At 46.6% G+C, this 57671-nt stretch carries 44 protein-coding genes (2 of these 44 cut by a window edge); 30 read left to right on the top strand and 14 right to left on the bottom strand.

The features are described from left to right. From JT717_RS22520 to JT717_RS22485, 8 genes are all read left to right on the top strand, one after another. Positions 1-1850 carry the 3' portion of a T9SS type A sorting domain-containing protein gene (locus tag JT717_RS22520; RefSeq protein ID WP_205513300.1) on the top strand. Its footprint begins 451 nt before the window's first position, so 1850 of the gene's 2301 nt are visible here — the last part of the coding sequence; its start codon lies beyond the left edge, outside the window; its stop codon occupies positions 1848-1850. A 213-nt stretch (positions 1851-2063) separates the two neighbouring features. Beyond that, positions 2064-2207 carry a hypothetical protein gene (locus JT717_RS22515; protein ID WP_205513299.1) on the top strand — a complete coding sequence of 48 codons (144 nt, stop codon included), beginning with the start codon at positions 2064-2066 and terminating at the stop codon, positions 2205-2207. Beyond that, positions 2192-2992, top strand: a complete 801-nt coding sequence (locus tag JT717_RS22510; protein ID WP_205513298.1) for an SDR family NAD(P)-dependent oxidoreductase — start codon at positions 2192-2194, stop codon at positions 2990-2992. Before JT717_RS22515 ends, JT717_RS22510 begins: the two co-directional genes overlap by 16 nt. A gap of 1 nt (position 2993) precedes the next feature. Further along, a complete protein-coding gene (locus tag JT717_RS22505) occupies positions 2994-4169 on the top strand; it encodes a zinc-dependent alcohol dehydrogenase (protein ID WP_205513297.1) in 1176 nt (391 codons plus the stop codon). A gap of 67 nt (positions 4170-4236) precedes the next feature. Next, entirely contained in the window at positions 4237-6066 is a 1830-nt protein-coding gene (gene treZ, locus JT717_RS22500; protein ID WP_205513296.1) for a malto-oligosyltrehalose trehalohydrolase, read from the top strand. Positions 6067-6098: 32 nt separating this feature from the next. Continuing rightward, on the top strand, positions 6099-8801 hold the full coding sequence (gene treY / locus JT717_RS22495) for a malto-oligosyltrehalose synthase (protein WP_205513295.1): 2703 nt from the start codon (positions 6099-6101) through the stop codon (positions 8799-8801). Between the two features lie 9 nt (positions 8802-8810). Beyond that, positions 8811-10979, top strand: a complete 2169-nt coding sequence (gene glgX / locus JT717_RS22490) for a glycogen debranching protein GlgX (protein ID WP_205513294.1) — start codon at positions 8811-8813, stop codon at positions 10977-10979. 51 nt (positions 10980-11030) lie between these two features. Beyond that, positions 11031-11516, top strand: a complete 486-nt coding sequence (locus JT717_RS22485; protein WP_205513293.1) for a CinA family protein — start codon at positions 11031-11033, stop codon at positions 11514-11516. A gap of 1 nt (position 11517) precedes the next feature. Here the strand turns inward: JT717_RS22485 and JT717_RS22480 are convergent, their stop codons facing one another. The 3 genes from JT717_RS22480 to ligD all read right to left on the bottom strand — a co-directional run bounded on the left by JT717_RS22480 (position 11518) and on the right by ligD (position 17425). After that, positions 11518-11763, bottom strand: a complete 246-nt coding sequence (locus JT717_RS22480; RefSeq protein ID WP_205513292.1) for a hypothetical protein — start codon at positions 11761-11763, stop codon at positions 11518-11520. Between the two features lie 122 nt (positions 11764-11885). After that, positions 11886-14933 (bottom strand): glycoside hydrolase family 2 protein, encoded by a 3048-nt coding sequence (locus JT717_RS22475; protein ID WP_205513291.1) that lies wholly within the window; start codon positions 14931-14933, stop codon positions 11886-11888. 431 nt (positions 14934-15364) lie between these two features. After that, positions 15365-17425, bottom strand: a complete 2061-nt coding sequence (gene ligD / locus JT717_RS22470) for a DNA ligase D (RefSeq protein WP_205513290.1) — start codon at positions 17423-17425, stop codon at positions 15365-15367. Positions 17426-17482: 57 nt separating this feature from the next. On the opposite strand from ligD, the gene JT717_RS22465 reads away from it, so the two are divergent. Further along, positions 17483-17680, top strand: coding sequence for a KTSC domain-containing protein (locus JT717_RS22465; RefSeq protein WP_205513289.1), 198 nt, complete (start codon positions 17483-17485; stop codon positions 17678-17680). 29 nt (positions 17681-17709) lie between these two features. Here JT717_RS22465 and JT717_RS22460 read toward each other — a convergent pair whose 3' ends face one another. Then, a complete protein-coding gene (locus tag JT717_RS22460) occupies positions 17710-19317 on the bottom strand; it encodes a Na+/H+ antiporter (RefSeq protein WP_205513288.1) in 1608 nt (535 codons plus the stop codon). A gap of 126 nt (positions 19318-19443) precedes the next feature. Then, the gene (locus tag JT717_RS22455; RefSeq protein WP_205513287.1) at positions 19444-19614 is read right to left on the bottom strand and encodes a hypothetical protein; all 171 of its coding nucleotides are present in this window, start codon (positions 19612-19614) and stop codon (positions 19444-19446) included. Between the two features lie 349 nt (positions 19615-19963). Between JT717_RS22455 and JT717_RS22450 the strand changes: the two genes are divergently transcribed. From JT717_RS22450 to JT717_RS22440, 3 genes are all read left to right on the top strand, one after another. Beyond that, complete coding sequence (locus tag JT717_RS22450) at positions 19964-20722, top strand: TerC family protein (protein WP_205513286.1); 759 nt, start codon at positions 19964-19966, stop codon at positions 20720-20722. A gap of 473 nt (positions 20723-21195) precedes the next feature. Continuing rightward, positions 21196-21702, top strand: coding sequence for a hypothetical protein (locus tag JT717_RS22445; RefSeq protein WP_205513285.1), 507 nt, complete (start codon positions 21196-21198; stop codon positions 21700-21702). 14 nt (positions 21703-21716) lie between these two features. Next, positions 21717-23936 carry a monovalent cation:proton antiporter family protein gene (locus JT717_RS22440; protein WP_205513284.1) on the top strand — a complete coding sequence of 740 codons (2220 nt, stop codon included), beginning with the start codon at positions 21717-21719 and terminating at the stop codon, positions 23934-23936. A 104-nt stretch (positions 23937-24040) separates the two neighbouring features. Here JT717_RS22440 and JT717_RS22435 read toward each other — a convergent pair whose 3' ends face one another. After that, positions 24041-24508 (bottom strand): Lrp/AsnC family transcriptional regulator, encoded by a 468-nt coding sequence (locus JT717_RS22435; RefSeq protein ID WP_205513283.1) that lies wholly within the window; start codon positions 24506-24508, stop codon positions 24041-24043. 151 nt (positions 24509-24659) lie between these two features. Between JT717_RS22435 and JT717_RS22430 the strand changes: the two genes are divergently transcribed. The 4 genes from JT717_RS22430 (at position 24660) to JT717_RS22415 (ending at position 29432) form a co-directional block, all read left to right on the top strand. Beyond that, positions 24660-25691 (top strand): PLP-dependent cysteine synthase family protein, encoded by a 1032-nt coding sequence (locus JT717_RS22430; RefSeq protein WP_205513282.1) that lies wholly within the window; start codon positions 24660-24662, stop codon positions 25689-25691. Positions 25692-25742: 51 nt separating this feature from the next. Next, positions 25743-26198: a protein-disulfide reductase DsbD domain-containing protein gene (locus tag JT717_RS22425; RefSeq protein WP_205513281.1), complete on the top strand. Its 456-nt coding sequence runs from the start codon at positions 25743-25745 to the stop codon at positions 26196-26198. Between the two features lie 18 nt (positions 26199-26216). Further along, positions 26217-27896 carry a protein-disulfide reductase DsbD family protein gene (locus JT717_RS22420; RefSeq protein ID WP_205513280.1) on the top strand — a complete coding sequence of 560 codons (1680 nt, stop codon included), beginning with the start codon at positions 26217-26219 and terminating at the stop codon, positions 27894-27896. A 123-nt stretch (positions 27897-28019) separates the two neighbouring features. Then, positions 28020-29432 (top strand): glycoside hydrolase family 28 protein, encoded by a 1413-nt coding sequence (locus JT717_RS22415; RefSeq protein WP_205513279.1) that lies wholly within the window; start codon positions 28020-28022, stop codon positions 29430-29432. A 158-nt stretch (positions 29433-29590) separates the two neighbouring features. On the opposite strand, the gene JT717_RS22410 is transcribed toward JT717_RS22415, so the two are convergent. Together JT717_RS22410 and JT717_RS22405 are read right to left on the bottom strand one after the other, a co-directional pair. Further along, positions 29591-29914: a hypothetical protein gene (locus JT717_RS22410; RefSeq protein ID WP_240348361.1), complete on the bottom strand. Its 324-nt coding sequence runs from the start codon at positions 29912-29914 to the stop codon at positions 29591-29593. 136 nt (positions 29915-30050) lie between these two features. Beyond that, positions 30051-30791, bottom strand: a complete 741-nt coding sequence (locus tag JT717_RS22405) for an SDR family oxidoreductase (RefSeq protein ID WP_205513277.1) — start codon at positions 30789-30791, stop codon at positions 30051-30053. A 170-nt stretch (positions 30792-30961) separates the two neighbouring features. Between JT717_RS22405 and JT717_RS22400 the strand changes: the two genes are divergently transcribed. The 5 genes from JT717_RS22400 (at position 30962) to JT717_RS22380 (ending at position 35877) form a co-directional block, all read left to right on the top strand. Continuing rightward, positions 30962-31111: a hypothetical protein gene (locus JT717_RS22400; protein ID WP_205513276.1), complete on the top strand. Its 150-nt coding sequence runs from the start codon at positions 30962-30964 to the stop codon at positions 31109-31111. 25 nt (positions 31112-31136) lie between these two features. Further along, entirely contained in the window at positions 31137-31871 is a 735-nt protein-coding gene (locus JT717_RS22395) for an SDR family NAD(P)-dependent oxidoreductase (RefSeq protein WP_205513275.1), read from the top strand. A gap of 140 nt (positions 31872-32011) precedes the next feature. Further along, a complete protein-coding gene (locus JT717_RS22390; RefSeq protein ID WP_205513274.1) occupies positions 32012-32653 on the top strand; it encodes a (2Fe-2S)-binding protein in 642 nt (213 codons plus the stop codon). Continuing rightward, entirely contained in the window at positions 32650-33633 is a 984-nt protein-coding gene (locus JT717_RS22385) for an FAD binding domain-containing protein (RefSeq protein WP_205513273.1), read from the top strand. The genes JT717_RS22390 and JT717_RS22385 overlap by 4 nt, the downstream gene beginning before the upstream one ends. A 9-nt stretch (positions 33634-33642) precedes the next feature. After that, positions 33643-35877, top strand: a complete 2235-nt coding sequence (locus JT717_RS22380; protein ID WP_205513272.1) for a xanthine dehydrogenase family protein molybdopterin-binding subunit — start codon at positions 33643-33645, stop codon at positions 35875-35877. 8 nt (positions 35878-35885) lie between these two features. Here the strand turns inward: JT717_RS22380 and JT717_RS22375 are convergent, their stop codons facing one another. The 4 genes from JT717_RS22375 to JT717_RS22360 form a co-directional block, all read right to left on the bottom strand. Beyond that, a complete protein-coding gene (locus JT717_RS22375) occupies positions 35886-36806 on the bottom strand; it encodes a helix-turn-helix domain-containing protein (protein WP_205513271.1) in 921 nt (306 codons plus the stop codon). 252 nt (positions 36807-37058) lie between these two features. After that, positions 37059-37811: an SDR family oxidoreductase gene (locus JT717_RS22370; RefSeq protein WP_205513270.1), complete on the bottom strand. Its 753-nt coding sequence runs from the start codon at positions 37809-37811 to the stop codon at positions 37059-37061. 206 nt (positions 37812-38017) lie between these two features. Beyond that, positions 38018-40000 carry a RagB/SusD family nutrient uptake outer membrane protein gene (locus JT717_RS22365; RefSeq protein ID WP_205513269.1) on the bottom strand — a complete coding sequence of 661 codons (1983 nt, stop codon included), beginning with the start codon at positions 39998-40000 and terminating at the stop codon, positions 38018-38020. A 13-nt stretch (positions 40001-40013) separates the two neighbouring features. After that, positions 40014-43133, bottom strand: coding sequence for a SusC/RagA family TonB-linked outer membrane protein (locus tag JT717_RS22360; RefSeq protein ID WP_205513268.1), 3120 nt, complete (start codon positions 43131-43133; stop codon positions 40014-40016). A gap of 529 nt (positions 43134-43662) precedes the next feature. On the opposite strand from JT717_RS22360, the gene JT717_RS22355 reads away from it, so the two are divergent. The 5 genes from JT717_RS22355 (at position 43663) to JT717_RS22335 (ending at position 46733) form a co-directional block, all read left to right on the top strand. Then, positions 43663-44502, top strand: a complete 840-nt coding sequence (locus JT717_RS22355) for a chromate resistance protein ChrB domain-containing protein (protein ID WP_205513267.1) — start codon at positions 43663-43665, stop codon at positions 44500-44502. Positions 44503-44596: 94 nt separating this feature from the next. Further along, positions 44597-45145, top strand: a complete 549-nt coding sequence (locus JT717_RS22350) for a hypothetical protein (RefSeq protein ID WP_205513266.1) — start codon at positions 44597-44599, stop codon at positions 45143-45145. Positions 45146-45558: 413 nt separating this feature from the next. After that, positions 45559-45996: a hypothetical protein gene (locus JT717_RS22345; RefSeq protein ID WP_205513265.1), complete on the top strand. Its 438-nt coding sequence runs from the start codon at positions 45559-45561 to the stop codon at positions 45994-45996. Between the two features lie 79 nt (positions 45997-46075). Continuing rightward, the gene (locus JT717_RS22340; protein ID WP_205513264.1) at positions 46076-46351 is read left to right on the top strand and encodes a hypothetical protein; all 276 of its coding nucleotides are present in this window, start codon (positions 46076-46078) and stop codon (positions 46349-46351) included. Beyond that, a complete protein-coding gene (locus JT717_RS22335) occupies positions 46335-46733 on the top strand; it encodes a GreA/GreB family elongation factor (protein WP_205513263.1) in 399 nt (132 codons plus the stop codon). The genes JT717_RS22340 and JT717_RS22335 overlap by 17 nt, the downstream gene beginning before the upstream one ends. Positions 46734-46765: 32 nt before the next feature. Here the strand turns inward: JT717_RS22335 and JT717_RS22330 are convergent, their stop codons facing one another. Continuing rightward, the gene (locus tag JT717_RS22330) at positions 46766-48613 is read right to left on the bottom strand and encodes a PAS domain-containing sensor histidine kinase (protein ID WP_205513262.1); all 1848 of its coding nucleotides are present in this window, start codon (positions 48611-48613) and stop codon (positions 46766-46768) included. A 463-nt stretch (positions 48614-49076) separates the two neighbouring features. Here JT717_RS22330 and JT717_RS22325 point away from each other — a divergent pair, with 463 nt between their 5' ends. The 3 genes from JT717_RS22325 to JT717_RS22315 all read left to right on the top strand — a co-directional run bounded on the left by JT717_RS22325 (position 49077) and on the right by JT717_RS22315 (position 53165). Next, complete coding sequence (locus tag JT717_RS22325; RefSeq protein ID WP_205513261.1) at positions 49077-50516, top strand: PQQ-dependent sugar dehydrogenase; 1440 nt, start codon at positions 49077-49079, stop codon at positions 50514-50516. A gap of 222 nt (positions 50517-50738) precedes the next feature. Beyond that, on the top strand, positions 50739-50981 hold the full coding sequence (locus JT717_RS22320; protein ID WP_205513260.1) for a hypothetical protein: 243 nt from the start codon (positions 50739-50741) through the stop codon (positions 50979-50981). 456 nt (positions 50982-51437) lie between these two features. Further along, positions 51438-53165, top strand: a complete 1728-nt coding sequence (locus JT717_RS22315) for a GNAT family N-acetyltransferase (RefSeq protein WP_205513259.1) — start codon at positions 51438-51440, stop codon at positions 53163-53165. A 94-nt stretch (positions 53166-53259) separates the two neighbouring features. Here the strand turns inward: JT717_RS22315 and JT717_RS22310 are convergent, their stop codons facing one another. Then, positions 53260-55641, bottom strand: a complete 2382-nt coding sequence (locus JT717_RS22310) for an ABC transporter permease (protein WP_205513258.1) — start codon at positions 55639-55641, stop codon at positions 53260-53262. 333 nt (positions 55642-55974) lie between these two features. Here JT717_RS22310 and JT717_RS22305 point away from each other — a divergent pair, with 333 nt between their 5' ends. Continuing rightward, on the top strand, positions 55975-57671 hold the 5' portion of the coding sequence (locus tag JT717_RS22305) for a serine hydrolase (RefSeq protein WP_205513257.1). 313 nt of this gene lie beyond the right edge of the window; the window shows 1697 of its 2010 coding nt (coding positions 1-1697); the start codon lies at positions 55975-55977; its stop codon lies beyond the right edge, outside the window.

Below are 57671 nucleotides of genomic sequence, written 5' to 3'. Positions count from 1 at the left end.
GTATACTCGAATGGCGTGTAATGGGTACTGTTACAGGTGGCGGCGGTGGCAATGGCGACCCATATACCTGGCCGGCCTATTCACCCACCATCAGCTATAATTTCAGGGATGAATTTCCCGGCTTACCTGTACCTGCAAATGTTTTAGATGATTGTCCGCAGGTAGTAGGCACCCAGTCATCGAACTGGTGGTGTTTCCGGTGGGGGCCGAATAAGAATTCCCTTGTGACCGCCAATGCCATCACACCTTTGCTGGCGCGCCTGAATACCGATTTTGCCTACTTCCGCGATCAAATGGGTTGGCCGCCCGACCTGCGTGCTAAAAATGGTTACCGCAGCTCGGTGTATTTATACGGCTCCGGGCTTTGTACCGATAATGCACCCAATACCGCGCTGGGCGGCTGGCAAAGCGCCATTAATTATAATGGTCGCAGCTGGCCAATGATCCTGGCTTCTTATTACCCTATTTATAGTTTTAACCCTGCCTGTACCTACAGCGACCGGGAATTTCAAAAAGGCGCTATGGTACATGAAGGGATACATGCGTTGCTGGCCGACCTGCCCGGCGTAAAACAATCGGCCTGGTTCCATGAAGGCGGCAATGTTTGGCTGCAGCAAACAGCAGACGCCCGGCGGAGTAACAATTTCAGTTCCATGGGCGATCTGAATGGAACCGATTTCATTGCGCCCTTTATGCCCATTGAATGTTACAGTGGCTGGTTGCAGGACGGCAGCTTTGGTGGTCCATCGGCTGAAGGCGTCAACATGTTCAATGGCAATCAGCAGATCTGTACCTGGCGCACTTATTTAGGTGGCCACCAGTACAGTAGTTCTTTCCCGACCTTCCTGGGTAATGTATTGGGCGACGGGGCCGTTCCCTGGATCTGGCGGAATGCGCCTGGCCGGGTATTACAGGGTATTGCATCTGGTATTGGCGCTGCGCAAACCCGCCGCCTGATCACCGAATACCGGGCCAGGCAGGCGCTGGTTGATTTTGGTCCGTGGAACAATGCCATCCTGGCTTTATTGAATGCGCACTTTGGGCAATCCATTGGAGCCGAATGGCAACCGGCGTGGATGAATCCGCCTGTATGGATCGCCACTCCTTATGTAAAAACAACGAATAATAATGGGTTGCTCACACCTGACCCTGTTACTTTACCGGGATGGTCGGGTGCCAACCAGATACCCCTTACCGTTACCGGTAATGCGGTGACTGTTAATTTTGAACCAATAGGAGCCAACATGAACTGTCAGCTCGTTTACCGCACCACCGCGGGAGTGCCCGTTTACAGTCAACCCGTGTCGAGCGGCGCTTGCACGCTGAACCTGCCAGCCGCGCCGGCGAATGGGGTAGTGATCGCTGTTATTACAAATACGGATTATATATACAATGGGGAAGCCACCCGAAAAGCCCATTATGACTACCGCTTGCGGTTGGGGACCGGCGTAACCGGAACGGCCAGTGTAAACACCCGCTGGTATAATTCAGCAACCCTTTCCTCGGCCAGAACCGAAGGCCAACGCGAAGCTTCAGTAGGCATTGACTGGTCGAAGTACTGCAACCATGATGTACCAGCTACGCGCATTACGGGTAAAAGCAATCTGGTGAAAATGCAGGTATTTCCCAATCCTGCACCCCTGAACAAACAGGTCACGCTCGATTTCATCAATAATGGAAACGATAAAACAACTATCACTTTATTTACCATTGAAGGCGCCAAAGTTATGGAGACGAGTACCACTGGTATGCGATATACCATAGAACCCGCATTTTTAAAGGCCGGGACTTACCTTGTCAGGATCAAAAATGGTAATACCAATCAAACCCAAAAGTTGATCGTGCAGTAAAATTTGATGGTTTAAGTTATTAATAAAGGAACTACCCGCATGGGCGGTTCCTTTCGTTTTAAGCAGACAACTAATTGTTGAAGGCAGCCGGCTCAGTTGATGGACCGGCTTAGGACCTGTAACAAATCAGTTGACATATAAGCTAGATTAATATATCATGAGGCCAACTTGTCAACCTGTGAACGCCCGCTCCATGGCATATCGTTTGCCGCAATGGCTACAGATTCAATCGTTTTATTACTCTCTGGTTATAACCGAACAGGCCCGGTAGCAGGTGGAGAAGCAAAATTCTCCGCATACACCATCGTTTACCGGGTATTTATTTACTCAAAAAAATTGTTATGGAAAGAAACATAACCTACACGCTGATAACGGGCGGTACAATGGGCATTGGTTATGAGCTGGCAAAGATCTTTGCGCAACGGGGGCATAACCTGATCATCGTAGCCCGGGACGAGAACGAACTGGCGATAACGGCCAGGGAATTAGCGCCTTTGGGCGTGGAAGTGATCACTATGGTGAAAGACCTTTTTCTGAAGGAAAGTGCATTTGAATTATATGATGAGATCAAGGAAAGAGGTTGGGTGGTTGACATTCTGGTGAACAACGCCGGGCAGGGACAATACGGCCAGTTTGCCGAAACAGACATTTACCGCGAGCTAGACATCATTCAGTTGAACATTTGCTCGCTGGTAGTGCTTACCAAATTATTTCTGCAAGACATGTTGCAAAGAGGCGATGGTAAGATACTGAACCTGTCTTCCATTGCCAGTAAGGCGCCGGGGCCATGGCAATCGGTATATCACGGAACAAAAGCATTTGTACAGTCTTTCACTGAAGGGGTACGCAATGAAGTGAAAGATACCGGCGTCACCCTTACAGCCCTCTTACCTGGCGCAACTGATACCGACTTCTTTAGAAAGGCAGAAATGGAAGATTCGAAAATAGTACAGGAAGGCAAACTCGATGATCCGGCGAAGGTGGCTGAAGATGGTTATGAAGCACTGATGCGCGGCGACGATATGGTGATCTCAGGATTGAAGAACAAGTTGAATGTGGCTATGAGCAACATGATGCCTGATAAGGCAGCAGCGGAGAATATGGCTAAAAAACAGGAACCGGCAAACGAGAAAAGGAAATAATATGAAAGCAGCAGTGATACATGGGCCTGGTATGGTAACCTGTGATACGGTACCAGACCCGGTCATTAAAGATCATCGGGATATTATATTGAAAGTAACGGCAACCGCTATCTGCGGGTCTGATCTGCATATTTATTCAGGGGGCATTCCGCAACCACGGCCCATGGTATTGGGGCATGAGTTTATGGGTATCGTGGAAGAGACCGGTAAATCGATCACCAAATTAAAGAAGGGCGACCGGGTGGTAGTGCCTTTTCCCATTGCCTGTGGAAATTGTTTCTTCTGCAGCCATGGCTATCCCAGTAATTGTGAGCACAGCAATCCCGATCACTATGGTCCTGAGGGCGGCATACTCAAAGAAAAAGGCGGCGCCCTCTTCGGTTATACAGATCTATATGGTGGATATGATGGCGGACAGGCACAATACGTGCGGGTGCCCTATGCCGACGTTGGTCCCCGGTTAGTGCCGGATAATCTTAGCGATGAACAGGTATTGTTCCTCACCGATATTTTTCCCACCGGCTATACAGGAGTTGATTGGGGGGAAGTGAAAGGCGGTGAAACAGTAGCCATATTTGGCGCAGGTCCCGTAGGTATCATGGCTGCGAAAGCTGCCTGGTTGCGGGGAGCCGGCCGGGTGCTGATCGTTGACACTTTACAGTACCGGCTCGATATGGCCCGCAAAGCCGCCAATGCAGAAACCATATTGTGGGATGATAATGATGGCCGCAATGCCATTGAAACAATACGCGCCTATACAGAAGGCCGAGGAGCAGATGTTTGCATAGAAGCGGTGGGCTTTGAGCCGGAGCGGACGGTGCTTGACCGGGCGAAGGCTGTGGTCAATTTTGAAAAAGGTTCGTCGAAGGTGTTGGAAGCGTGTATGAGCGCCGTGCGCAGGAATGGAATTGTACCCGTGTTGGGCGTTTACCCGGTAACGTATGACAATTTTCCGGTGGGGCAGTTCTTTGATAAGGGACTTACCCTGCGGGGCGGACAGGCGCCGGCCCACCGGTATATTGACACTTTACTGACCTATGTAAAAGAAGGAAAAGTGACCCTGGATGATATCATCACGCACAGGCTGCCGCTGACAAGTGTTTCGGATGGCTATTCCATGTTTAAAAAGAAAGAAGACAATTGCGTGAAGGTGGTCCTGGATCCTTGGAGTGAATAAATGGTGCGAGTTGCCGGCGCCTTTGTAAACTGGCATCTATCTTTAAATATAAAATTGCTAATAAACATTGAATAACACCTATTTACCTATCGGAGCGTCACTTGATAAAAACGGGCAATGCACCTTTTGTGTATGGGCGCCCACGTGCAGTTCGGTTAGTGTGGTTGTAAATGCATCACCTGAAGTTACATGGCCTATGGTCAAAGATGAAGCGGGCTATTGGTGTGTGAAAGTAGACCATGTAACTCCAGGTATGCAATACCGGTATAAATTGAATGATGACCTGCTGCGCCCCGACCCCGCGAGTCGATGGCAACCGGAAGGCGTTCATGGCCCCTCGGCAGTCGTTGATAAAAATTTTAACTGGACTGATTCTGCCTGGCAGGGCATTGAACTGGCTGATATGATCATTTATGAATTGCATACCGGCACGTTTAGCCCGGAAGGCAATTTTCAGGGCATCATTGCCAGGCTCGATCACCTGCAATCGCTCGGAATTACAGCTATTGAACTTATGCCCATTGCCCAGTTTCCTGGTCATCATAATTGGGGCTATGATGGCGTATATCCTTTTGCCATTCACAATGCCTATGGTACAACGGCCGAACTGAAGCAGCTGGTAAACGAAGCACATCAGCGCGGCATTGCTGTCATTCTGGATGTTGTGTATAACCATGCGGGTCCGGAAGGAAATTATTTACCGGATTTTGGACCTTATTTCTCAGACAAATACAAATTGTTCTGGGGGCAGTCGGTAAATTTCGACGGCGCCTGGTGCGACGGCGTACGGAATTTTTTCATCCAGAATGCGCTGTTATGGCTCGATGAGTTTCATATAGACGCCCTGCGGCTCGATGCAGTGCATGCCATCTTCGATAGCAGCGCACTGCATATTATGGAAGAATTGACCGAACAGGTTCGGTTGCTGGAACAACGCACCAAAAAAAGAAAGATCCTCATTGCAGAATTCGATCTGAACAATCCCCGCTATATTACTCCTGTTGAAAAAGGTGGCTTTGGTATGGATGCGCAGTGGGTAGACGAATTTCATCATGCCCTGCATGCTGTAATTACCGGTGAAAGGTCTGGCTATTACGAAGATTTCGGTGGCCTGGAATTGCTGGCAAAGTCACTGCAAACCTCTTATGTATATACCGGTCAGTTCTCTGTGCACCGTAAACGATATTTTGGCAAAGAACCCGTTGATACATTATATAATCAATGCATCGCCTTCGTACAAAACCACGACCAGGTAGGCAACCGCTTGCTGGGCGACCGCATCAGCACGACGCTTTCGCCAGAAGCGCTGAAGCTGGCTGCTGCCACCCTGTTGTTATCGCCGCATGTGCCTTTGTTGTTCATGGGGGAAGAATATGGCGAAAAAAATCCCTTCCAGTTCTTTACCAGTCATTCCGATCCGGAATTGATCAAGAACCTGGTGGAAGGCCGCAGAAAAGAGTTCGCCGCCTTTAACTGGGAGGGAGAAGTGCCCAATCCGCAGGATGAAGCCATTTTCAATCAATCGAAGTTAAGCTGGAAGCTGAATGAAGTGCCGGGTTTGATGGATTTGTATCAATACCTCATCGCCTTCCGGAAAAAAAGACCTGCCCTGAGAAATTTCCGGCGCAATGATGCCGTGCGAAATATAACCATTCAAAACAATGTGTTGCAATTTGAACGGCATGGCAACTATGATGCGTTGACCATTTGCCTGAATTTTGGCAGGGAGGCGCAAAGTTTACAATTAGAGCAATCCGGGTTAAAGATCTTTGATTCCTCCGATAAAAAATGGGAAGGACCCGGAAGCCTGGCTCCGGAGGTCGTACAACCTGCTCAGGCATTTTCAATTAACCCGTATTCGGCCCTGGTGTTTGAACAAACAAACAGCAATCAATGATTACCTAACCTGTTAGAAAATGGAGTTCGCTTATGATGATCCCTGTATCAACTTACCGGCTACAACTGAATGCAGCATTTAATTTTAAACAGGTAGCCGATATAGTATCTTATTTACACGAATTGGGCATTACCACTATTTATGCAAGTCCGTTCTTTGCCGCGCCAGCCGGCAGCATGCATGGTTATGATGTTTGTGATTCACATGCCCTGAACAGTGAAATTGGCACGCTCGATCAGTTGCAACAGATCGTTGCAGAGTTGCGGAAAAGTAATATGACCTGGTTACAGGATGTGGTGCCCAACCATATGGTATATGCCATGACCAACCAGCGCCTGGCCGATGTGTTTGAGCGCGGTGTATACTCTCCCTATTATAAATGGTTTGATATTGACTGGCAGCACCCTGACCCATCGTTACATGGAAAACTGATGACCCCTTTTTTAGGCAAACCTTTTAATGAATGTCTTGAAGCGGGGGAACTTAGTTTAGATATCTGTGATGGCGGCTTTTTGGTGCGGTATATGGATAACCGGTATCCGTTATCTGTCAGTGCCTATGAATCGCTGCTATCGGTACTGCGCAGCGAACAGGCGCCTGCAGAAGTAGAGAAACTGGTGCAGGACCTGTATGGTGAGGCGAAGATGGGCTGGCCGCTTTCTTCCTGGCGGGAAATAAAATCATCCCTGATAAAACCAGTGCTGGCCAATGAGGCGCAGGCTGCAGCGCTTCAACAGGCGCTTGCGTTACTAAATGCCGATACCAGGCGCTTGCAAACGATCTTACAGCAACAGTATTACCAGTTGAGCTGGTGGCAGGATGCGAACCAACTGATCAATTACCGCCGTTTTTTTGCGGTAAATGAATTGATAGCGCTGAATATTTCGGCAGAAGAAGTTTTTCATGAATATCATCACCTGTTGCAGAACCTGTATCAGCAAAAGCTCATTCATGGAGTTCGTATAGATCATATTGATGGCTTACAGGATCCCGGCGAATATTTGAACCGGTTGCGGCAGTTGCTGGGCGAAGATTGCTATATCATCGTTGAAAAAATACTCGAGCAACATGAACAGCTGCCCGCCAGTTGGCCCATTCAGGGTACAACCGGTTATGAATTCACCTCGCAGGTGAACTGGTTACTCACCAATACGAACGGGGCAAAGGAAATGGTGGCTTATTACCGCAGTTTGTTTCCTGAACTGGATGAATATAAGAATATCATCTTTGAAAAGAAACGCCGCTTCCTGGAAGCGTATATGGGCGGCGAATGGTACAACCTGATCTCTTTGTTATACAGGTTGCAGCTGGTGCCTGAAACGATGCAAACCGACGCATTGAAGCAGGCGCTGGGTTTGTTCATGTGTTGTTTGCCCGTGTACAGGTTGTATCCCGAGGGGCAACCGGTTGATGCTGTTTCTAAGCAAATCCTGAGACAAACCTTTGAGGAGGCTGTACAAAGAGAACCAACGTTAAAGGAAGCGCTGGATTATTTGGAATCGTTGTGGACGGTAGCAGAAAATGATGCGGACCTTAACAAACGCAAGCTGGCTTTTCAAAAACGGCTGATGCAATTTACCGGTCCGCTTACCGCCAAAGGGGTGGAAGACACGACCTTTTACGTATATAATGCGCTGTTAGGGCATAATGAAGTAGGGGATACGCCTGATAAAGATCATTATTCGGTGAACGATTTTCATCAATGGGTCTTGCAACGGCAGCAACAACATCCCTGGACATTGAACGCCACGTCGACCCACGATACCAAACGCGGGGAAGACGGGCGCCTGCGGGTAAATGTGCTTACCTGGTTTGTGAAGGAATGGCAACAGCAGGTAGAGCAGTGGCGGCAACTCAATGCCGGTTGCAAAGTGACCAGAGACGGCAAACAGCTTCCCTCATTGCATGATGAATATTTTATTTATCAATCCCTGATCGCCGGTTTCCCTGAAGATGAACAGGTGGATGCCCGGTACATCCAGCGCCTGCAGGCCTATTTTATAAAATCGGCGCGGGAAGCCAAGCTGTATACAAACTGGCAGGGGCCTGATGAAGCTTATGAAGAGGCCGGTTGCCTTTTTATTGAAAAGATATTGTCGGCTGAGCATGGGTTTTTATCCAGCTTTCTGCCCTTTTACAAAACGATTGTACGGTATGCGCAACTGTTTTCACTCACGCAGGTGCTGGTGAAGATCACGGTGCCTGGTGTGCCCGATATTTACCAGGGCAACGAACTCTGGAATACCAGTTATGTAGACCCGGATAACCGGCGGCCGGTGGATTTTAATGAGCACAAAAAACAGTTACAGGTGCTAAAAGATCAGGAGAAAAAAGGGTTTGCTGAGCTGTTGAATTACATTACCAGCAACAGGAACGCAGGGCTGGAAAAATTGTACGTAACCTGGAAAGCACTGCAATGCCGCCAAGGGCTGGCATCTCTTTTCCTGCATGGCAGTTATCTGCCATTAAATACATCCCGGGAATCTGGCATCATTGCATATGCCCGCCAGTATGAAAACAAGTGGGCGCTGGTGATCGCTCCGGTGTCGGATACCCTGCTGGCCAATATAGGCGAAGAAGCGTTAGTAAATGTATTTTTATCCCTTCCTGAAAATGCACCTGCCAGCTGGACCAATGTATTTACCGGTGAAAATGTTAGTATAGAAAAAAAATTACCGCTGGATGCGGTGCTTAAATCTTTTCCGGTAGCATTGCTTACCGGGGAAACCAAATAACTAAATTGTATGATCGCGGAAAATAAAACAATTACTCATCCTGCAGCCGGCGGATTGTTAACGGGTATTTATCCCGGAACCGCCTTCCCATTGGGGGCTACCTATGACGGAAACGGCGTTAATTTTTCCATTTATAGCGAACATGCCGAGGAGATGGAGTTATGCCTCTTTGAGAACCTGGATAGTAAAACGGAGTTCCTGAAGATAAAGATGAAAGAAAGAGAACATCATCACTGGCATGTTTATGTGGCTGATCTGAAACCCGGCCAGTTATATGGATACCGGGCCAGCGGTCCCTTCGATCCTGCTAATGGTCAACGCTTCAATGCGAATAAATTGCTGCTCGATCCTTACGCCAAGGCCATCTCGGGCATTATTGATTGGCACGATAGTGTGTTTGGATACAGGGTAGGCGAAGATGATCTGACCTATAACGCGACAGACAGTGCGCCCTATGTGCCCCGATCGGTAGTCATTGATCCAACCTTTGATTGGGAGAATGTGCAAAAACCTAAAATTCCATACGATCAGTCGGTCATTTATGAACTGCACGTTAAGGAATTCACCCAAATGAATCCGGAGGTGCCTGAAGAGTTGCGGGGCACCTATGCAGGGCTTGCCCACCCGGCCGTGATCGATTATCTGAAGCAACTGGGGGTTACTGCCATTGAACTAATGCCCGTGCATCATTTTGTGGCCGACCGGCACCTGGTTGAATCGGGGTTGACCAATTTCTGGGGTTATAACACCATCGGCTTTTTCGCACCAGATGTGCGGTATTCATCCAGCGGTGTTAAGGGCGAGCAGGTCATTGAGTTCAAGAATATGGTGAAAGCCATGCATAAGGCTGGCATTGAAGTGATCCTGGATGTAGTTTATAATCATACGGCTGAAGGCAATCATATGGGGCCTACCTTATCGTTCAAAGGCATCGACAACGAAGCCTATTACCGCCTTACTGAAGACAAGCGATATTATATGGACTATACCGGCACCGGTAATACGCTGAATGCTTACCTGCCGGGTGTATTACGTCTGATCATGGACAGTCTCAGATACTGGACTGTCGAAATGCAGGTGGATGGTTTCCGCTTCGACCTGGCGGCTACGCTGGCGCGTGAGCTGCATGATGTTAACCGGTTAAGCGCCTTCTTTGAAATCATTTACCAGGATCCCGTCATATCGCAGGTAAAGTTGATCGCTGAACCCTGGGATATTGGGGAGGGTGGTTACCAGGTTGGTAAATTTCCACCCGGCTGGGCCGAATGGAATGGAAAATACCGCGATTGTATGCGCGATTACTGGCGCGGCGGCGATAGCATGCTTACGGAATTTGCAGAAAGGTTTACGGGCAGCGCCGACCTGTATAAGAACGATTACCGCTTTCCTACGGCCAGTATCAATTTCATTACGGCACATGATGGTTTTACGTTACATGACCTGGTTTCGTATAACGAAAAACACAATGAGGCTAACGGAGAAGGTAATAACGATGGCGAAAGCCATAACCGCTCCTGGAACTGCGGTGCCGAAGGGCCTACGGAGGACGAAGCCATTAATAAACTGCGCGCCCAACAAAAAAGAAATCTGCTTACTACCCTTTTGCTGTCGCAGGGAGTTCCTATGTTACTCTCGGGCGATGAGATCTGCCGCACCAAGAACGGTAACAATAATACGTATTGCCAGGACAACGAGATGTCCTGGATCAACTGGCAGAAAGGGGATATGAAGATGCTCGAGTTCACCAGGCAGCTGATACACTGGCGCCGTAACCATCCGGTGTTTTGCCGCCGCCGCTGGTTCAGGGGGCATTTGATCAAGGAGATCAACCTGAAGGATATTGAATGGTTCTCTCCGGATGGCACCGAGTTAAAAGACGACGCTTATAATTCGGAAACCGCCCGGGCGCTTGCTGTTTATTTAAATGGGGCCGACCTCGATATGACCAGTGCCAAAGGGCAGAAGATCGTAGACGATAATTTCTATGTGATCTTTAATGGTACACCCGATCCTCTTGAGTATAAATTGCCGCCTGTAAATTATGCTGATTCGTGGATTGAAGTGATCAACACAACAAAAGATACGATCACACCGGAGGGTACCCGGTACGATCCGGGCGATGTAATTACCGCTGCAGGCCGTTCTATTATTTTACTGCATAATCCTGTAATTTATTGAATCTCTGTTGGCATGGATTTTTAGAGATTTGGGGCAAAGGACAGGCAGAAGATGCAGCAAGTTATTATACAATTAATTGGAAAGATATTGATTGAACGGCAGCAAACGATTGCGGTAGCAGAAAGTGTTACATCGGGGAACCTGCAGGTGGCATTATCTACAGCAGCGGATGCGGCGAAGTTCTACCAGGGCGGCATTACCGTTTATAATCTCGGACAAAAGAGCCGGCATTTGAACATAGAACCTATTCATGCCATGTCATGTAATTGTGTATCGGAGCAGGTAGCCTGTGAAATGGCGCTGGAAGTTTGCAAACTGTTCCATAGCGACTGGGGAATGGCGATCACCGGTTATGCTTCCAAAGTGCCTGAATCGAATAATGAATTATACGCATATTACGCGATCACCTATGCGGGAAGTGTAATGAAATCAGGTAAACTGGAAGCACCGGATGCCAAACCGCCCGAGGTTCAATTGTATTATACCTGGGAGCTGTTGAAGAATCTCGAAAAGATCTTAAAAATGAATGCCGTGTAATTTACACGGCATAATGCTTTTCAATGGCTTTGCCCACCTGTTTTGTCAATGCTTCAGGCCGGTCTTCATTAACAGACCATTCATTGTTATTATAAGAAAGATAACCAAAGGATGTTTCATTCAAAACAACATGGAAAGAAGCGGGTATACCTGCATCATTGAGTTTGTCAGACGGGTTCACCCAGCCGGTGTATTTTATTCCATCCGCTTCAAAGCTGATGTCGAACATTTTTTCTTCTGAGGCCATTGTATTCTTTTATTTATCCCTGAAAAATTGATACCACGGGCACTGCTAGTGACCAAGAGCCTCTTATTGAATGGTTACACGCCAGTGTAGAATTAATTCCACTCATGATGGCAAGCAACGGCTTAATACTTCAGAAGGTTCAATAACAATTGCTGACCAACAATATTGGCGCTGTTCTTTAAGGAATTATTGAAGGTTGTCATGGATGCATGCTCGCCATCACCTTCCGCTTTTTTTTCCAATTGTATGTCTTTTATGCAGGAGAAGATATCCAGGGCGCACAGGATTATTTTCCCTCTGCCATGTGGTATTATTTGTAATGCAGAATACACTTCCGGTTTGTGATCCGAAACGCAGGCCACCACAGATTCGCCGGTATTCAGGCGCAAACCCAGCCGGTTCTTATTGTAGGTAGCAAAACATTGGAACTCCCAATTAAATACGGTGCCCTGCGGCAAACCGGCCAGCAACGGATGTTGTTTGGAAAAATAATTACCGCCATACCATGACTTTCCTAATTCTTTTGAGCCGCGGTAATCGAGCACTTCTTTTTTAGCCAGGTGATCGGCCCAGCGCTCTACATTATTAACTACGATGAGGGTATTGCCATTATTTACCCATTCCAGGATATCTGTAACCAGTGGATTGCCGGTTTGTTGAGGTTCAAAAGCGCCTATGAGTAAAACGCTGCCCTGAGGCCTGCCGCTCCGGTAATTTTGAAAAGGGGGCAGTTTGGCACTTTTGAAAAAGTTGCGCAAAACTCCACTTGTATCGGCGATCATTCCCTGTACCGGGATGCCCGTGGTATTCAGTTGTACGGCATACAATTCATCCTGCCCGGTGGCGATGGTCATTTGGTCCTTCATAAGCCGCGCCGTAATTGTGGTGTATCCTGGCGCTACGGCCACTAATCGATTACCTGCAGATAAGAGCTGGCCGTAGGTTATACCGCCTTCTGCTTCCACCGGTATTGTTTGTTGGAAAATAGTTTCGCCCCTTGCGGTGCGGGCAGTAACGTCAAGACAATACTTGCCGCGAATATTCTTTTCATTGACCAGGAAGAAGTCCATCGTAGTGGTATCTCCTACAGACAAAACTTTACGATTCAGTTTTACAGCCACATACAGGGGTTGGTTGTATTTGGCGATGAGTTCAGGGTCGCCTTTCAGGTTGCGGTAATTATCTACAATTCCGGAATGGTTTTCGAGTTTCATGCTTTCCCAGCCATTTACCGCATATCCGTCAATGGTATTGTTGATGCGAACGTTCTCGATCACCCTGCCCTGGTAATAATAGGCCACATTACCCATTTTACGGGTGAGACTGTCTACATTAGGAAAGGCATTGTTAAACGCGTTCTTTTTCAGGAAGGTATCATACGCATCGTACCATTTGAGGTAGCTCTCGCTTTCCCAGCCAGTATTTGTACCTCTTTTCAAAATGGCATCGCGAATAAGCTGCAAACGGGGCGGGGTACCAATGGCGCCTTCTTCGCCATAATAAATGATCTCGTCTTTATGATCGGTATACTTTGCGTATTGTTTGGGATGAATATAGAGGTTGTCGTGATATACGCCCGGCCCGCCGGCGTGGTGCTGATCGAACCAGCCATAATCATGGAAGCTGCTATCAAAAGGAAGCAGGTGCAGTTTAAATTTGGGATCCGGTTCATTGAGTTTGATATTGCCGTTGCAGGAATTGTAGGTGATAATGCGGCTGTTGTCCAGACGATGCCCGGCCATCATTTGCCGGCGGTCAACTGCCTGGGGCTGTGCGCCGCGTTCATTATGCATATTGTAGATCACCAGCGAAGGATGGCTTCGATCGCGACGGATCATACGCAGGAACTTTTCGTCGCGTGCCGTGAGATAAAAATGGGTTTGTTTTCTTTCCAGATCATTTTTTGGATAGAAGAGGTTCTCCGGATAAGAATTGCCGCCGGGTTCTTCAAAATATAACAGACCCAGTTCATCGGCATAATCAAGCACATTGCGTTGCCCGATGCTGCGGTGAAAATTGAGCATGTTCAAACCAAGCCTTTTGGCATCGAGGATTTGTTTTTTAGCCAGTTCATCAGAAGGCGTAATGCCGTTTTCGGGCCAAAAGCCCCAGGAAATGGCCGTACGTATAACAATGCGTTTATTGTTAAGGTAGAATTGAGGGTCGCCAGCTACATCTTTTACCTGGAACCAACGAAAACCGAAACGCTGTGTACTGCTGTCGCTCATGCCATTACCTTCCCAACGAACGCTGGCTATATACAGATTCGGACTATCAACACTCCATAATCTGGCTGCCGGTAATTTCACTGTAATCGTCTGGGTAGATTGTCCGGGTGCAACGCGCCGATCGCCTAATACCTGTTGATATACCTGTTTTTTACTTACTGCTTCACGGATGTCAAGATAATAGTTACCCGCTACGGTATTCGTACCTGTATTTTGGGTGGTAACCTGAATCTCTATTTCGGTGATGGCCGGTTTATTTTTTACGAATATGTCTTCAATGTAGACGTGATCGGTGGCTATCAGTTTTACTTTGCCTGTAATACCGCCGAAACCATGTGCCGGCTGCGTGCGATAAACACCCCACATAAAGTTCTGGCTGTCGCGCCAGTCAAAATTGCCATTGGGATCGGTGATGCGGACGGCAATTTCATTGGAGCCTGCCCGTACGGCTTTGCATATATCCACTTCGAACGGCGTACCTGCGATAAGATCGTAGCCGCATAATCTTCTATTGACAAACACTTCTGCCCGGAAGCGCACGCTTTCAAATTGCAGCACGATCCGTTTGTTGCGCATGCTGGCCGGAATCACGATCCTTGTAGTGAACCACGAAACGCCGACGTAATTACCGGCCAGTCCAAACTTATTACCATTGCGGCCCCAGTAATATTCTTCTACGGTTGCGGGCAAATGAACAATTCGGCTATCGGCTTGCTTGCGGCTCAATTGCCGCCAGCCGCCGGTGGGTTCATGAACCGGTAGTTTGCTTATATCGACCGGGGGCGTACATAACGAGTCCTGTTCCCATGTGGCCGCTGTATCGAGCCATACATTCCAATAATTTTTTGAAAGATCTTTTTCCAGCCTTCCTTTTTGTGCTTTTGCATGGATGGTAAGAAGCAGCGCTATGATCAAAAAGAAAAATGTTCTGTTGAGTAGCATCTATATGTTTTGTAAGGTTGCAGGAAAGGGTTCGTGGTCAATGGTAATAGACCATTGGGTTGGTCCGTTCGAAGAGGCGACGCCCGAGCAGTATAGGAAAGACATTCAACGCGGATTGGATCTTTCATATGGCCCCGGCAATCACCTGCTCAAAGCTATTTTATCATGTTCGTGAAGGGGTTCATTAATTGACCTAATAGGTTCGAATTCTGATTAATTGGATGGATCGGGTGCTGGTATTGACGCGTTTGCAGGTAGGAAGGGGAGGAGTTGACAAGTTGGCCAGCTGTTGAAATGTTAATACAGTTGAGAGAAGTTTGAGACAGTAAAAAAACAGTATGCTGGTGTTTCGTTGAACCAACAATGGAGAATTAAATTAGCGGGTGACCGGGAACTGGTCTTATGTTGAAATAAATGAAAATGCTGTACACTTACCTGAACAGCTTTTGTAAGGAAGTAATGGCTTTCTTCATATTGATGCCCTTACCTAAAACAGGCTTGAAGATATCGCCTTGTTCTTTGATGCGGGCCACGGCATTCCTTATGGTAAAATCTTTCATTTTAAGGCCCTTCTTTACTTCTTCCCAATGCAGCGGCATGGATACCGTAGCGCCGGGCTTCGGTCTTAATGAATAGGCGGACGCTAATGTCGCCTGTGGACGGTTCTGTAAGAAGTCGATATAGATCTTTCCTTTTCTGTCGGCAGTAGCCCGTTCAATGCTGGTGAACCGGGGCAACTGCTCGTGAACTATCGTGGCGATCAGGCGGCCGAATTCCCGGCTTTCTTCATACAGGTATTTGGCACCGAGCGGCATGTAGATATGAATACCGGTAGAGCCCGATGTTTTGCAATAATTGGCAATACCGGCGCTATCGAGTACTTCATGCGTGACCTGCGCCGTTTTGATCACCTGTTCGAAGGAATTGTTATCCGGGTCCAGATCAATGACACACCAGTCGGGATTATCGGGTGTATGAACGGTGCTGCTCCAGGGGTTGAGCTCGATACAGCCCAGCGAGGCCATGTACAACACATCCGCTTCCCGAACGGGTACCAGGAAACTCTTTTTTATGCCTTCGCTGGTATAGGGAAATGTCTGGATCCAGGACGGCACTTTGCCCAATACGTTCTTCTGATAAAAACTTTCCCCTTCAATGCCATTTGGGTACCGGTTCAGCGATTGCGGCCGGTCTTTTAGGTAGGGTAGGATCACAGGCGCTACCTGGTAATAATAGTTCAGCATATCGCGCTTGGTGATCTTTTCCTTAGGCCAGTAAATTTTATCGAGATTGCTGAATTTGAGGGTATGTCCGTCAATATTTCGTTCCTGCTGTTTTTCGGCCGGGTTTAACAGCGTTTTCCGTTCACCGGGGGCCCGCCGGGTAATGATCTTTTCTTTATGCAAGATGGATTCCTCAACCAGTTTTTTAACAGGTTTTGCTTTGTCGGCTCTAACATCCTTTGCTTTTTTATCAATGCGCATGCCTTCAAAGGAAGGGTGGCGCATGACCCCATCGCTCGTGATCTCGGCAAATGACACTTCGCAAACGAGTTCCGGTTTTAACCAGGTAGCTGTCGCTTTTGGCGGATTGGGTCTGAACCGCGAAGGCTTGTTGTAATCCGGCTCTACATCAAAAGGGCAGCTCTTTTGAATCAATGGTTTGAACTGCTCCATCATTTCACGCTGTGCCTTATCGGAAAATCCTGTTCCTATTTTCCCTGTATAACGTAATGTATTGTTTTCGAAAACCCCTACCAGCAGGGAACTGAATAATTTTGAAGTGCCTTCATTGCGGGTAAATCCGCCTATGACCACTTCCTGCCGCTGTGCAATTTTTATTTTCAACCAGTCCCTGGTGCGTACATCGGGCAGGTACACACTGTCTGCCTTTTTTGCAATGATCCCTTCCAGGTTCATATTTTTAGCTACTTCGTAGAAGGTAGTGCCGGGCGCGTTAAATGTCTGGCTAAGTTGTATTGCTGAATGCTGGGGCAGGATCTCTTTCAATATTTCGCGGCGCTGTAATAAGGGTACATCAAATAATAAATAACCATCCAGCCAAAGCAGGTCAAACACATAATACAACAGCTCACCATCTGCTTCGCTGCGCCAGTTCTGCAGATCGCCAAAGCTGGAAATGCCTTCTTTGTTTGAAATGATTATTTCGCCATCCAGTACCGCATTTAAATTAAGCTGCTTAAGGGCGGCCGTTATGGGATAGAATTTTTCGTTGAATGATTTGTTATTACGGGATATCAGTGATACCTCATCGCCATAGCAATGGGCGATAGCCCGGTAGCCATCCCATTTCACCTCAAAGATCCAGTTCTCGGCATCGAATGGTTTGTCGACCAGTGTCGCCAGCATGGGGGAGAAATTGACCGGAAAGGGCGCCTTTACCCCCAGGTTCCCTGTAGTTGTCTGACGCACAGGCGTTTTGCGTGTCTGCCGGGAAACGGCCTTTTTTTTCCGACGAGTTATTCCTGCCATAGCGGTAAAAGAGTAATTTTTATGCCATACCGGGCACAATTTTTTAGCGCATGCGGCATGCCTTCATCCGTGGTGGCTCATATCGATTATGATCCGAAATCGTTGATCCTTCGAATTACGTACACATCCGGCCAGGTGTATGATTATCTGCATGTTCCTGCCAGTATTTATGAGGCAATGAAAAAGTCGGGTTCAAAGGGCATTTATCTGAATAAGTTCATAAAGGGGCATTATCCGTTCAAGAAGCTCACGTGAATGAGCAGCCAGATATAGTACCGAATAGTTTAGGAAGCTTCAATAAGTTTCTCCCTGATCTTATATTCTTCCATGTCGATCAGCGACAGGTATTTCCTGATCAGCTCTTCATCGTATTCCTCTTTCTGATTTATTTTGGTCAGCATATCGCGCTGCCTTTGCAGCAGATCGAGGTAGAAGAGTTGAAAGCTTCTCAGGGCGTTTCCGGACAGATTTTGCGGCGCTTGTAATTGCTCGGTCAATAATTTCAGGTCGATCTTCAAGCGCTCGTACAGGTTTTTCAGGTGATCATTGGCTTTTTCTTCGCCCAGTTTTTCTTCAAGGAATTGAATGGAGCATTTGGCGAGCTTTTGTTGAATGAAGAGTTCCTGTTCAAGCTCCGGCTTTCCGGCCTGTGTAAATCGCGGCTTTATTACCCTGATCAGCCAGGGCAATGTAAGTCCCTGAAAAACCAGGGTTACCAGGATCACGATGAAGGTAATAAAAAGGATGAGATTGCGATAGGGGAAGGGCTGATTGCCATTGATGAGCAAAGGAATAGACAATGCGGCCGCCAATGATACCACGCCACGCATACCGGCCCAACCGATGATAAATGGATTGCGCCAGCCCGGGCTCGCATCGGCCACTGTTATAAAACGGCTCATGAAGCGGGTAAACACCGAAGCGCCCAGTGTGCACAGGATGCGGCAAATAATAAGGGCCAAGGCGATGATCAATCCATAAGTGATGGCAGTGCCCATGCTGGTATCGCCCAGTTGTTGAGTTATGGATGGTAATTGCAAGCCGATGAGCATAAATACCAACCCATTTAACACAAAGGAGAGGTTAGCCCACACGTTCACACCTTCGATCCGGCTGCGATAAGTAAACATGCTTTGCCGTTTGCTGCTTAAGAACAAACCGCCGCTCACAACGGCCAGTACACCCGAGAAATGAAAATGTTCCGCACTGAAATACATGCAATATGGCGCTACAAGGGTAAGTATAATTTCTATACTGGCTGTGGTGGGCAACCATTTGATAACAGCGTAGAAAATAAGGGCCACGGCCAGTCCGATGATGGTACCCATAATAATGACCAGGAAAAAGCTGCCTATCGCTTCATTAAAATGGAATTGACCGGTGATCACCGCGGCCATTGCAAAGCGAAATACGATGAGCGAAGAAGCGTCATTGAGCAGGCTTTCCCCTTCTAAAATACTCACCATGCCTTTCGGTACTTTCACCTGGCGCATAATGGTGGAGGCTGAAATGGCATCTGGTGGAGAAACAATACCTCCTAATAAAAATCCGAGGGCCAGGGTAAAACCCGGAATACATGCCCAGGATACAAAGGCGATGACGGTAGAAGTAAGAATAACAATGGGAAATGCAAAACTCATGATCACCCGGCGCCATTTCCAGAATTCTTTCCACGACACCTGCCAGGCTGCTTCATACAGCAGCGGTGGCAGGAAGATAAAGAAAACCAGGTCGGGGTGAATGGTAACATGAGAGAACGAGTCCATAAAACTGAGCGCCAGACCCCCTAAAACCAGTACGATCGGGTAAGCCAGTTTAAGCTTGTTGGCGATCATTACCAGGGCCAGAATGATCAGGATCAAATAAACATACTGTATAAACTGTTGCTGCATGGATGGGTGTTGGGCATAAAAATAGTAAAAGGCCGGTATCTTAAAAAATGACCGCCAGCAGCATAAGATGAAACAGTAAATGCCGCCGGAACATTTACTGTTCAGCGGCATTCTATTTGCGTTTATTTATTTCCGTTCATGAAAAAGGCAGATCACCAATAAAGGAATGGTGATCCACAACATATAGTACCATTTGGGGTGGGAGACCATGCCTCTTTCCAGGACAATGGCGCTTGCCAGTATCAATAGTACAGCAAAAGACATACCCACAGAATCAGATTCTTGCTTCCTGTACATGGCTACAATTTTGCAGTGAAATAATAAATTAACCCGGTTTTACCCGTCAAAAAGATCAGGCGGGAACGAATGTGTTATGGTATTTGTAAGTGGAGAAGTAGTACAGTCGGGGACAAAAAGGGACAAACTCGGGAAATGACCAGGTAACACTATTACTAATGTCAAGTATAACATACCTGACGAAATTGGTAACCCGTTTATATAAAATTATCCCGGTCATTTATTCCAATTTACTAAAAGAAAGCAGGTATATCAATACCTCCACATTAATAGTTCGTTAAAACTAACCGGATCCCTTTGCTTTGGCTGCCGATATTAAGTTAATTTTGAAATTTTTGAACCGGCATATATGGAAGTTATAGTTGCATTATTGACCCTGATATTACTGGAAGTTGTTCTTGGAATAGATAATATCATTTTTATTTCGATCGTTACCGGGCGGCTGCCCGTGCATCAGCAAAAGAAAGGACGCAGGATCGGATTGCTGTTGGCCATGGTGATGCGTTTGCTGTTGCTGACGGTGATGTCGTGGATCCTGAAACTGGAAAAAGAACTTTTTACGGTATTCAATACCGGCATTTCAGGTAAAGACCTTATTTTGATCGGTGGTGGCCTGTTCCTCCTCTACAAAAGCGCCTCGGAGATCTATCATAAAATGGAAGGGGAGGCGGGTGATACTTCAAAGGAGATTAAAGTAACGGGTTTCCGCAGCGCTATTGGTCAGATCCTGGTGCTCGACCTGGTGTTCTCGGTAGATAGCATCATTACTGCGGTGGGTATGGTGGACGAACTTTGGGTAATGTATGTGGCAGTGATCGTGAGCGTGGGCATCATGTTATTTGCTGCAGAACCGGTAAGCAATTTTGTGAACAGGCATCCTGCTTTTAAAATGCTTGCACTTAGCTTTTTATTACTGATCGGATTCGCCCTCATCGGGGAGGGGATCGGGTTGCATATACCCAAAGGTTATATTTATTTCTCGATGGCTTTTGCGCTGCTCGTGGATCTGTTCCAGATGCGAATGAACAGGCCCCGTAAAGCCACCAGCGTACAAACGCGCGAGCACTATTTACCTGGCGAAGCTGAAAAAGTGAAAGGAGGTTTATAGGCTTTTCACTTTTTTATGCGGGCTTATTGGGTTAAATTTGCATGGTGCGATACATAATTCTTTTATGCATATTAGTTATTCATCTTGGTAAGTGTTTTACTGCGGAGGCAGGAACGCGCTTACCGGCAAAAAATGTATCCACCGAAAAAAAGGCCAGTCTCTCACCTGCCGATCTTTTGCGAAATGAATCCGGTGAAGTGGTCCGCTCCTTTCAGTTAGCCGCTTTCCGTACTTCCCCAAGAGATCACCGGTTCACTGATGGAATAATAACGGTTAACAAGCTCAGTACCTGTTTCGCTGATCATCTGCAGAAACGCTTTACGCTCTTTCCTGCTACACAGGGGAAAGCCCTGATCAGGCTACTCTTATTTCCCAATCACTATTTCTGGTAAGCGCTGTTTGTTTTTGAACAGCCTGATTGTTTAATGATCTCCTGGTCATTAACAGATTTCTATTACCTAAACTGAACACATATGTCAGACATAGTGATCGTACTGCTATTACTGGTACCCATCCTTATTGTTGTTATCATTTTAAATAATGCCAATAAAAAGCGTAAAAGATCTGCGCAAAAAAAGATCAACGCCTGTATTGCAGAAGCCACCCGCCAAACCGGTATTTCGAATTATTTCAGGAAACAGCTCCTGCATCAAACCGTAATTATTGATGAAAAGCAAAAGAAACTGCTGATCGTTGAACATAATGATGTTTTTTCATTTGATGTTTTTCCGATCGATGCCATTACAGGCAACGAAGTAATGAACCAGAAAATGACCTTCACGCCCGAAGGAAAAGGTCAAAGAACGGAACATATTACAACCAGGATCGGAGTTGAGCTTAGATTCAAAAAAACAGCAGACACTAAGTTCCTTACTTTATATGATCATCATGAACATAATATCTACTTAATGGCTGACCTGGAAAAGGAGGCCCATCAATTGCGGGATAAAATTGAAAAAGCCAGCAATGGTATCCAATAACAAACTACGCTACTATGGGACATTTACCGCATTTGATAACCGACCTGGCACTGATCCTCGGAGCAGCAGCGATCAGTACGCTCATCTTCAAGCGGCTTAAACAGCCGCTTGTATTGGGGTATATCATAGCCGGTTTCCTGGTGGGCCCCTATGTTCATTTTATACCCACTGTTGTAGATAAGGAAAATGTGGAGACCCTGGCGGAAATGGGCGTGATCTTTTTGCTGTTCAGCCTGGGCCTTGAATTCAGCTTCAAAAAACTGATCCGCGTTGGTGGGGCGGCTTCCATTACCGCCCTGGTGGAAATAGTATTTATAACGGTAGCCGGTCTCTTTCTGGGGCGCTTGATGAACTGGAGCACGATGGACAGTCTTTTCCTGGGGGGTATGCTGGCCAGTTCTTCCACCACCATCATTCTGCGGGCATTTGATGAATTGGGACTGAAAACGAAAGCCTTTGCCGGCATTGTTTTCGGGGTATTGATCGTAGAAGATATTGTTGTGATCCTGCTGATGGTATTACTTTCAACGGTGGCGGTGACGCGGGTATTTGAAGGTTCGGAAATGCTGTTTACAATTCTCAAGCTTATCTTCTTCTTAGTGTTGTGGTTTATCGGCGGTATTTTTCTGTTGCCCACTTTGCTGAAGAAGGCTAAAAAGATAATGACCGAAGAGATCCTGCTGATCAGTTCGCTGGCGCTTTGTTTGGGCATGGTGGTACTGGCTACCGTGGTTGGCTTTTCTGCTGAACTGGGCGCCTTTGTGATGGGGTCAATCATTGCTGAAACCACGTCGGCCGAAAAAATTGAGCATTTATTGAAGCCTGTAAAAGATCTTTTTGGCGCTATATTTTTTACATCGGTAGGTATGATGATCGATCCGGCGAATATGGTAGCGTATGCACAACCTATATTCTATGTAACCTTACTTACTTTATTCGGCAAACTGATCAGCACCACCCTGGGCGCCCTGTTATCAGGGCAGCCGTTGAAACAATCCGTTCAGGTGGGTATGAGCATGGCCCAGATCGGTGAGTTCGCATTCATTGTAGCTACCCTGGGATTATCATTGGGCGTAACTTCTGCCTTCCTGTTCCCGGTGGCGGTAGGTGCTTCGGCCATTACCACTTTTACAACACCTTACCTAATTAAGTTGTCGGGGCCCCTGTACCAGTGGCTTGAAAAAGTATTGCCTGCAAGGCTTATTAACCGGCTGAACAAATACAGTTCTGCAACGAAGAATGTGGCGGTCACCAGTGAATGGCGGCAGTTTATCAGGTCAACCGTTATCAACGGCGTTTTACTAAGTATCATCATTATTGCCATCATCGTCTTTTCGTCGCAATATGTAGAGCCCTGGATCAATAAGAACGGGGATTCCCTGCCTTTAAAAATCGGTACCTGTTTGCTCGCTTTATTAATACTGAGCCCCTTTCTTTGGGCGCTTGCCATTCGATCGCCCTCAGATGTTTACAAAAAGGTGATGGATGATTCCCGGTTCAAGGGCACTTTTTATGTAGTACGGTTTATCAGGCTGGCGCTGGTGGCTTTTTATATCGGCTTTTTACTGCACCGGTTCTTCAATTTATATACGGGTATCTTTTTCACGGCCTTCACTCTTTTATTGCTGTTGATCTTTTCAAAGAAGATCCAGGCTTTGTATCATAAGCTGGAGCACCGGTTCGTATCTAATCTGAATGCCAGGGAAGTAGAAAGCTCCCGGCTGAACCGTACCGAACTGGCGCCCTGGGATGCACATATTGTTCCGGTGATAGTGCCTGTACGCGCTGCCTGTGTAGGTAAAACGCTGAATGAATTGCAATGGCGCGAGATCATTGGCGTAAATGTCGTAATGATAAAACGGGAAGATTACCAGATCGCCCTGCCCGGCAGGGAGCAGGTGATCTACCCGAACGATACATTACTCGTGTTAGGTACCGATCACCAGATCCAGCGGTTGAAAGTACTGATCAGGGCTGAAACAGAACCTGTACAGCAGGATATGAACGATGTGGCATTGTTTAATTATTACGTCACTGAAAAGGATGCCCTGGCGGGCCATACGATCCGGAAATCGGGACTGCGCGAAAAAGCCAACGCGATCGTGGTGGGTATAGAGCGGAATAATGACCGCATCTTAAATCCCGAATCTGATACCGTGCTGCAGCCCAATGACAGCCTGTTTATTGTTGGCGACCCCAGGCAAATAAAAGCGTTGTTATTACAATCAAAATAATACATGGCGCTGCACCAGGAAAGAAGGCCATGTTTCGCTGTTTGTCGCTAGTGTTTTTTGGAATCTGTAGATCAAGGGGATCCGGTGCAGCGGATCCCTTTTGTTTATATGGGATAAGCTGTAATACTCTTCGTTTCCGATAAAACAAAAAAGCTTTGCACGGTGGTAATATTCGGCAACGTTGCCAGCTTATTGCGATAAAAGTCGTGATAGGCGTCCATGTCGCTGGTAGCAATGCGCAATATGAAATCGAATGTGCCCGTCATTTGAAAACATTCCATCACTTCAGGAAAGCGCGAGACTTCTTTTTCAAAGGTAGCCAGGGTTTGCGCCGTATGGTCATTGAGTAATACATGTGAGAACGCAATTAGCCCTTTATTTATCTTTTTCCGGTCGAGCAAGGCTACGATCTTTTTGATATAACCCTGTTCCTTCAGCTTTCGAACCCGTTCGTGAACAGTAGCTACCGATCTGTTAAGCTCGAAAGCGATCTCCTTATTGGTAAGAGAGGCATCTTTTTGTAAAAGCCGCAGTATTTGCCAGTCAACTGCATCTAATTCGGTTGGGTGCATAGTGAAAAAAATATCAGTAAAACCTGTATGTGTAATGCATTGTCCGAATAAAATTAAGAAAACAGGGCCGTTATCCATAAAATTTCCGGTAAAACGGCTAACCTATTGGAAAGAATCGTTATCTCCACCAATTTTAGTGAAAATTCAGTACATGCCTGCAACAGAAAAAGCCCCTGCATTTGAGCACAAATTCCGGCAACTATGGAAGCTGGTGGGTAACACGCCGATGCTCGAGTTGCAGTACATGTTCAAAGGCGCTGCTCACAGCATTTATGTAAAATGTGAGCATTATAATTTAACAGGCAGTATTAAAGACCGTATGGCGCTGTACATTCTGCAAGAGGCATACCGGCAGGGCAGAATACAGCCTGAAGATAAAATTGTAGAAGCAACCAGCGGCAATACAGGCATTGCCTTTGCCGCCATTGGCAAAGCGCTGGGCCATGATGTGAAGATCATTATGCCCGACTGGTTATCGCGCGAACGCATGCACATCATCAAAAGCCTGGGTGCAGAGATAGAGCTGGTGAGCAAAGCGCAGGGTGGTTTCCTGGGCAGCATCCGGTTAAGTGAAGCGCTGTATGCACGGGGCGGTGTATTTCTGCCAAGGCAATTTGAGAATGATCACAACGCAGCGGCACATGCGCATACCACCGGCCGTGAAATATGGCTGCAACTGCAGCATTATGGCTTAGAACCCAACGCGTTTATTGCAGGGGTAGGAACCGGTGGAACCGTTATGGGCGTAGGCCAGTATTTAAGAAGTCAGCAGCCGGAGATTCTGGTGCATCCACTGGAGCCGGCTGAGTCGCCTACCTTAACTACCGGTTATAAGGTAGGCAGCCATCGCATCCAGGGCATCTCCGATGAATTCATTCCGGCCATCGTAAAACTGGAAGAACTTGATGAAGTTGTGCAGGCGCACGATGGCGATGCCATTTTAATGGCGCAGCAATTGGCCAAAGAACTGGGATTGGCAGTCGGGATATCATCAGGTGCCAATGTCATCGGTGCTATAAAAGTGAAAGAAAAATTAGGCAAAGAGGCTGTGGTAGTAACTATTTTGCCTGACAGCAATAAGAAATATCTCAGTACCGACCTGGTAAAAGAAGAACCGGTGAAAGAAGCTTATATGACGCCCCAGATCAGTTTTACCGGGTACAACACCATCAGCAGACTTTAAACCGCATCCTTATAAGATTGCACTATTAATTCCTGAACACAACTATTGTTTATGCGTTTGACAACGAAATTATTTTTCGCTGCATTGCTCGTATTGTCTTTGCAAAGCCTGAGTGCCCAAATATTGAAGCCGGTGCGCTGGAGCTACGGCGCCAAAAAGATCAATGCGACCGAGGCTGTTGTATTTATAAAAGCCACGATCGATGAAGGCTGGCATTTATATTCTCAACATGTAAGTGAGGGTGGACCGGTTAAAACAACATTTAGTTTTCCTGCTTCAAAAGATTACACTTTGAATGGCGCTACCCAGGAGCCAAAGCCCATTGTGCGAATGGAAAGCGCCTTTAACATGCAGGTGGCATTTTTTGAAAAATCGGTGATCTTTCAGCAAAGGATAAAGCTGAAAAAGCTGCAGACAACGGTAAAGGGCAGTGTAGAGTATATGACCTGCAATGATGAAAAATGTTTACCGCCCGATACGCAATCATTCAGCATTCCTATTAAGTAATTGCTTACTTCTTTAATTATGTCAATTCGATTCGCCCGGCATATCAGCCTGTGCAGTTTGTTGTTGATCCTTCTTATGCTCACCGGCCTGCAATTGGGGTACAGCCAGGATACCGTTTCCACAGAGGATGTGGAGTTCACACCCATCACGGATAGCGTTCCTGCTGCAACAGATACAATGACTAAGGCTGTTATAGATACTGCTGTTGTTATACCTGCGGTTGTACAAGGGGCTGATGCTGCTGCGCCGCAAACCCTGCCCGCCCTCTTTATTGCCGGCTTGCTGGGCGGTTTTGCTGCGGTGCTCATGCCCTGCATTTTTCCCATGCTGCCCATGACCGTAAGCTTTTTTACCAAAGGCTCGAATGCTTCGAACGCAAAGGGCGCCATCGGGAAAGCGCTCATCTATGGGTGTAGTATCATCCTGCTGTACGTATTGCTGGGACTGCTGATTACAATACTGTTTGGCGCCGATGCATTGAACGATCTGTCGACGAATGGCATTTTCAATTTTTTCTTTTTCCTGTTACTGGTCGTTTTTGCCGCTTCTTTCCTGGGCGCCTTTGAGATCGTATTGCCTTCTGGTTGGGTGAATAAGGTGAGTAACAGATCAGGCGGCAGGGGGTTGACCGCTATCTTCTTTATGGCGGCTACCTTGGCGCTTGTGTCTTTTAGTTGTACTGGTCCCATCATTGGCACCCTGCTGGTGCAGGCGGCTACAACCGGTGCTTTGCTGGGGCCGGCTGTGGGCATGTTTGGATTCTCGCTGGCCCTGGCCATGCCTTTCACCCTGTTCGCTTTATTTCCTTCCTGGTTAAATGCATTACCGCGCTCGGGGGGCTGGCTTAACAGCGTGAAAGTAACATTGGGTTTTATTGAGCTGGCGCTGGCCTTAAAATTTCTCAGCAACGTAGACCTGGCTTATCACTGGAACTGGTTCGACCGGGAAGTGTTCCTGGTATTGTGGATCGTGATCTTTGGATTGCTGGGCATGTATCTTTTGGGAAAACTGCGGTTCAGTCATGACAGTGCAGTAACCCATATTACCGTGCCCCGCTTATCGCTCGCGATCATTTGCCTTTCTTTTACCCTTTATCTCGTACCGGGTTTATGGGGTGCTCCCCTGAAAAGCGTAAGTGCTTTTCTGCCGCCGATGTCGAGCCAGGATTTTGATCTCTCCTCTGGTACAGGTAATAGCCATGAAAAACTTAAAACCATTGATCTGCCTCGTAAGTACGCCGGTCTTTTCGAGGCGCCAAAAGGATTTCAACCTTTTTTTGATTATGAAGAAGGTATAGCCTACGCTCAACATACAGGTAAGCCGGTAATGATCGATTTTACCGGCCATGCCTGTGTGAACTGCCGCAAAATGGAAGCGAATGTGTGGCCTGATGACGAAGTGGCCAAACTGATCAACGATGAGTATGTGCTGATACAATTGTATGTGGATGATAAAACCAGTTTGCCGCAAGCCGAACAATATACAACGCCCGAAGGCCGCCGGATAAAAACGATCGGCAATAAATGGAGTTTCCTGCAGACGAGTGCATTTAAAGCCAACTCACAACCATTTTATGTGTTGCTCGATCCAAAAACAAAACAATTACTGGCGCCACCACAAGGCGCCGATTACGATATAATGCGCTATAAACAGTTCCTGCAAAGCGGCCTGGCGTCATATGAAAAGCTGGCACATTAAAAGCATATTCCTCCCCTTTAATAATGCCCTGGCAACTGCCGGGGTTTTTTTATAGGTATAACTGATTGAGCGGTATTTTGTCCTAATTTAATGGCTCATTCCATGACAATTAAAATTAATTTGATGAAACTTCCTTTGACCGCCACTGTGCTTTTTCTTTTATTTGCATCCGTAATAAAAGGACAATCGAAAGTGTGGACTACAACAGCGCAGCCATTAAAAGAGATCGAGCAGTTACGGAAGCTGATTAAAGCACCGGTTTTCAAGAAAAAAGATTTTGTGGTAACCAGTTATGGCGCCAAAGGTGATGGAGTTACTAAAGATACGGAAGCCTTTAGAAAAGCGATCGAAGCCTGTAATGCCAATGGAGGCGGAAGGGTAGTGGTGCCTGCCGGCAAATTTCTTACCGGCCCCATCTATCTGAAGAGTAACGTAAATCTTCATTTGCAGGACAATGCTACTATTGTTTTCAGCCAGGATCCCAAAGATTACCCCATTGTTTTTACTCGCTGGGAAGGCATGGAATGTATGAATTATTCTCCCCAGATCTATGCCTGGAAAGAAGAAAATATAGCTGTAACCGGCACGGGTACACTGGATGGCAACGCCAATAAGGAAGCCTGGTGGCCCTGGTGCGGAAGTCCAAGATATGGCTGGAAGCAGGGCGTGCCGAGGCAGCAGCCAGACAGGGACAGCCTGCACGTGTTAATGCACAATAATGTTGATCCGCGGAAAAGAGTATTTGGAGAAGGCCATTACTTACGGCCCAGTATGTTACAGCCTTACCATTGTAAAAATATCCTGATCTCCGGCGTTACGATGATCAGCTCACCAATGTGGTTTATCAATCCTGTTTTGTGTGAAAATGTAACGGTAGAAAAAGTAAGGGTAGAATCGAGAGGACCCAATACCGATGGATGCGACCCCGAAGCCTGTAAGAATGTTTTGATCAGGGATTGCTATTTTGACACCGGTGATGATTGTATTGCCATTAAATCAGGGCGTGATGAAGATGGCAGAAGGATCGGCCGCCCGGCAGAGAACCATCTTATTGAAGGTTGCCAAATGAAAGCAGGACATGGCGGTGTGGTGATCGGCAGTGAGATCGCCGGTGGCGCCAGAAATATCTATGCCATCAATTGTACTATGAGCAGTCCCCAGCTCGAACGCGTATTGCGGATAAAAACAAGTTCATCAAGAGGCGGCATCATCGAGAATGTGTTCATGAAAGATGTTAAAGTAGGCACCTACAAAGATGCAGCGGTGCATTGTAATATGTTCTATGAGAAGCCGGGTAAGTTCATTCCAACTATCCGCAATATCTGGGTAGAGAACCTGGATGTTGAAGATGGCGGCGAATACGGCGTGTATGTGCGCGCCTATAAAGAATCACCGGTGCAAAATCTGAAGATCGTCAACAGTACTATAAATGGCGTTAAAACGCCCATGCAGGTAGATCATGTGAAGGAAATGAACCTGCAGAATGTGATGATCAACGGGGAGCCGGCAAAACTGACCACTGCACCTGCCATGTAATAAAGCCGGTATACAGGCTGCCCGTGGCCATTATGCAGGAGCGGAAAGCGGCTTCACTAAATAAATTGAAAGAGGATCCTCGTTGGGGTCCTCTTTTTATTCAGTCAACAGGTGCTGAACGCTCACTTCCGCTTCATGTAAATTGTTACATATATTAATTAATAATCTGCCTGTCCGATCTCGAGTTTATAGATCTTATTGTTGGCGTCGATATGAAATTTGAAATAGGTCTTGAAATTGCCCCAGGTATCGCTATGGAATTTTCCGTAAATGGAGCGGCCATTGTTTTTTACGATGTCAACACTGGTAAATCGTTCGGTACCTATGGCTTCGGTCGAAAACTTATGAAAGTTCCGGGGATGGCCATCATCGAGTAATTGCGCTTCCTTTGTGAAATATGAAAGCCATAATTGCGAATCTCCTTTTTGCCAGGCCTCAAACGCCCCTTTTACAATGGGATTGGTAAGTTTGCTTGTATCCATATATATTGTTTTAGCATAGTGTTTATTGCATTCACTTTTTACCTCGGCAACTAAACTGCCTGCTGATAATATAAAAGCGATCATGATTCTTGGGATATGCATAGCTGAAAATTTAAAGGTGATGGTATGGTTGTCTTTATGCCATGGCGCCGTTTACGCCAATGGTTTGTCCGCTGATCCATTTGGCATCGTCACTGGCCAGGAAGCTGACCACCTTGGCGATATCCTCCACTTCACCCAGGCGGTTAAAAGCATTGAGTGAAGCCAGGCGGTCAATTTGTTCCTGGGTTTTGCCTTTCGTGAAAAGTTCGGTATTGGTAGGGCCGGGCAAGATGGCGTTGACCGTGATGCCTCTGGCGCCCACTTCTTTGGCAAATACGCGGGTCAATTGTTCCACAGCAGCTTTGGTGGCAACGTAAGTGGAATAAAAGGGAGTCATGACCCGGGTTTGCGTGGTAGACGTATTAATAATGGTGCCTCCATCGGCCAGTTTGGTAGCCGCCTCACGCATGGTATTGAAGGTGCCCCGTACATTGATCTCGAACTGACGGGTAAAATCCTCATCGGTAGTATCTTTCAGCAGTTTTGTGATCATGATGCCGGCATTGTTGATAAGTACATCGATCTTGCCATAGTGAGTTATGGCTGCATCGAAAAGGGCCGCCACCTCAGCGGGTTTGCTTACATCGGCTTTCACGGCGATGGCATCGCCGCCATTATCCTGGATGGCCTGCACGGTTTGATCGGCTTCGCTTTGAGCGCCTGCATAATTGATGACTAATTTGGCGCCATGGCCGGCTAATTTTTTAGCAATGGCGGCGCCGATCCCTCTGGAAGCGCCTGTAACTAATACTACTTTGTTATGTAAGCTGTTCATATAACTTTGTTTTAATTGTTTGTTTTTGTGCGATTGACAACACAAAGATGGCTTTTGAGCGGCGCCCGGAACGTACAAGATTTATAGCATGAGTTGCAAATTTCTAAGATCAGATATGTAAGGGGGCTATCTGACCGGGGGGTGGCCATGAAATTGCAGGGATGGTAGCTATGTCGGCCCATACCAGAGAAGTTTGCCGGTTCCATGACCGGCGGCATTGCAGCAACGCAGGAAAGATCAATGAAGCGAATGAACGTTTACCAAAAGGGGATGTAAAATATCGCTTTGTCATTGAGGTAAATTCATTTAAAAAAGCATAAAACCAGTACAAGTTCATTCATATAGATGGCAAGAATATTTATCACCGGTTCGGCCGATGGCCTTGGGCAGTTGGCGGCCAAGGCGCTGGTTGCCCAGGGGCACCAGGTGCTGCTTCACGCCCGCAATGAAAAAAGAGCCAATGAGGCAATGGCCAGGGTGCCGGGTGCAGAAGCTGTGGTAACAGCTGATCTTGGCAGCATGGAGCAAACCATTCAACTCGCCTCAGTAGTGAATGCGTTGGGAAGCTTCGATGCCGTGATCCATAATGCAGGTGTATACAATGCGTCGGCAGAAGATATACTTATGGTGAACACCGTAGCACCCTATATCCTTACCTGCCTGATAAAAAGACCGCGGCGGCTGATCTACCTGAGCTCTGGCATGCATATGCAGGGCCGCTTTCAGCCCGGAGATCTCCAAAACGGAAATAGCCGCATCAGCTATTCAGATTCAAAACTGCATGTGGTGATGCTTTGTAAGGCAATTGCCCGTAAATGGCCGGATGTATATGCAAATGCACTGAACCCCGGTTGGGTGCCCACTAAAATGGGTGGGCCCGGTGCTCCCGACAGTTTTGAAAGTGGTTATAAAACCCAGGTGTGGCTGGCCGTAAGCGATGATGCAAAAGCGAAAGTAAGCGGATATTACTTTAGTCGCCATAAACCAGCACCTTGTCATCCGCAGGCAGACGATGTACAGCTGCAAGACAAACTTCTAACCCTTTGCGCCCGCTTGACAGGTATTTCGGTTCCTGAATAGCGTTTAGGCGCAGCAATTAGGGCAATGTTTGAAAATCGTAATGATTGGTTTGATTTTCATAACTTTCAGGATAGTAACTACGATACCTTTGGACAGCCTGATTCGGTAGCAAAATTGTAAGCCGATAAAATCAAAGCAGTATGGCAACAAAAGGATCGTACCATGATCAGTCAGACGACAAGGCTGCCAATGAAGGGCGGCGAAAATTTTTAAAGCAATCTTCCCTGCTCACTGCGCTTGCCGTAGCGCCCACCCACCTGGTAAAGGCCGCTGAATCTGAAATAGACGAAAAGGCAGCCGCTTATTTCGAACAGGTGCCTTTGTCAATAGAGGTAAATGGCGCCCACCACAAATTGTCTGTAGAGCCCCGCGTTACTTTGCTGGATCTGCTTCGCGAGCAACTGGCATTGTCAGGCACCAAGAAAGGATGTGATCATGGCCAGTGTGGGGCCTGCACGGTACATGTTAATGGAAAGCGGGTGCTTTCCTGTATGTCGCTTGCCGTGATGCAGGAAGGTAAAAAAGTGACCACCATTGAAGGACTGGCCGATGGGGATCGATTGCATCCCATGCAGGAAGCTTTTATCAAACACGACGGCTTTCAATGCGGTTATTGTACGCCCGGTCAAATAATGTCGGGCATAGCCTGTATCAGGGAAGGACATGCCAATTCAGAGGATGAGATCCGCGAGTACATGAGTGGAAATATATGCCGCTGCGGGGCTTACCCCAATATTGTAAAAGCTATTGCTGATGTAAAAAAGGGAGGGCAGCAGTTATGATCAACTTCGATTACCTGCGGGTTTCCACCCCAAAAGCTGCTATTGAAGCATTGAGCAGGGACAGCAATGCCCAATGGATCGCCGGTGGCACTAACCTCATCGATCTCATGAAAAAAGGGGTAATGGCCCCGCAAAAGCTGATTGATATCAGCAACCTGCCATTAAAGGAGATAAAAAAGGAAGGTGGTAAAATACATATTGGCGCCATGGCGCTGAACAGCGATGTGGCCGAAAACGAATTGATACAAAAAGAACAACCACTGCTTTGCCTGGCGCTTAAAGCCGGCGCTTCGCAGCAATTGCGCAATATGGCTACTGTTGGCGGTAACATGATGCAGCGCACTCGCTGCCCTTATTTTTATAATACAGATCTGCCTTGTAACAAGCGGCAACCTGGTTCCGGCTGCGGCGCCCTGAAAGGGTTTAACCGGATGCACGCCATCTTTGGCGCATCCGATAAATGCATTGCGGTTCATCCCAGCGATATGTGTATTGCGTTGGTTGCTTTAGACGCTGTGGTATTGGTGAACGGGCCTAAAGGGGACCGGCGTATTCCATTTTCAGATTTTCACCGCCTGCCGGGTGAAACGCCTCAAAAAGATAATACCCTCGATAGAGGCGAATTGATCATTGGCCTGGAAATACCGGACAATCCATATAAAAAGAATGTGCATTATTTAAAAGTGCGAGACCGCTCATCCTATGCTTTTGCACTGGTATCAGTGGCTGCTGCCCTTGATCTGCAGGGCAACAGTATCAATGATGTTCGCCTGGCCATGGGCGGCGTAGCGCACAAACCATGGCGCTTAAGCGAAGCGGAGGCATTTCTTAAAGGCAAAAATGCTTCGGAACCTGTATTCCGCGAGGCAGCGCAGCTAGCCATGCGCGGCGCCAAAGGGTATGGACAGAACAACTTTAAATTAAAACTGGCGCCGAACACCATCGTTGAAGCATTAAAAACAGCCGCCGCAAAATCATAAAAGAATGTTATGGGTAAGCACTTTTTCTTCGACAAAAATGATCCCATCGACCGTGTTGATGGCAGGGCAAAAGTAACCGGTACAGCCACCTACTCGGCTGAATACAAAGCACAAAATATGGCCTACGGTTTTTTGGTGGGCAGCACCATAGCAAAAGGCCGTATCAAAAGCATGGAAACAAAAACGGCGGAGCGCGCACCCGGTGTACTGGCCGTCATTACTCATTTGAATGCACCCAAGCTGCCTGGTTATCAAACAGGCAAAGATCCTTCAAAACCACCCGCAGCCGGGCAACCCCTGCGCATCTTTTATGACAATGAAATATTTTATTACGATCAGCCCATTGCATTGGTTATAGCCGACACTTTTGAACGCGCAGTGTATGCTGCAAAGCTGGTAAAAGCGCAATATGAAAAGGCAGAGCATCAAACCGAACTGAAAACGAACCTGGCCAGAAAAAAAACACCTACCGGCCCCCGCTTTGAAGATTATAAACGGGGAGAAGCTGATGCCTATAAAAATGCACCCGTAAAAATTGAAGAGGAATATTACCATCCCATTGAGGTGCATAACCCTATGGAGTTGGGCAGCATCATTGCGCGCTGGGAGGAAAAGGATAAAGTAACGGTATTTACGAAAACGCAGGGCGTTGAAGCTACGCAACGTTCAATCGCCGGTGCATTTAAGTTGCCACTGGAGAATATTACCGTTAATGCCGAACATATAGGCGGCGCCTTTGGTATGGGACTGCGTACCTGGCCTTATGAAATTGCAGGCGTCATGGGCGCCCAAAAAGTCGGCCGCCCTTTAAAACTGGTATTGCACCGCGAACAGATGTTTACCAATGTAGGCCATCGTCCTGAGACCATTCAAAAGATCGGACTCGGCGCAACACCAGACGGTAAACTCGTGGGCCTTACCCATGAAGCCATCGCAGACACTTCATCGTATGAAGAATTTACGGAAGCAACCGTAAACATCTCGCGCTTCCTGTATGCCTGTCCGAACGTAACGACCCGTTACCGGCTGGTGCCGCTGAATATTTGCACGCCGATCTGGATGCGCGGACCGGGGGAAGCTACCGGTGCATTCGCATTGGAATCGGCTATGGACGAACTGGCCTTTGCCCTGAACCTCGATCCACTTGAATTCCGGCTTAGGAATCACGCGGATACAGATCCTGAGCGCAATCTTCCCTGGTCGAGCAAACATGTTAAGGAATGTTATGAGATGGGCGCGGAAAAAATAGGCTGGGAAGAACGAAAAGCGCAACCGGGTGCTGTAAAGGATGGAGAGTGGTTGATCGGTTACGGTATGGGCACCGGCTCTTTTGGTGCGTTTCGTGGTGCCGCTACCGTTAAAATAAAGCTGGAGCCGGATGGTAAACTGTTGCTGCAATGTTCTGTAAATGATATGGGGCCCGGTACCGCCACCATGATGACCTCCGTAGCCTCCAATGAATTGGGAATACCGGTGAACAACATAAAAGTGGAAATGGGCAGCACCAATTTGCCGCCGGGACCCACACAGGGCGGATCCACCGTTACATCTACAGTTGGTGCAGCCGTTCAGGAAACCTGTGTTGCCTTAAAAGAAAAAATAGCTGAACTGGCCGGGAAAGAAGGTTTGGCTTTTCATAAAGCCAATGTACAAACGGTAAAAGCCGAAGATCTCCGGTTCTCTGCAAGCGGCATTTCATTAAAAAAAGATGATACTCTCACAATAGCCTATAGTGACCTGTTTTCCCAAAACGGATTAACTACGCTTGAATTGACCCGGGAATCCAGGGGCAAACAACAGCCATTTTCCATGTATTCCTTCTCCGTGCATTTTGTGAAATTGCGGGTGCATCCGCCAACTGGCCGAATCAAAATAGATCATGTGGTGGCTTGTGCCGATGCTGGTGCAATTGTAAGTCCAAAAACAGCCGCAAGCCAAATGATCGGTGGGGTAGTGGGCGGCATCGGAATGGCGTTAATGGAAGATATGGTGATTGATCACCGCTTTGGAAGGCCGGTCAACAACAACCTGGCCGATTACCATGTGCCGGTGAATGCTGACATACCTAATGTAGACGTGTTGTTTGTGAATAAAAAAGACCCGCATACCAATCCCATGGGCTCAAAAGGCCTGGGTGAAATTGCTCTTGTAGGCGTTGCTCCGGCAGTTGCCAATGCAGTATTCAACGCTACCGGAAAGCGCATCCGGTCATTGCCCATAACACCTGATAAGCTCATTGATTAAGCGCCCGGTTAAACCAGTTGCCTGCGATAATCGGCGGGGCTTTGATGGGTGTGTTTCTTGAAATAATTACTGAAATGCGAAGCTTCCAAAAAGCCCAGTTTGGCGGCAATTTCTTTTATATTCATCGATTTGTCCTGCAGCATCACCTTGGCTTCTGCAATGGTTTTATCGGCGATCCAGGCAGTAATGGATTTGCCGGTTTTGCTGGTGATCACGCTCGATAGATAATTGACGTGCAGGAATTGTTTGTCGGCATAATCCTGTACCCGCAGCTGGGTGTCGGTTTTGCCGCTGGCCAGGTCGCGGAAATGCTGCTCGAGGTTTTGCTTGAATGTTTTTACGATCTGCGAGCTGCGGTTGCCTTCATAAATCGGATTATAATCCTGGAAGAAATACTCCTTGATCTTCAGCAGCAGCGTTACGACCGAACTGCCAATCACCTTGTTCTTGTAAGGGGACTGCCCATGGTGTTCGCGGTAAATGAATGTATACAGTTCTTCAATGATCACAAATTGCTCAGGAGTTAATACCCTCGGTTCAACCGTTTCAGTGAGCAGGAATGAGAATTCGCGGTAGATATCCGGATGAACCTGTTCCTTTAAATATGATTCATTAAAAACAAGCAGGCAGGTATCGGTGATCTTATGCCATTCAAACCTGCGAAAATTACCGGGGTTGGTAAAATAAACAGTTCCGGGCACCATGGGAAAATTAAGATCGTCGATGGTATAGTTACCGAATGCATCTTTTATAAAAAGAAAGCTGAAGAAATTGGGCCGGAAGGGTATGGAAGAGACCGGATATTCACTGAACAGGTCTTGCAGGTACAGAATGGAAAACCCGGAGCTTTGGTCGATAACGCTGTGCGAAAGCCCCATGAGATCGTACAGTTCGTTCAGGGTCTTAACTACAAGATTTTTGGTTGACATGACCAGAATGTAGGGAATTAGTTAATATACTGATGAGTTGACCGATTAGCAAGTTAATAAGAAACCGTGAGAGGGTTCGATACCCTGGCCGGATAACAAATGAAAAACCTGTAAGGTACGCCGCATGAGCCTGCACATTTATTCTTGGGCGTACCTGACAGGTCGGTTAGGTTGCAAAAGCCGACCAGTCAGCTGCCATTTATTAGCTGGAAGTGCAAGACCGGGTGACGAACCTTACAGGGCGGCCGGGTATTACTGCGTAGCCCCGCCATTGACCAGCAGATGCTGTCCGTTTACAAAGGAACTGAGATCGCTGGCGAAGAACTCGGCAATATTGGCTACGTCTTCCACTTCAGCCAGGCGTTTCATGGGACAACTTTCAATCAATGATCTTCTGAGTTCAGGATAGCTATTGGGGTCGGCAAAAATGCCTGAGTGGTCTACGGCAAATGGAATGATGGAGTTTACGGTAATACCGCGATGACCGATCTCTTTCGACAATACATCAACCAGGTAACGGGGAACGGTTTTACTGCCGCCGTATATTGCCATTCCGGGAATGGGGAAGGAGGTGGTGCTGGAAGCGATGTAAATGATACGGCCATTGTTGGCTACCTTAAGCGCCGCCTGTTGCATGGTGAAATAGGCGCCTTTGGCGTTGATGGAAAACAAGCGGTCGAACTGCTCCTCGGTGAATTCGGTAACCGGGGTCTCCACCATTTCAATACCGGCATTGGCCACTACGATATCGATCTTACCAAATGCATGGATGGCTTCTTCAAAAAGGCGTTTGATATCGGCTACTTTGCTAACATCCGCCTGCACTGCGATCACCCGGGCGCCCATGGCAGTGATATTACTTACTACTTCATCAGCAGAAGCTTTGTCGCGGGAATAATTGATAACGATGTCGGCGCCAAGGGCGGCATAACGTTCTGCGATGGCTTTGCCTAATCCTCTTGCTGATCCGGTAATTAAGGCTACTTTGTTTTTTAAGGAGTTCATAAGTTTCGTTTTTAGTTGTTTGTATTATTTGTTTGTGTTTGTACCGATTGACAACACAAAGATGGCTTACGAACGAGCCTTGGAACGTACAAGGATTATAGCATGAGTTGTAAATTTCTAAGAATGATGATTTTGAAATAAAAAAGGAGTGCCATCCGCCAGCTGGCGAATGGCACTCATCCTGTTTCCTTTAATAATCTTATTGTCTATTGATATCCTGGATTCTGGTAGGCCGCTTTTTCTTCGGCTGTAAATTCCATACGGTCCATCTGGTCTTGCGGTATCGGCCGCAAATAATGTTTCGGCTCAATAGTACGCGTTACCAACTGCGGTGTATGATTGCCATACGCAGGACCGGCAATTTCATAGGTGCCGGCAAGTTCATTCCACTTTTGTGTACGAACAAGATCGAACCAGCGATGACCTTCGCCGAAATATTCCCGGGAACGTTCTGCCAGAATATAATTGATATCTATGGTGGCAGGTGTGGCAGCTACCATAGCAGCGCTATTGTCTGCAATTAAGGGCGCATTCTCTTTGTTGGAGAACTTCCACTTACCCGCTCTCGCACGGATCACATTGATCAGATCGCGGGCGCTTTTGCCGGCTGCCGGAGTAGCGCCTTTAACGGCTGCTTCAGCAGCTATAAAATACAGCTCGGAGAATTTGGCGATCTTGAAGGGACGGGTGCTGGTGGCATTTGGCTGGCCGAGACCTGCGCCATTATCGGTCCTGTATACGCCGATCTTCCACAAGTTGGGATATACGATCCTGCTGATGGCCCGGGGTGTGATCACCCAGTCAGCCCTGCCGTTTATTTGGCCGGCGCCAATGTTATTGGCAGCGGGTTTACCGGGAAAAGTGGCTCCGGAAGGATAGGTAATAGCAGGGGCCAGCGATTCATCATCGAGGAACGTTAATATGGGTTGCCCCGGTGTAACCGGTAAACCGTTGGCATTGTATAATGTGGCATTAGTTGTGCCGCCTTTTGGCCAGTTACCTCTGTATACGGTAGTGAAAGTACCGTCATACCGCGAGTCGAGCGTTTTATCGGCAAATGTATTGGTAATAGCTCCGATAGTGGGGGCCATACGTGTATATGGCCGTCCTAAAGCCTGGGCCGCTTCACGCTGTACCGAACTAACGCCCGCACCTGTACCTGTGGCATCGGGCGAGCTTCTGATCACTGTATAGTTAAAGGTTACCATCCATGAGGCGGAGTTTCTGCCATTGCCTGACTCTGCATCAAAACAGGCAAGACAAGCACCGTTATAAAACTCGCTTTCCTGCGTATGGTCGGCATACAGCAACATTTCCTTGTTGCGGTCATTGCCGCCCACATGAAGGTCATAGAATGTATTTTCCAGGCCGTACGGACCGGGGTTATCAATAGCCTGAACAGCTATATCATAGGCTTTTTGAAAATACCATTGTGCATCATGGCCATCGGGGTCCGTTCTACTGGTTAACGGATAGGTTGGAATATTGTTAGGATTCTGCAACCACCAGCCATAGGTTAAATACGCTTTTGCCAGGTAAAGCCTTGCCACTGTTTTTGTAACGCCGCCGGTTACCCGGGGTGTAGCCGGTAACTCATCAACTGCCTGCAGCAGATCTGGGAAAACGGCTTTAGTATATACTTCAGGCACTGTGTTGCGTACAGATTTCCTGGAAGGGGCCGTGTTGAATTTTAATTCGCCTGCACCGAGGTCCAAAGGCACGCCGCCAAATGTTTGCACCAGCAGAAAATAATCGAAAGCGCGGAAGAACCTGGCTTCAGCGATCAGCGAAGCGGGGAATGTACCCACGGCAGCGGCGTTCTCGATAATCCCACTGGCGGTATTAATGTTTGAAAAGGCGGTTCCCCATAATACATCGGAGCGGCTGCTGGCCGGCGTTAAATTTCCCACCCCGCTGAGATCGGCGTCCTTGAAGTTGGCATCAGCCGATGAGGCCCAGGTATATTCATCGGTACCGGTCTCCAGCGAGTTATAAAAATAGGGTTGGCCGTATATAAAGCGAAGATGGGCATACTGTGATGTTATTCCGCCCTGCACGCCTTTTTCAGTTTTAAAGAAATTGGGATCGTAAAAGCTGCGCGGCTCTTCCTCCAAAACTTTTTTACACCTTGAAAATAACAGCATGGTACATGCTGATAATACAAGTGATCTTATAAGCAAATGTTTCATAATGCTAAATGATTTAAAATGTCAAATTAACGCCAACAATATAATTCCGGGTCGATGGGCTGTTATAGCCTACAGTAAGAATGCGTCTCAGCAGATTCGGATTGGAACTGATCGCTCCGGTTGAAGAAACATTCTCGTTACCGAAGGAGTTGGTTTCAGGATCAAGCCCCGATTCTTTATGAAATGGCGAGAACATGACAAAAGGATTTTGAGCGGTAAAGTACATCCGCATTTTAAGACTCGAATTTCTCAGCAGGCGCTGGTTGAAGTCATAACCCAATGTGATGGTGCGTATTTTCAGGAAAGAGCCGTCAAAGTAACTGAGCGTGCTGCCATACTTCGGGTTATCGCTGCTTACAATACCGCCGGGTTTGGGATATTTTGCACCTGTATTTTCCGGTGTCCAGTAATCTACATCTATATTGTTGCGGCGGCCGCTCAACAAATTAAGATAGCCGCTTGCTCCATGGATGGTACTGAAAAGTATACCTCCCTTTCTGAAAAAACCTACTACCCCAAGATCGAATCCTTTGTATGAAACACGGGTATTGAAGCCGCCCTGGAAATCAGGGTCCACATCCAGCACCTGTCTGTCAGCCGGTCCAATGGCCCGCTCCGGTGTGCCGTCTGACTTATATCCGCCGGTATATTTTACTTTGATCATGCCCACATTACCACCTGGCTCCAGCGTTGTTAAATAAGGATCGTCTTTTTGCCACAGGCCTTCTCTCTCGTAATCATAGATCGCATTGATATTGTGGCCTACAAACCACCAGTTCCCTTCATCGCGGGTTTGTCCGGAAGCGAGGGACACCAGTTTGTTTTTATTTACAAAGAAATTAATGCCCGCATCCCAGGTAAAGCCATTCAGGTTGTCGAGGATCGTACCGTTCAACCCAAGTTCGAATCCTTTGTTCTCCGTTGCGCCGATATTGGCTGTATAGCTGGTTACACCAGAAGTTGGCGGCAGGTCGAGGCCGAGCAAAATGTCTTCGGTCTTGGTAATATAATATTCGATGGTACCTGACAAACGATTTTTGAGTATGCTGAAGTCAACCCCAAAATTCCAGGTCTTGGAGAACTCCCATCCTAAATTGGCGTTTGGCAATTGAGATACATACAGTCCGGTGGAATAATTGGTAGGGCCGAAATTGTAAGGTCTTGTGGCCAGTTGTCCCAGCGTTGCATAGGGGTTGATCGCCTGGTTGGAGGTTTGCCCAAAACCTGCCCGTAATTTCAAATTGTCGAATATAGGAAGGCCCTGCATGAACGATTCATTCGTCAGGTTCCAACCTACAGATATTGCCGGATAGGTATGCCATTGATGACCGGGGGCCAGCCTTGAAGATGCATCCGAACGCACGGTAGCAGAGATCATATAGCGGTTATCATACGAATACATCACACGTCCCATTACCGACTGAAGTCCCCATAACTGGTAGTCCTGGTTAGCAGGGTCTATGGTTATTTGTCCTGCGGCCTGCCCGATGTTATAAAATTGAAAGTCATCGGACTGTATGTCACGCGCCGCCATATTCGACCTGTTGTATTTATTCTGTTCTACAGAATACAGGGCCACCGCATTGAAGGTATGTTTGCCAAAAGTGCGGTCGTAAGTAAGCAGGTTTTCGAGTGTATAGTGAACGGTATTCCTGTTATCAACAGAAGCAGAGGAAGCCGTATTCGGGTTAAGCGCATCGCCTACGCCTGCGCCGGTATAGGCGCCATTATGTGTTTGGATATAATCGAGCCCCAGGTTCACTCTGTATTTCAATCCATTGAGGAATGGCGCTTTCACTTCGCCATAAATAGCATTGTAGGTAGCGAAGCCGCGGGTTTCGTTTAACCACTGGTCATTGTCCCTTAAGTTCTTAACAACGTCTTTCGTGTAAACAAACTGGTTGTCTGCCGCCATGCGGATGCCTCTTTTCAAAGAGCCGTCTGCATTGTACGGGGAAGAAATAGGCGTCATGCTTAAGGTATTATAAAGGCCTACCTGGCTTCCTTCAGTTTGATTGTAGTTGGTATTGGTAGTAACGCCGAAACGGAAGAGTTTGCCCACCTGTTGGTCTATTGAACCGCGCAGTGAATAACGTTTGTATTGCTGAGTAGGCACCACACCCTGGTTCAGGTAGTAACCGCCGCCGAAATTGTAACTGCCCGTTTCAGAACCTCCTGAAAGGCTGATATTGTGGTCAGTAACGATGCCCGTTTGATAAAACAGGTCCTGCCAGTCGGTATTGATGCTGTCTGCCTCATCCTGTCCGTTTGGATATTGATTGGCAGCTTTACGCAGTGCAACAAACTTGGGCCCGTCCATCATGGGATATTTGGCAAACACTTTCTGTGCGCCAACATAACCGCTGTAATTGATGCGGGGTTTCCTGTTCTTGCCGCCTTTGTCGGTTGTGACGAGGATAACACCATTGGCGCCGCGCGAACCGTAAATAGCCGTGGCTGATGCGTCTTTTAGTACATCGACGCTCTTTATATCATTCGGGTTAATGTCGGCCAGCGATCCGATAAAGGGGATCCCATCCAGTACGATCAATGGATTGTTGTCGGCACTGAGTGAGCGGGTACCACGAATTCTGATTTGCATGGTAGCACCAGGCCGCGTGGAAGTTTGCGCAATATCCACCCCGGGTAAACGCCCCTGCAGGGCTTGCGAGATATTGGGTGAAGGTACTTCGCGCATTTTTTCGCCGCCCATGGAAGCAACGGAGCCGGTCACCGCTTCTTTCCGTTGAGTACCATATCCTACCACCACTACTTCACCCAGATCGGATGACGCGGGAGTAAGTTCAATATTGATCGTGTTATCATCACCTACGGTAACTTCTTTCGTTGCATAAGTAACGCTTGAAACAACCAGTACGGCGCCTTTCGCCGCAGGAATAGAATAGCTGCCGTCGACACCAGTATTAGTACCAACAGCGCTTCCTTTAATACTTATCGAAGCGCCAGCCACAGGTTCCCCTGTATTGTTTGTGACTTTACCTCTGACCGTATTCTGAGCATACGCTGCCGTCCCTGCGAAGCAGCTTAATAAAACAAGCAAGGTCATCGCAAGCACTTTCTCCCATAACAGCCTTTGCAGGCTCATTTTTTTGGGGTGTTCAATTTTATTCATATTCATCGTTTTGATTATAGAGCTTTTATTGTTTTGATACCTTCAAACGCAGCAACAAATACAAGCAACCGGAGCTAACCAGAGTAGGGCAATGCATAGGCAGGCAGGACCAGGAACAGTTGGTGAAGAACTATCCTGAAACCCGGCATATAAATAAAAAGTAATGGATTAATTGTCTGTTGGAGAAGCAGTTAGAGTGTTGCATACGGCGTTTTTTAAGCGTGTTCAATCGTTGGGCCAGTCAGCATTTAACCTATGGCAAAACGAATTTAGGAAAAAAAGCAAAAAAATGAAACCGATTACATTTTTTTAATCAAAAAAGATGCCCGGGGCGAGGTGGCAGGTCACAAAAAAGCAAGCGCTCATCATGGAGATATCAATACAGCCAGGGGATTTTTTTGGTTTGGTGGCGCCTTAGCAACCGATTACATAATTTCACTTGTTTCCGGCCGGTTTAAGCCCAGCCGGAGCTGCGAAATGCCGGAATTAGAACTGCGTAACTTTACAAGAATGCGTATTATTGAGTACTATGAACTGGATCACAAGAGAACATCCCAAAATTGACCGGATCGCCTGTCCCTGGCTGATCAAACGCTTTATTGATCCCGAAGCAGTATTTTATTATGTTCCTTTCGCGGAGGTACTGCCCAGGGCAAAAGAGTTGAACGCGGTGCCTTTCGATATCCCCGATGTGGAGTATACCCATTATGGCAAAGAATGTACTTTCGATTACCTGATCAAAAAATATAAACTTACTGATCCGGCCATACAGGTAATGGCCCCCATCGTTCGCGGGGCAGATACCGACCGCCATGAGATAGCGGTACAAGCCTCCGGCCTTTGGGCGATTTCGGCAGGATTGGCCTATAATTATAAGAACGACCTTGAGCTGCTGGAAAAGGGAATGTTGATCTATGACGCATTATACAGTTGGGCAAAATACCTGCAACATGAAAAGCATACGCAGCAACCGTTTGAGAATCTGTTGCTCGATGTTATTATTAAATACATTCAAAACAACCAGGTACCTGGCAAGGAGATGCCTGCCTGGGTGCAGGAATTAAAGGAAATGATCCAGGACCATATTGATACAAAAGTTACACTGAAAGAATTATCCAAAGACCTTGACATCAACCCGTCTTACCTGTCAAGGGAATTCTCGAAACATTTCGATAATATGTCTTTCGGTGACTACATGCGAAAGCAACGGATCGACCGGGCCATTGAACTAATGAATAATCCCGCTTATTCACTCACGGATATTGGTTATCTGGCCGGATTTTCAGATCAAAGTCATTTTACACGGATCTTTAAAAAGCATACCGGCAGCAGTCCTTCGGCTTATAGAAAAAATCTGCGGAAAAAGTAATTTTTGTACAAGGACAGTAATTTCTGTTCTATCCTGCGCCATTATTTAGTGATAGCATTGCAGTTCAATCGGAAATGAACGAAACGCCTAACTAATGAGACATTTTTTATTGCCCGGATCTATTGCGTTTAATGGTAAGACAATCTTATTGATAAGCCTGATCATTGCTGGCTTGATGCTTAGAACGGCCGCACAACAGCCTCCTGCCGCCTATCCCAAGATCACGGGGTATGTCGGCATTCTTCATCCCCTGGTCACTTATGCTAAAGAACAAGTGCCGCATTACAATTTTGATGGCGGCTACGTTGTAGGAATGCCTACCGGTATTAATATCTGGAAGAGTGCGAAAATTGGCTTTTCCATGGAATTTGTACCTACTATAAGAGCCACCAACGGAACCGATAAGATGAGTAATTTTCTCTTTCATCCCGGCGCTTTGTTCGGGCTGGGTAAAGGTTTTACGCTGGCAACCCGGGCCGCTTTTGAAACATCGGGCCGGTATGGTTTCACTCCTGTATTGAATAAGATCGTGAAAAAGGGGCAGCACTGCGGTTATTTTGTAGCGCTTCCTGTTCCTGTTCGGTTTGGCAACGAACTGCCCGCATCCGTAACGATCGGCTTCCAGTTCGGCATCACTTTTTAATGATTGACAGCCCCGATGTAAATAATTAACTATTACTTGGCTATATTGCGTAAAGTTTTTACTAATTTTATTTCAATGCCAGGTTTATCACAAAATATTGTTTTTGGTCACGCTATCGAGCACCTTGTGCTCGATATAACCAATTCATTCCTGGACTCTTTCACAGAATTCTATCCTTTCTGCACCAGATTATTTTACATTTCCAATTTCAAAGACTTTAGCTCGCTGGCTCAGGCTTAATTCCCCAGGCCTGATATAACATACTTCTATAGACAATGGAAGCTGTTTGATTTTACCCAAAGTAATTTTTAAGCCATTTAGCTTTTACGGCAATTGCATACCTGTGCTTACTGTCATTGTAGAAAAACAATGGGCGGCCATAAGCTATGGCATTGACTATAATTCTTATCAGTATGAGCAATTTGAAAACAGCCTTTGCGAAAAGCAAATACCTGGAGCTCAGTGAGCATGGATCGCGCTTGAATTTATCGTTCACCAGTCACCTTGTCATTGGTAATACAATTGTGGGACTCGACGGCATAAAGAACTGTTTGTTCGTGCTGGATACCGGCGATGCGCTGAAGCGTTCATTTGTTATTGATCTGAATAAAGTTCATGCCATATCGCTTACAAGAACATACCGGAATATAAATCATGAGGAGCTGAAAAATAGCAGTATTGACCAGTTCCTGGAAAAAGTAGCCCTGGAGTTTGACTTCAAGGATAAAAGCAACAGGGTCGTTTTGCCATTTTATGATTGTTATACCGACCGGGAAACTGATCGGCAGCAGTTGGAAAAGATTGCGGAAAACTGGCAGAAAGTACTTTGTAAGATGATCGGTTCACGATAAAACAAACAGAGGGGATGACAGAAATCAGGTTGGTTCATTTTTATTAATGGGCAGTTTTTAAACATACAGGAGTTATATCATGATACGTAAGAGGTCGTTTTCGCTAAGAGGAACGATGCTTCTGCTTATTGTGTTGGTGAATGTTATTGTGATCCGGGAAGCATATACTACTCATACAGATCTTTACTTTATTCTATTGATTACAATGCCATTGTTCTTGCTCGTTATTGTAAATACCCGGCAAAAGAAGGATGTGATCTGGCCGAAGGTACCTAAAATAAAAAGCGTGGCTGAACATAAGCAACGAAAATATTCTTTCACTATAAAACAGTATTATCATGTTAACGATAAATAATGAACTGGTGCTCAGAACAGATGATTACAAATTATTGATCGCTTACCTGCATGGAGGAAAAGCAAAGACGGCTTTTGACCAACGCAATGCTGCAGACCTGCAGGCTGAATTGAAGAAAGCAAAGTTGGTAGACAAAGACGATTTTCCCGGCGATGTTGTCAGGATCAATTCTACCGTGCGCGTAAAAGCGGAAGAGGCTGACGATATTTTGCAGTTTAAGCTGGTAACACCTGATAAAGCCAATATTAAGGAGGGCAGGGTTTCGGTGATGGCCCCTATCGGTACGGCGCTTATAGGTTTTAAAAAAGGCCAACAGGTAAAATGGCGGGTGCCGGGCGGTGAAAAAACATTTACCATCCTGGATGTAATGAATGAACAATAAAAGCAGATCCATCAAATTGATCTTATTAACCATCAGCTATATGGCAACATAAAATAAAAGGTAGAACCTTGTTCGGGTTCCGATGATACCCCTATTGTGCCATTATGTTGTTTAATGATCTCTGCAGAGATATATAATCCCAGGCCAAAACCTTTCGCCTCGGGCCCGTGTTCACCGCGGTAATAGCGGTCAAAAATGAATTGCCGGGCTTCGGCAGGGATACCTATGCCCTGATCTTTCACACTAAGCATCGCTTTATCTTGCTTGTCCTCGGTGGAAATAATAATTTCAGTATGGTTGGGCGAGTACTTTACAGCGTTGGAAACGAAGTTCGTCAATACCTGGGCGATGCGTTCGCGGTCTGCGTGAACGAGTGAGATTATTCCCGGGTTCCAAATGAGACGATGGTCAGGCGAAATTGATCTGAGTGTTTCCAGTTGTTCTTCAACCAGGGCATTCAGATCAAAGGTTTGGGAATATAATTTCATCCGGCCCTCGGAAAGGTTACTGGAGTCGAGCAGGTTTTGGATCAGCTTCACAAGCCGTTCAACCTGGCCATTTAATTTACCAAGTAAAAGCGCATTTTCACTTTCGTTGAAAGTTTCGAAGTTCTCATGAAGCAGTTCGCTATACGTTTTTATGGCGGTGAGTGGTGTTTTAAGTTCATGACTGGCCAGACTTATAAAATCATCTTTTTGCTTTTCGAGAATTTTTCGCGGGGTGATATCATAAATGACGCCGATCATTTTAGTCGCCTGGTTATCGGTGTGAGACAGGACCCGCCCATATATATTTACCCATTTCACCTGTTGGTTGTCGGCTCTGATGATCCGGCATTCTGTATTGAAAATATTCAGGCCGTTGAATGCATTTTGTAACTGTTCCTGCACCAACTGCTCATCGCCGGGATAGATATATTCGAGCAGGGCATCGGGCGCTACAGAAAGCTGTCGGCCGGGTAATCCTATCAGCAAAGCTACCTGGTCACTTAATTTGATTTTGTCGCTTTCCCGTTCCCATTCCCATTCACCCATTTCGGCAGATTTCATCGCAAGGCTTTTCCGCTGTTCGGAGAGCATCAACGCTTCTTCCGTTAACTTGCGATCGGTAATATTGCGGCCTACTTTTACATATCCTTTTATGTCGCCCTGATGTATAGGCGTCATGACACCGCTCATAAAGAAGCGGGTCCCATCTTTATGTAAGTGCCAGCGTTCGTCAATGGAGCGACCGGTCGTTTTTACCGCCTCAATTTCAAGTTCCGGAATTTTTCCCTGCCGGTCCTCAGCCGTATAGATGATCCTCGTGTGACTGCCGATCACTTCGTTTTTCAGGTAACCGAACATGATCTCTGCACCACTGTTCCAATCAATGATATCTCCCTGTTCGTTGAGGGTGATAATGGCAAAGTCCACTGCTGCTTCCACGATCGCCCTTAGCCTGCTTTCAGAACCAGCCAGTGCCTCCTGGGCCTTACGAAGCTCGGTTATGTCGCGGGCAACAGTAGAAACGCCAATAACGGCTCCTTTGTCATTTTTAACAGGCGATAACGTTATCTCAAGATGAATATGTTGACCGTCTTTATGGATCCTTACGGTATCGTATAATGCCACTTGTTTTCCCTGCCTGATACTTTCAATTTTTTTCAGAAGATCGCTAAAGTCATCCGCAAAGGTGACCATACCTAAAGATCGCCCTATGATCTCTTTGGCGGGATAACCATACAATCGCTCAGCACCCTTGTTCCAGCTTGTGACCATACCATCCAGGTTTACAGTTACAACAGAATCCTGCAGCGTATCTATAACTGAGGCCAGAAAGAATTTTGCTTCATTATCCTGTATCAGCTGGTTACCCGTGTGCGATGCATTAGTAGGCATGCGGTTGTATTTATATTATAAGTTGTTCGTTTATTTAAGATGCTGTTCCAGCAGGCGCCGGGCGCCGCCCCGCTGCTAAGCTGCCTTAATTCCTATTCACTAAACATGCAATAGTATTAAAGGTACTGTTTTTAGCCAGATCTGAACGTGCTGCTGCCGGAATTGTTGACCTGTGTCGCAGCCCCGATGGCTGCGGCATACAATGTTACTACAAGGAATAAAGTTTGCATACTAATTGATATGACCGCTATTATTCAACATTGTCTATTTTAGTTATTCCCTTCCCTTTAGTATCCTGCTTGATTACGAAGTACAGTTTGAGGTTTTAATTGCACAATTTTTTACCAGTCGTACCAAAGTGTTATTGCAATATCCCCCAGGTAAGATCACAAAGAAAGAATGATCCAGAGACCTATGTTCTGTTGGCAAAATTGTATTATTCATTTACCAAAATTGATTTGTTATGAAAGTTAAACTACCTGACAAACCCAGCGGTTTCATGAGCGCATTTGCAGTATCATTTTTTATGGTATCTATAAGTATGCTTATTATACCGGGTTGTAAGAAGATCGATGTACCCAAAAAGAACAGGGCTGTTGATATAAAACTCATTGCAGATGGTTTCGTGTCTCCCATTCAACTGGTTTCTGTACGTGGCAGTCAAAACCTGTATGTAGTTGACCAGATAGGAAAGATCTGGCGAATTGATAACGATGGTAATAAAGTATCAACGCCCTTTATGGATATCAGCAGCAGGTTAGTGCCATTAAATCCTGCTTTCGACGAACGTGGTCTGTTAGGTTTGGCCTTTCACCCCGACTATAGAAATAACTGCCGTTTTTATGTGTATTATCAACTTCCGCCCCGGGCCGGCGGGCCTGCTCCGGGCGTTCCATGGAACAATCTAAGCCGTATTTCAGAGTTCAGGGCAAACTGTGACGAAAAAAGAGCCGACCTGAGCACGGAAAGAGTGTTATTGGAATGGGATGATCCCCAGTTCAATCACAATGGCGGCACCCTGGCTTTTGGTCCCGATGGATACCTATACATTTCGATTGGTGACGGGGGCGGAGCGAACGATACTGCTGTTGGTCATGTAGAGGATTGGTATCCGGTAAACAGGGGCGGCAACGGCCAGGACAATGAGGCAAATCTCTTCGGCAATATATTGCGTATCGATGTCAATGCAGGTGAACCATATGGCATTCCTGCCGATAACCCATTTGTAAACCAGGCAGGAAGAGATGAAATTTATGCATTTGGTTTTCGTAATCCCTACCGCTTTTCCTTCGATATGGGCGCTGGCCACCGCTTAATTGCAGGTGATGCCGGTCAGTTGCTGTGGGAAGAAATAAGTGTAGTGAGGAAAGGTGGCAATTATGGCTGGAATGTAAAAGAGGGCAGGCATTGTTTTAATGCAGCCAATGCACTGCAGGTCTTGCCGTCTTGTCCCACCCTTGATAATCTGGGAAATCCTTTGATCGATCCGGTAATAGAACTTAACAACTGGCAAAATCCGGCTGGTGGCAGGGCTACTACCGTTATCGGCGGTCATGTGTATCGCGGCCATTCGATCCACGGCTGGCATGGCAAATATATTTTCGGAACTTTTTCGCAAACACCCACAACGCCTAATGGGGAACTTTTTGCAGCCACCCCTGCCGGAAGTTCATGGCCTTATGAGGAAGTTTCGTTAAAGAGTCATCCCGGTGATATCGGTTACTACCTGAGAGGTTTTGGCCAGGACAATGAAGGAGAGATCTATCTCACCGTTTCTTCTATGCTGGGCCCATCGGGTAATACCGGTAAACTGTATAAGATAGTTCAGGTAAGAGGGAAAGATGATTATGGTAATGATGATGATGACGGTACCAACAATGGCAATGATACTACAGGTTATTGATCTGTGATGTTGAATAGTCAATAAGTCCGAATGCATATTTGCTTTCGGACTTATTGCATTATAGTTCAGTAAAAGTACGTGTGCGTTCGAATAACTACTATCAACCAGCTACGGCCAGGCCCGGAACAAGGAATATCCCTGAAAAAATTGCTTAATAAATTTTAAGTATTTATTTTTCGGGATCAATTGTACGTTTAGGCAAAAATCCAAATCCTATTTACCATGTGGAAAACCCTTACTTCCACTCAAAAAGTAAATCCGGGTGATAAGATCAGGTTTATTCATCGTCACCTTCTGTACTCCGAAATTTTGTATAAAGTCGTAATTACACACGACCATTATTTTGAGATCCTTCCCATAGCCGGGGATGCGGGTGCTGTTACTACCGATGTTAGAAAAAAAGTAGTCAAATACTTCGATATAGGCTACAATGTTGAGATCGAAGTTTGGGTAGAGCAAAACTAACATTCAAAAAGCCGCCACACCGGGTCTGCAAAGACGGACTGCTTCCTGCTCATATTAAAGAATATGCGAATTTATTGCTGCGTTTTTCTGCAAAACCGCTGACTTCCTTCATGCCAAAATTGATCAATGACAATCTTTTGGGCTTGTCAATCAAAAGATTTTGGGCAACTTGGAAAAAAGGAGTAATTTATAAACCAATTATAATTACCCCTCTAGGTAATAGTCAAATATCTTAATGAATGCCGGCGGTACCAGGTATCTTTCTGTGTTAATCCCATCCATTTAATTGATCATTGGTAGTATTACCGGATAATACTATGACTGGCTATGTTTAAAGCAAGCGTGAGGTTTGAACGTATACTAACAGTGATCATCGTACGATACGTTTGGCAACAGGCTGAACAAATTAACCAGGACAAATTCAACTATAATTCCCCCAACAGAAAATAACTAACGATGCAAGTAGCTATGGATTCCCAAAACGAACTGCGTGAAGATCAAATACCAGCATTACTTCCTACATCAACGGTTGCTGATGTACCAGACACCCACTTTAAAAATACCTACACCATTGAGTTACTTACCGGTTCTGCAGTCATTGAATTATTACAGAAACCGGAATTTCAGAAAAGTCTGGATGCGCTTTTTGAAACCTGTACCTGGGCTACTGTATTTCAGGGCAGGCCTTACATTACAGCCTGGTATCAGGTCTATTGCAACAAACATCTTCCTGTACTGGTAATAGCCGTAGAAAATGGACAACTTGCTGGGGTATTACCAATGGCTTTATTGGATACGCAGCCAGGAGACCGGCCGAAAAAAGGGAAAAGGATCACAGGTGCAGGGCATTATGATGCTGAATACCAGTCCTGGTTGGCAGTACCTGCTTATGGTGAATCGTTCATAAAGGATGCGCTTGCCAAACTCCTGAAAATGTTTCCGGGCCACCCCATCACTTTCAGATATTTACCTCCGGGCACTCCCCTGCATTGGCTGAAGAACGATAAAATCTGGCGCCGGTATGGCACCCTGCAGACCTATACGCGGCCATTGATAAATTTGGATCAGCCAGATCATGCCAAATTATTAAAGAGCAGGCAGTTCAGGAACAAGTTAAACCGCCTGAAAAGATTGGGTGAGGTACAGCTCGAGTGCATCACGGATATAGCCAGTTTTAAAACTATATTGGATGAACTGGCCATTTTGTATGATTTCCGGTTTAGCGCTTTGTTTAACAAGCACCACTTCAGGGACGACCCGGCCAGGAAGGAATTACTGCTGGAATTGTTCCGCCGGCAATTACTGCATGTAACCATATTAAAAGTGAACGGAAAAACATTTGCGGGGGTCGTTGGTGTATCAGGTAATGAGTGGGTGTACCTGTCAGGGTTCAGCTGTCATTCACCCTTTGAAGCCAGGGCCTATTCACCGGGTCTTTTACACTTTTCATTTTTAGCGAAGAAGTTACATGAAGAAAAGAGGCAGTATTTTGATCTTACACCAGGTTATGATTCTTATAAAGACAAGCTGGCTAACCAGCATGATGAAGTGCATGAATTGATGGTCAGCAACGATCCGTTATATCAAATAAAAAAGCGTGTACGTAAATATATCCATACCCGCCTCCTTGCGGCAGGCATAAGGCCCATGACGGCTGAACTTACATACAGGAAATTTTTTTACCGGCTCCGGCACCTAAGTATTAGGGCGCTAATAAAAAAGATGGGCAAAGGCTTACAAAAAGAAGCTGTTGCCAGGCGTTATGTAATACCAGCCAACGAATTGATGCCAGGGGCAACAATAGCATTGGAAAAAGACAATCTCGATCATTTGCTGCAATTCAGGGCTGAAAAAGGGACCGGCATAACCAGATGGGATTTTGTGGCCAATGCGATGTTTCGGTTGGAGACCGGTCAGCATTGTTTTACCTGGGTCGAAAACGATCGCTTATTAACATGTGCCTGGTTCACTTTCCCCAAGGCCGATGAAAATAATGAGGCCGCTAATAGTAATGCCATTGAACTCAAAAATCTTTATTGCCATGCCGCAGGCAAAAATCATTTGCAGTTCTTTTTATACAGTGTAATAGCTGCTGTTGTGAAAGAAGGCAGGGGCCAAGTGCTTATTTCGAATGATCAGGTGTTTAACCTGGCGCTGGAAGCGGTTGGCTTCCAACAGGAATAAAACGGATCGTGGCGCCGATAAACGTCGCAGGTACGATAAAGTTATACATCAGGCCCTCCCGGTGCAGCCCGGAAGGGCTTTTTTATGTAGCCGGTTATTCAGTACGCAAACTTTTCACCGGATTGGCCAGTGCGGCTTTTATAGCCTGGAAACTTACAGTGATCATCGTAATGACCAAAGCGCTTATGGCTGCCACGCCAAATACCCACCACGATAAATTGGTTCTGAAATCATATTTCTGCAGCCAGCTGCTCATATAGAAAAAGGCCAGCGGAATAGCGATCACGCAGGACAATAGCACAAGCAGTATAAAATCTTTCGACAGCAATTGCCAGATATTTAAAATAGAGGCGCCTAATACATTGCGGATACCGATCTCCTTTACCCGTTGTTCGGCCATGAACGAGGTTAATCCAAATAAACCCAGACAGGAAATAAAAACCGCCAGCAACGCAAAAAAAGTAGCCAGTGTGCTGATGCGTTTTTCATTACCGAATTTTTTGGCAAATTCTTCATCGGTAAAATCCGCCTTGAAAGGCGTTGCAGGATCGTGTTTTTTAAAAACAGCTTCTATTTTGTTCAATGCATCTTTTGCACTCCATGTAGGGTTGATCCGCAGGATAAATAAGTTCTGCTGTTCAGGCGAGATATGCCAAAGCGCTGCACGCACCGGCTTATATGGCGACTCTACCAGGATGTCTTCCACCACACCAATAATGGTGAATGGTTTCTCATCCCAGCGAATGACTTTGCCTACCGGATCTTTGATCCCAATATAAGCAGCTGCCGACTCGTTTAAAATAAAGGCCGAGGTATCCGTTGCAAAGTCCCTCGAAAAATCGCGGCCCTGTTTTATCTTCCAGCCTATCGTTTTCCCATACTCGTGCGTCACGCCATTATTGGGAAAATCTACGCCCAGGTTCGGGTCCTTGCCTGGCCAGTCGAAACCGCCATTGGTGCTCCATACTCCGGTTGTCGGACTGTTAGATTCCGTCATCTCAATAATAGCGCCGGCCGTTTTCAGATCTGTTCTTATGGCGTCAAAATGTTTATGCAGGGCTTCAGAGACCCGGTGCATGATCAGTCCATCGCGGTTGTAACCGATCGGCCGGTTCATGCCCAGGTTGATCTGTTTGTATACTACAATAGTGCCGATGATGAGTACGATAGAAATGGTGAATTGCGCTACCACCAGCACTTTTCTTGGCAGCGAAGCATATCGCCCGGCCCGGTAAGTGCCTTTAAGCACTTTTACCGGTTGAAAGGAAGAAAGGAACAATGCCGGATATAATCCTGCCAGTAAACCGGTAAGTATACTAAGGGCTACACCTGCAAGCCAGAACAGCGGGTTCGCCCAGGGAATGACCATTTTCTTTTCGGCCACCGAATTGAAAAATGGCATTATCAAACTGGCGAGTAATAAGGAAATAAAAAATGCGATCAATGCCGTGAGTACCGACTCACTAAAGAATTGTGCGATCAGTTGGGTTCTTGCTGAACCAACCGTTTTACGGATACCCACTTCCTTGGCTCTTTTTTCAGACCGCGCGGTGCTCAGGTTCATAAAGTTGATGCAGGCCAGCAGCAAGACAAAAATGCCGATGATCCCAAACAACCATACCGTTTCAATACGCCCGCCCCGGTTGATGCCATCCTTAAAATCGCCATACAAATGCCATTTGCGCATCGGATGCAGAAATACGACAGGTTTATACCGCTTACCCCATTCATCCGCTTTGTTCAATTTTACATCTTTGATCTTTTTCGACAGCTTATCTATGTTCACATCATTGGCTACCTGCGCATAGGTTTGGGTGAAATTGCTGCCCCAGGGATTTTCCATTTTGGCGATCCATGGATTCTGGCTGAGATACAATTGCCAGGGGAGAATGATCTCCATGGTCCGGAAACTGGTATTGTGCGGCAGGTCTGTATAAACGCCGGTGACTTTAACATCGGCAGCATTTTCAACCCGAAGGATCTTGCCGATAGGGTCTTCTTTACCAAAGATGGCGGTAGCCACAGATTGGGAAAGCATAATCGCATTCATTTCCTTCAATCCGTTTTTTGAGCCTTTCAGGATCTGAAGGCTTAGCATATCCACGATCTCGGGCTCGGCATACCTGCCTGGTTTCAGAAATAATTGATCGCCATAGGCAAGTCCCAGCGGACCGTTCCATGACGATTGCACTACATACTTAAAGTCATTGCCGTAGAGCCGGCGGAGCTCGGGGCCCATGGCGGCCGGATTCGCTTCCTGCGTTTGCCATTTGCCATTGAAGAGCTGATGCTGCAGTACCTGTACGATACGATCGTAATTTTTATGATAGGTATTATAACTCACTTCATCTTTTATCCAGAGCGCAATGAGAATGGTTACCGTTAAACCGACAGCCAAACCACTGATATTAATAATAGAGGATGTTTTGCTCTTGAAAAGATTACGCCAGGCGATCTTGAAATAGCTCTTAAGCATAGCTTTGAATTATTGAATCAGTATTGATCTGAAACCTTTTACTAATCAGGTGCCAGTTTACAACCACATAAGAACAAATTGATTACAGATCAGCATTTCCTGGTACTGTACGGTTTTGATACATTAGTGAACGGTTCCAATACAAAGCGAACATAACCGTTTACTAACGGTACCTGCAACGAAAATACCGGCCGGCCGCACACATGCAACATTTAGCCAGGAGAAGCTACATTAAAAAAGAGTTATTACCGGCCATTGTTGTAACTTATTTATTCGCCGGTTCGTCTCAGGTGTTTTTCATACTTGTTATCCTTCACTTTTTAAACGTTGAATATGCCATTAAGATCATTGATCAGGACAATTTTCATGTTCGCTGCCATTATCTTATTAACTGTTCAGGCGCTGGCCCATAACGGCAGCGTGGCCCATGCCTATCCGCTGGGAAAGATCACCATTGACGGCCAGTTGACCGACTGGCCGAAAGATGCTGCAAAGTATTTCATTGCCATGCATCCCTCTGATACAAAACCAAAAGACGATGCTGATTTTTCCGGCTTTTTTCAGCTGGGCTACCGGCTGGAAGATCAATCATTATATATCGCATTTACTATAACAGACGATGATTTTATTGAAGACACGGCTAAAAGCGTACGATGGAATACCCAGGATGGACTGGAACTGAGTTTGGATGCCCGTCACCTGCTCACTGGTTCGGGTGTTGTTTCCTTCCTGTATACCAAACATCTGAAATATACGAACAACGCTTTTTTCGATCCCTTTGCCAGCGCAGCATCCTGGGATATTACTGAGATCGCTGTTGCACGGCAGGGCAGCACCCGCATCTATGAATGGCGCATAAAATTGGGAAAAGAAATGGTAGTTGGTAAATCGATCGGCTTTGATTTTCATGTATTCGATAAAGATGGCGATGGCAGTTTCAGCTATTCAGGCTGGGGCAGGGGCGGTTCCAAATATATGGACCCAAAAAGCCTTGGTGATATTATCTTATTACCAGTGACCGCAAAGCTGTCAACCATTTCAGGAAAATTCAATTGGGATAAAGGAGCTGCCGTCAAGTTACCCGCGCACGTACGCCTGAGCGCAGTAGACAATAAAAACCTTTGGATCGAAGCCGCATTAGACAGCCTGGGAAATTATTCGGTAGCTGTTCCTGCCGGCAAGTATGGGATCAGCTTGGCGGAGCCTTATTTTAAAAATGACGAGAAACTATATATGGCCACGGTAAAAGCGCCGGTGATCGTGGTGGCAAAACCGGGGCAAAAAACCATCGCGCCTCCGCTGCTGATTCCGGTGGCACCGGCGCCCGACCTGGTTCCTGACAAAGGCGTGTTACTGGATTTTACGAGCGCCACTACTGATCAGGTTGATCGTTTTATAGAAACCTATCGCCGCTATTATAAAATACCCGGTGTGTCACTGGCATTGATCAAAGATGGTAAACTCGTTTACCATAAAACCTACGGGGTTAGCAATGCCATCACCGGTGAAAAGGTAACTGAGAACACCCTGTTTGAAGCCGCTTCTATCACCAAGCCGGTATTTGCGTATGCCGTGGAGCGGCTGGCTGAACGAGGTGTTATAGACCTGGATAAACCTTTATATCAATATCTTCCTTACAAGGATATTGAGCATGACGAGCGGTACAAGCTGATCACCGGCCGGCATGTGTTAACCCATCGCACTGGTTTTCCCAACTGGCGCTGGATGAATGCAGATCAGAAACTGAACATCACCTTCACCCCGGGCACTTCCTTTGGCTACTCGGGCGAAGGCTTCGAATACCTTAAACTGGTAGTGGAAAAAATAACCGGTAAAAAAGTAGAACAGGTATTGCAGGAAGAAGTGATTGAGCCCATCGGTTTATACCATACATTTTTTTCCAAAAATGATTCTTTACAGCGCATGGTAGCCTATGGCCACTATGATGGCCGTCCAAGTAAGAATGACCTGCCTGAGCAGCCGGGCATGGCTTATTCCATGCATACCGAAGCAAAAATTTTCACGCGCTT

This window comes from Longitalea arenae (assembly GCF_016924755.1).
Taxonomy (GTDB): domain Bacteria; phylum Bacteroidota; class Bacteroidia; order Chitinophagales; family Chitinophagaceae; genus Niastella; species Niastella arenae.
Note: the sequence above shows the minus strand (reverse complement) of the source record. Positions and strands in the feature narration are given on the sequence as shown.

Coding starts and splice junctions, on each gene's coding strand:
- JT717_RS22515 (WP_205513299.1), top strand. CDS start 2,064: ATGGCTACAGATTCAATCGTTTTATTACTCTCTGGTTATAACCGAACA.
- JT717_RS22510 (WP_205513298.1), top strand. CDS start 2,192: ATGGAAAGAAACATAACCTACACGCTGATAACGGGCGGTACAATGGGC.
- JT717_RS22505 (WP_205513297.1), top strand. CDS start 2,994: ATGAAAGCAGCAGTGATACATGGGCCTGGTATGGTAACCTGTGATACG.
- treY (WP_205513295.1), top strand. CDS start 6,099: ATGATGATCCCTGTATCAACTTACCGGCTACAACTGAATGCAGCATTT.
- glgX (WP_205513294.1), top strand. CDS start 8,811: ATGATCGCGGAAAATAAAACAATTACTCATCCTGCAGCCGGCGGATTG.
- JT717_RS22485 (WP_205513293.1), top strand. CDS start 11,031: ATGCAGCAAGTTATTATACAATTAATTGGAAAGATATTGATTGAACGG.
- JT717_RS22480 (WP_205513292.1), bottom strand. CDS start 11,763: ATGGCCTCAGAAGAAAAAATGTTCGACATCAGCTTTGAAGCGGATGGA.
- JT717_RS22475 (WP_205513291.1), bottom strand. CDS start 14,933: ATGCTACTCAACAGAACATTTTTCTTTTTGATCATAGCGCTGCTTCTT.
- ligD (WP_205513290.1), bottom strand. CDS start 17,425: ATGGCAGGAATAACTCGTCGGAAAAAAAAGGCCGTTTCCCGGCAGACA.
- JT717_RS22465 (WP_205513289.1), top strand. CDS start 17,483: ATGCCTTCATCCGTGGTGGCTCATATCGATTATGATCCGAAATCGTTG.
- JT717_RS22460 (WP_205513288.1), bottom strand. CDS start 19,317: ATGCAGCAACAGTTTATACAGTATGTTTATTTGATCCTGATCATTCTG.
- JT717_RS22455 (WP_205513287.1), bottom strand. CDS start 19,614: ATGTACAGGAAGCAAGAATCTGATTCTGTGGGTATGTCTTTTGCTGTA.
- JT717_RS22450 (WP_205513286.1), top strand. CDS start 19,964: ATGGAAGTTATAGTTGCATTATTGACCCTGATATTACTGGAAGTTGTT.
- JT717_RS22445 (WP_205513285.1), top strand. CDS start 21,196: ATGTCAGACATAGTGATCGTACTGCTATTACTGGTACCCATCCTTATT.
- JT717_RS22440 (WP_205513284.1), top strand. CDS start 21,717: ATGGGACATTTACCGCATTTGATAACCGACCTGGCACTGATCCTCGGA.
- JT717_RS22435 (WP_205513283.1), bottom strand. CDS start 24,508: ATGCACCCAACCGAATTAGATGCAGTTGACTGGCAAATACTGCGGCTT.
- JT717_RS22430 (WP_205513282.1), top strand. CDS start 24,660: ATGCCTGCAACAGAAAAAGCCCCTGCATTTGAGCACAAATTCCGGCAA.
- JT717_RS22425 (WP_205513281.1), top strand. CDS start 25,743: ATGCGTTTGACAACGAAATTATTTTTCGCTGCATTGCTCGTATTGTCT.
- JT717_RS22420 (WP_205513280.1), top strand. CDS start 26,217: ATGTCAATTCGATTCGCCCGGCATATCAGCCTGTGCAGTTTGTTGTTG.
- JT717_RS22415 (WP_205513279.1), top strand. CDS start 28,020: ATGAAACTTCCTTTGACCGCCACTGTGCTTTTTCTTTTATTTGCATCC.
- JT717_RS22410 (WP_240348361.1), bottom strand. CDS start 29,914: ATGGATACAAGCAAACTTACCAATCCCATTGTAAAAGGGGCGTTTGAG.
- JT717_RS22405 (WP_205513277.1), bottom strand. CDS start 30,791: ATGAACAGCTTACATAACAAAGTAGTATTAGTTACAGGCGCTTCCAGA.
- JT717_RS22400 (WP_205513276.1), top strand. CDS start 30,962: ATGTCGGCCCATACCAGAGAAGTTTGCCGGTTCCATGACCGGCGGCAT.
- JT717_RS22395 (WP_205513275.1), top strand. CDS start 31,137: ATGGCAAGAATATTTATCACCGGTTCGGCCGATGGCCTTGGGCAGTTG.
- JT717_RS22390 (WP_205513274.1), top strand. CDS start 32,012: ATGGCAACAAAAGGATCGTACCATGATCAGTCAGACGACAAGGCTGCC.
- JT717_RS22385 (WP_205513273.1), top strand. CDS start 32,650: ATGATCAACTTCGATTACCTGCGGGTTTCCACCCCAAAAGCTGCTATT.
- JT717_RS22380 (WP_205513272.1), top strand. CDS start 33,643: ATGGGTAAGCACTTTTTCTTCGACAAAAATGATCCCATCGACCGTGTT.
- JT717_RS22375 (WP_205513271.1), bottom strand. CDS start 36,806: ATGTCAACCAAAAATCTTGTAGTTAAGACCCTGAACGAACTGTACGAT.
- JT717_RS22370 (WP_205513270.1), bottom strand. CDS start 37,811: ATGAACTCCTTAAAAAACAAAGTAGCCTTAATTACCGGATCAGCAAGA.
- JT717_RS22365 (WP_205513269.1), bottom strand. CDS start 40,000: ATGAAACATTTGCTTATAAGATCACTTGTATTATCAGCATGTACCATG.
- JT717_RS22360 (WP_205513268.1), bottom strand. CDS start 43,133: ATGAATAAAATTGAACACCCCAAAAAAATGAGCCTGCAAAGGCTGTTA.
- JT717_RS22355 (WP_205513267.1), top strand. CDS start 43,663: ATGAACTGGATCACAAGAGAACATCCCAAAATTGACCGGATCGCCTGT.
- JT717_RS22350 (WP_205513266.1), top strand. CDS start 44,597: ATGAGACATTTTTTATTGCCCGGATCTATTGCGTTTAATGGTAAGACA.
- JT717_RS22345 (WP_205513265.1), top strand. CDS start 45,559: ATGAGCAATTTGAAAACAGCCTTTGCGAAAAGCAAATACCTGGAGCTC.
- JT717_RS22340 (WP_205513264.1), top strand. CDS start 46,076: ATGATACGTAAGAGGTCGTTTTCGCTAAGAGGAACGATGCTTCTGCTT.
- JT717_RS22335 (WP_205513263.1), top strand. CDS start 46,335: ATGTTAACGATAAATAATGAACTGGTGCTCAGAACAGATGATTACAAA.
- JT717_RS22330 (WP_205513262.1), bottom strand. CDS start 48,613: ATGCCTACTAATGCATCGCACACGGGTAACCAGCTGATACAGGATAAT.
- JT717_RS22325 (WP_205513261.1), top strand. CDS start 49,077: ATGAAAGTTAAACTACCTGACAAACCCAGCGGTTTCATGAGCGCATTT.
- JT717_RS22320 (WP_205513260.1), top strand. CDS start 50,739: ATGTGGAAAACCCTTACTTCCACTCAAAAAGTAAATCCGGGTGATAAG.
- JT717_RS22315 (WP_205513259.1), top strand. CDS start 51,438: ATGCAAGTAGCTATGGATTCCCAAAACGAACTGCGTGAAGATCAAATA.
- JT717_RS22310 (WP_205513258.1), bottom strand. CDS start 55,641: ATGCTTAAGAGCTATTTCAAGATCGCCTGGCGTAATCTTTTCAAGAGC.